The 57,671-nt window shown below is 41.2% G+C and carries 46 protein-coding genes and 1 tRNA gene (2 of these 47 only partly in view); 32 read left to right on the forward strand and 15 right to left on the reverse strand.

Annotated elements, in window-relative coordinates; translation table 11 throughout:
* On the reverse strand, window positions 1–29 hold the 5' end (the start) of the coding sequence (locus ACFOSV_RS15945; RefSeq protein ID WP_377907037.1) for a sulfite exporter TauE/SafE family protein. It extends 772 nt beyond the left edge of the window; 29 of the gene's 801 nt are visible here — the first part of the coding sequence; its start codon is at window positions 27–29; the stop codon falls past the left edge of the window.
* A gap of 193 nt (window positions 30–222) precedes the next feature.
* Here ACFOSV_RS15945 and ACFOSV_RS15950 point away from each other — a divergent pair, with 193 nt between their 5' ends.
* Window positions 223–1,026, forward strand: a complete 804-nt coding sequence (locus ACFOSV_RS15950) for a universal stress protein (RefSeq protein WP_377907038.1) — start codon at window positions 223–225, stop codon at window positions 1,024–1,026.
* Here ACFOSV_RS15950 and ACFOSV_RS15955 read toward each other — a convergent pair whose 3' ends face one another.
* Entirely contained in the window at window positions 1,027–1,683 is a 657-nt protein-coding gene (locus ACFOSV_RS15955; RefSeq protein WP_377907039.1) for a Crp/Fnr family transcriptional regulator, read from the reverse strand.
* A gap of 231 nt (window positions 1,684–1,914) precedes the next feature.
* Here ACFOSV_RS15955 and ACFOSV_RS15960 point away from each other — a divergent pair, with 231 nt between their 5' ends.
* The 9 genes from ACFOSV_RS15960 (at window position 1,915) to ACFOSV_RS16000 (ending at window position 11,903) form a co-directional block, all read left to right on the forward strand.
* Complete coding sequence (locus ACFOSV_RS15960; protein WP_377907040.1) at window positions 1,915–4,332, forward strand: TonB-dependent receptor; 2,418 nt, start codon at window positions 1,915–1,917, stop codon at window positions 4,330–4,332.
* 196 nt (window positions 4,333–4,528) lie between these two features.
* On the forward strand, window positions 4,529–5,038 hold the full coding sequence (locus tag ACFOSV_RS15965) for a hypothetical protein (protein WP_377907041.1): 510 nt from the start codon (window positions 4,529–4,531) through the stop codon (window positions 5,036–5,038).
* Window positions 5,039–5,129: 91 nt separating this feature from the next.
* Window positions 5,130–5,357 (forward strand): FeoA family protein, encoded by a 228-nt coding sequence (locus tag ACFOSV_RS15970; RefSeq protein WP_377907042.1) that lies wholly within the window; start codon window positions 5,130–5,132, stop codon window positions 5,355–5,357.
* A 4-nt stretch (window positions 5,358–5,361) separates the two neighbouring features.
* Window positions 5,362–7,491, forward strand: coding sequence for a ferrous iron transport protein B (feoB, locus tag ACFOSV_RS15975; RefSeq protein WP_377907044.1), 2,130 nt, complete (start codon window positions 5,362–5,364; stop codon window positions 7,489–7,491).
* A gap of 162 nt (window positions 7,492–7,653) precedes the next feature.
* Entirely contained in the window at window positions 7,654–9,123 is a 1,470-nt protein-coding gene (locus tag ACFOSV_RS15980; RefSeq protein ID WP_377907045.1) for a lipopolysaccharide biosynthesis protein, read from the forward strand.
* 404 nt (window positions 9,124–9,527) lie between these two features.
* Window positions 9,528–10,448, forward strand: coding sequence for a universal stress protein (locus ACFOSV_RS15985; protein ID WP_377907046.1), 921 nt, complete (start codon window positions 9,528–9,530; stop codon window positions 10,446–10,448).
* A gap of 78 nt (window positions 10,449–10,526) precedes the next feature.
* Window positions 10,527–11,075, forward strand: a complete 549-nt coding sequence (locus ACFOSV_RS15990; RefSeq protein ID WP_377907047.1) for an RNA polymerase sigma factor — start codon at window positions 10,527–10,529, stop codon at window positions 11,073–11,075.
* A gap of 31 nt (window positions 11,076–11,106) precedes the next feature.
* The gene (locus ACFOSV_RS15995; RefSeq protein WP_377907048.1) at window positions 11,107–11,463 is read left to right on the forward strand and encodes a hypothetical protein; all 357 of its coding nucleotides are present in this window, start codon (window positions 11,107–11,109) and stop codon (window positions 11,461–11,463) included.
* A gap of 11 nt (window positions 11,464–11,474) precedes the next feature.
* Complete coding sequence (locus ACFOSV_RS16000; protein WP_377907049.1) at window positions 11,475–11,903, forward strand: hypothetical protein; 429 nt, start codon at window positions 11,475–11,477, stop codon at window positions 11,901–11,903.
* Between the two features lie 30 nt (window positions 11,904–11,933).
* On the opposite strand, the gene mscL is transcribed toward ACFOSV_RS16000, so the two are convergent.
* Window positions 11,934–12,350, reverse strand: coding sequence for a large-conductance mechanosensitive channel protein MscL (mscL, locus tag ACFOSV_RS16005; protein ID WP_377907050.1), 417 nt, complete (start codon window positions 12,348–12,350; stop codon window positions 11,934–11,936).
* 164 nt (window positions 12,351–12,514) lie between these two features.
* Here mscL and ACFOSV_RS16010 point away from each other — a divergent pair, with 164 nt between their 5' ends.
* The 3 genes from ACFOSV_RS16010 (at window position 12,515) to pfkA (ending at window position 16,029) form a co-directional block, all read left to right on the forward strand.
* A complete protein-coding gene (locus tag ACFOSV_RS16010; RefSeq protein ID WP_377907051.1) occupies window positions 12,515–14,566 on the forward strand; it encodes a S9 family peptidase in 2,052 nt (683 codons plus the stop codon).
* 103 nt (window positions 14,567–14,669) lie between these two features.
* The gene (locus tag ACFOSV_RS16015) at window positions 14,670–15,062 is read left to right on the forward strand and encodes a methylglyoxal synthase (RefSeq protein ID WP_377907052.1); all 393 of its coding nucleotides are present in this window, start codon (window positions 14,670–14,672) and stop codon (window positions 15,060–15,062) included.
* Window positions 15,043–16,029: a 6-phosphofructokinase gene (gene pfkA / locus ACFOSV_RS16020; protein ID WP_377907053.1), complete on the forward strand. Its 987-nt coding sequence runs from the start codon at window positions 15,043–15,045 to the stop codon at window positions 16,027–16,029. Before ACFOSV_RS16015 ends, pfkA begins: the two co-directional genes overlap by 20 nt.
* Before the next feature lie 68 nt (window positions 16,030–16,097).
* Here pfkA and ACFOSV_RS16025 read toward each other — a convergent pair whose 3' ends face one another.
* The 4 genes from ACFOSV_RS16025 to ACFOSV_RS16040 form a co-directional block, all read right to left on the reverse strand.
* Window positions 16,098–17,669, reverse strand: a complete 1,572-nt coding sequence (locus ACFOSV_RS16025; RefSeq protein ID WP_377907054.1) for an alpha-amylase family glycosyl hydrolase — start codon at window positions 17,667–17,669, stop codon at window positions 16,098–16,100.
* A 92-nt stretch (window positions 17,670–17,761) separates the two neighbouring features.
* Complete coding sequence (gene fbaA, locus ACFOSV_RS16030) at window positions 17,762–18,823, reverse strand: class II fructose-bisphosphate aldolase (RefSeq protein ID WP_377907055.1); 1,062 nt, start codon at window positions 18,821–18,823, stop codon at window positions 17,762–17,764.
* Between the two features lie 13 nt (window positions 18,824–18,836).
* Complete coding sequence (locus tag ACFOSV_RS16035; RefSeq protein WP_377907056.1) at window positions 18,837–21,629, reverse strand: alpha-amylase family glycosyl hydrolase; 2,793 nt, start codon at window positions 21,627–21,629, stop codon at window positions 18,837–18,839.
* 75 nt (window positions 21,630–21,704) lie between these two features.
* A complete protein-coding gene (locus tag ACFOSV_RS16040; protein ID WP_377907057.1) occupies window positions 21,705–22,748 on the reverse strand; it encodes a SusE domain-containing protein in 1,044 nt (347 codons plus the stop codon).
* A gap of 340 nt (window positions 22,749–23,088) precedes the next feature.
* On the opposite strand from ACFOSV_RS16040, the gene ACFOSV_RS16045 reads away from it, so the two are divergent.
* From ACFOSV_RS16045 to ACFOSV_RS16060, 4 genes are all read left to right on the forward strand, one after another.
* Complete coding sequence (locus ACFOSV_RS16045; protein ID WP_377907058.1) at window positions 23,089–24,120, forward strand: LacI family DNA-binding transcriptional regulator; 1,032 nt, start codon at window positions 23,089–23,091, stop codon at window positions 24,118–24,120.
* A gap of 190 nt (window positions 24,121–24,310) precedes the next feature.
* On the forward strand, window positions 24,311–26,743 hold the full coding sequence (locus tag ACFOSV_RS16050) for a glycoside hydrolase family 31 protein (protein ID WP_377907059.1): 2,433 nt from the start codon (window positions 24,311–24,313) through the stop codon (window positions 26,741–26,743).
* A gap of 26 nt (window positions 26,744–26,769) precedes the next feature.
* Window positions 26,770–28,095, forward strand: coding sequence for an MFS transporter (locus ACFOSV_RS16055; RefSeq protein ID WP_377907060.1), 1,326 nt, complete (start codon window positions 26,770–26,772; stop codon window positions 28,093–28,095).
* A 68-nt stretch (window positions 28,096–28,163) separates the two neighbouring features.
* On the forward strand, window positions 28,164–29,033 hold the full coding sequence (locus tag ACFOSV_RS16060) for an ABC transporter substrate-binding protein (RefSeq protein ID WP_377907061.1): 870 nt from the start codon (window positions 28,164–28,166) through the stop codon (window positions 29,031–29,033).
* 2 nt (window positions 29,034–29,035) lie between these two features.
* Here ACFOSV_RS16060 and surE read toward each other — a convergent pair whose 3' ends face one another.
* From surE to dnaG, 4 genes are all read right to left on the reverse strand, one after another.
* Complete coding sequence (surE, locus tag ACFOSV_RS16065) at window positions 29,036–29,821, reverse strand: 5'/3'-nucleotidase SurE (RefSeq protein WP_377907062.1); 786 nt, start codon at window positions 29,819–29,821, stop codon at window positions 29,036–29,038.
* The gene (locus ACFOSV_RS16070; protein WP_377907063.1) at window positions 29,821–30,471 is read right to left on the reverse strand and encodes a hypothetical protein; all 651 of its coding nucleotides are present in this window, start codon (window positions 30,469–30,471) and stop codon (window positions 29,821–29,823) included. Before ACFOSV_RS16070 ends, surE begins: the two co-directional genes overlap by 1 nt.
* Before the next feature lie 82 nt (window positions 30,472–30,553).
* The gene (locus tag ACFOSV_RS16075; protein ID WP_377907064.1) at window positions 30,554–31,765 is read right to left on the reverse strand and encodes a bifunctional 3,4-dihydroxy-2-butanone-4-phosphate synthase/GTP cyclohydrolase II; all 1,212 of its coding nucleotides are present in this window, start codon (window positions 31,763–31,765) and stop codon (window positions 30,554–30,556) included.
* 83 nt (window positions 31,766–31,848) lie between these two features.
* Window positions 31,849–33,786, reverse strand: a complete 1,938-nt coding sequence (gene dnaG / locus ACFOSV_RS16080; protein WP_377907065.1) for a DNA primase — start codon at window positions 33,784–33,786, stop codon at window positions 31,849–31,851.
* Between the two features lie 148 nt (window positions 33,787–33,934).
* On the opposite strand from dnaG, the gene ACFOSV_RS16085 reads away from it, so the two are divergent.
* From ACFOSV_RS16085 to ACFOSV_RS16110, 6 genes are all read left to right on the forward strand, one after another.
* On the forward strand, window positions 33,935–35,029 hold the full coding sequence (locus ACFOSV_RS16085; protein WP_377907066.1) for an Mrp/NBP35 family ATP-binding protein: 1,095 nt from the start codon (window positions 33,935–33,937) through the stop codon (window positions 35,027–35,029).
* A gap of 5 nt (window positions 35,030–35,034) precedes the next feature.
* Window positions 35,035–35,283 (forward strand): NifU family protein, encoded by a 249-nt coding sequence (locus ACFOSV_RS16090; protein ID WP_377907067.1) that lies wholly within the window; start codon window positions 35,035–35,037, stop codon window positions 35,281–35,283.
* Window positions 35,284–35,293: 10 nt separating this feature from the next.
* A complete protein-coding gene (locus ACFOSV_RS16095) occupies window positions 35,294–38,362 on the forward strand; it encodes a M43 family zinc metalloprotease (protein WP_377907068.1) in 3,069 nt (1,022 codons plus the stop codon).
* Between the two features lie 124 nt (window positions 38,363–38,486).
* The gene (locus ACFOSV_RS16100) at window positions 38,487–39,248 is read left to right on the forward strand and encodes a PASTA domain-containing protein (RefSeq protein WP_377907069.1); all 762 of its coding nucleotides are present in this window, start codon (window positions 38,487–38,489) and stop codon (window positions 39,246–39,248) included.
* Between the two features lie 2 nt (window positions 39,249–39,250).
* Window positions 39,251–41,083 carry a T9SS type A sorting domain-containing protein gene (locus ACFOSV_RS16105; RefSeq protein WP_377907070.1) on the forward strand — a complete coding sequence of 611 codons (1,833 nt, stop codon included), beginning with the start codon at window positions 39,251–39,253 and terminating at the stop codon, window positions 41,081–41,083.
* 2 nt (window positions 41,084–41,085) lie between these two features.
* Window positions 41,086–41,382 (forward strand): rhodanese-like domain-containing protein, encoded by a 297-nt coding sequence (locus ACFOSV_RS16110; RefSeq protein ID WP_377907071.1) that lies wholly within the window; start codon window positions 41,086–41,088, stop codon window positions 41,380–41,382.
* A 9-nt stretch (window positions 41,383–41,391) separates the two neighbouring features.
* Here ACFOSV_RS16110 and ACFOSV_RS16115 read toward each other — a convergent pair whose 3' ends face one another.
* Both ACFOSV_RS16115 and ACFOSV_RS16120 read right to left on the reverse strand, forming a co-directional pair.
* The gene (locus ACFOSV_RS16115) at window positions 41,392–42,501 is read right to left on the reverse strand and encodes a site-2 protease family protein (RefSeq protein ID WP_377907072.1); all 1,110 of its coding nucleotides are present in this window, start codon (window positions 42,499–42,501) and stop codon (window positions 41,392–41,394) included.
* On the reverse strand, window positions 42,494–43,123 hold the full coding sequence (locus ACFOSV_RS16120; RefSeq protein WP_377907073.1) for an HAD family hydrolase: 630 nt from the start codon (window positions 43,121–43,123) through the stop codon (window positions 42,494–42,496). Before ACFOSV_RS16120 ends, ACFOSV_RS16115 begins: the two co-directional genes overlap by 8 nt.
* A 100-nt stretch (window positions 43,124–43,223) precedes the next feature.
* Between ACFOSV_RS16120 and ACFOSV_RS16125 the strand changes: the two genes are divergently transcribed.
* From ACFOSV_RS16125 to ACFOSV_RS16165, 9 genes are all read left to right on the forward strand, one after another.
* Window positions 43,224–43,297, forward strand: a tRNA-Ile gene (locus ACFOSV_RS16125).
* Between the two features lie 584 nt (window positions 43,298–43,881).
* Window positions 43,882–46,533 carry a LuxR C-terminal-related transcriptional regulator gene (locus tag ACFOSV_RS16130; protein WP_377907074.1) on the forward strand — a complete coding sequence of 884 codons (2,652 nt, stop codon included), beginning with the start codon at window positions 43,882–43,884 and terminating at the stop codon, window positions 46,531–46,533.
* Between the two features lie 143 nt (window positions 46,534–46,676).
* The gene (locus tag ACFOSV_RS16135; RefSeq protein WP_377907075.1) at window positions 46,677–47,174 is read left to right on the forward strand and encodes an alpha/beta hydrolase-fold protein; all 498 of its coding nucleotides are present in this window, start codon (window positions 46,677–46,679) and stop codon (window positions 47,172–47,174) included.
* A gap of 1,326 nt (window positions 47,175–48,500) precedes the next feature.
* The gene (locus ACFOSV_RS16140; protein WP_377907077.1) at window positions 48,501–49,847 is read left to right on the forward strand and encodes a metal-dependent hydrolase family protein; all 1,347 of its coding nucleotides are present in this window, start codon (window positions 48,501–48,503) and stop codon (window positions 49,845–49,847) included.
* 8 nt (window positions 49,848–49,855) lie between these two features.
* On the forward strand, window positions 49,856–50,407 hold the full coding sequence (locus tag ACFOSV_RS16145; protein WP_377907078.1) for an HdeD family acid-resistance protein: 552 nt from the start codon (window positions 49,856–49,858) through the stop codon (window positions 50,405–50,407).
* Window positions 50,408–50,429: 22 nt separating this feature from the next.
* A complete protein-coding gene (locus ACFOSV_RS16150) occupies window positions 50,430–52,097 on the forward strand; it encodes an amidohydrolase family protein (protein WP_377907079.1) in 1,668 nt (555 codons plus the stop codon).
* Between the two features lie 194 nt (window positions 52,098–52,291).
* Window positions 52,292–53,839: an amidohydrolase family protein gene (locus ACFOSV_RS16155; RefSeq protein WP_377907316.1), complete on the forward strand. Its 1,548-nt coding sequence runs from the start codon at window positions 52,292–52,294 to the stop codon at window positions 53,837–53,839.
* Between the two features lie 40 nt (window positions 53,840–53,879).
* Window positions 53,880–55,205: a DcaP family trimeric outer membrane transporter gene (locus ACFOSV_RS16160; RefSeq protein ID WP_377907080.1), complete on the forward strand. Its 1,326-nt coding sequence runs from the start codon at window positions 53,880–53,882 to the stop codon at window positions 55,203–55,205.
* 230 nt (window positions 55,206–55,435) lie between these two features.
* Window positions 55,436–56,266 carry a hypothetical protein gene (locus tag ACFOSV_RS16165; protein ID WP_377907081.1) on the forward strand — a complete coding sequence of 277 codons (831 nt, stop codon included), beginning with the start codon at window positions 55,436–55,438 and terminating at the stop codon, window positions 56,264–56,266.
* Window positions 56,267–56,726: 460 nt separating this feature from the next.
* On the opposite strand, the gene ACFOSV_RS16170 is transcribed toward ACFOSV_RS16165, so the two are convergent.
* Entirely contained in the window at window positions 56,727–57,386 is a 660-nt protein-coding gene (locus ACFOSV_RS16170; protein WP_377907082.1) for a hypothetical protein, read from the reverse strand.
* 237 nt (window positions 57,387–57,623) lie between these two features.
* Window positions 57,624–57,671, reverse strand: the end of a protein-coding gene (locus ACFOSV_RS16175; RefSeq protein ID WP_377907083.1) for an FtsX-like permease family protein. It continues 2,559 nt past the right edge of the window; 48 of the gene's 2,607 nt are visible here — the last part of the coding sequence; its start codon lies beyond the right edge, outside the window — the gene reads right to left on this strand; it ends in the stop codon at window positions 57,624–57,626.

Here is a 57,671-nt window from a genome sequence, read left to right on the forward strand (position 1 = left end):
GCAAAGCCAATGATAAATAAACTATCCATTTTTTTCTTATTCGTTGATGGTACAAAGGTAGCTTCACACCATCTGGAGAGGAGTGACTTTTGTCACTTCACGAAAAGCAAAGTTAGGGATATGTTGAGGCAAATTTATCCTTTGTGAAATATGGGGCAGAACCCTGATGAACAGTTCGATTTCTAAAATATAAAGCGTATTTTGAATTAAAATTAGCACACTATGAAAATTCTAGTCCCTATCGATTTTTCTCAAGATGCTGAAAAAGCTCTTGAATATGCGATCACCTTAGCCCAAAGAAAATCAGGCGAAATTGAACTGATTCATGTCATCGAATTAGTATATGATTTCGCTTCTCAAGCAGCCTTGGCACTGGATGGGATGCATCAAGATGCCAATAGAATTTTGGGAGAGCTAGTGACCAAGTACTCGGGAAGTGGCGTAGAAATGAGTTATGCTATCAAGGAGGGAACAGCCTCGATTACAGCTGCCAAATATGCCCAAGAAATCGATGCTAAGCTCATCGTGATGGGAACCAAAGGCGCCAGTGGGTTGATGAAATTTGCCATGGGATCCACCACCGTAAGTCTGCTCAAGGAATCTGAAGTTCCTGTCTTGGTGGTACCAAGAGAAGCAAATCTAACTCAGATCAAGGGACTGACTCTCGCACTTGAATTTTCAGACCATGAAAAGAAATTTGTTGATTGGGTCGTAGATATATCTCAAAACTGGGATATGGAGCTTTCGTTCTTACATATTCAACACAGCCCAAGTTTCAAAGATGAATTAGCTTGCTTTGGTCTAAATGCTTTTTTGGAAAAGAATTTTTCTGGAAAGAACTTCAAATGCATTACCCGCAAGGCCGAATCACCCAGCGCTGGACTGAATGCCTATCTTGAAGACCAGCCCAATACCATTTTAGTCGTCTGCCACGAGCACAAAAACTTCTGGAATCAACTGACCAAACGAAGTGAGTCTATTGATCTGGCTTACACAGCAAAAACTCCTGTTTTGGTTTTAATTTGATTATTTGGAAATAAGCTCCTCAAAATCATCCCGAATGTAAATCACATTCCGGCCGAGTTCGATCCAGCGTTTCTTCTCGAGTTGCTTGAGTAGTCTAGAAATCACCTCGCGCGATGTCCCTAGTTCAGTTGCGATTTCCTGATGGGTAATATGAAGTTCATTTGTTTTACCCTGCTTCATTCGAGTCACGATATACTGCATGAGTCGCTGATCCATCCGCTTAAAAGCTACTGCATCTAAAGCAGCAAGCATTTCATTAAATCGCGTTTGATAAGTAGTTGACACAAAGTCTTTCCACTGTTTAAACTCACTCGTCCATTCTTCATGGCTTTCGATTGGAATAGCAATGATAGTAGTCTTTTCCTCCACAACGGCTTTGATCTCGCTAGGCTTTGAGGCGGTACAGCAAGTGAGTGAAAGCGCACAGGTCTCTCCTGGATCTAAATAGTATAGAAAAAGTTCTTTCCCATCTTCGTCCATTCGAAGTACTTTGATGTAACCGTCCAGAACCACCGGAACCATTTTTACATATTTCCCAGGTTCCATTAAGACATCGCCAGGATTGAGTTGATGGATCTTTCCTTTAGCTAAAATTTCCCGAAGCAATTCAGGGTCAGTAAAAAAGGGTAAGGCTGATTGAAGTTCGTCTAAAGTCATGGATGTGGTACGCTTATTCCTGTGTGCAATATTGAAAAAAAATCTGAAGTCCTCCCTTGAATCTTATAAAATCCTATCCAATCCGACTGAAACTGAATGAATGGGTTTTAGCTCCCGATTTGATTATTTCTTACCTTTCTTCCCGAATTTAGGGAAGTTCACAAAAAGAGCTTTTTCGGGTAGAAGCATTCCGCTAGCTTTGAAACTAATACTTGAGACTGCATCTACTCTATGATCTTAAAAAAGCTTTTAGCTCTTTCATTTCTTTTTTTCAGCCTCTCAGCCTTTGCTCAAAAAATCAAGATTGTTGATGAAGACAATGGCTTGCCTTTGGAAGGCGTTTTGGTTTTTGGAGCCAACCCACAAATCAGTCAAATTTCAGATGCTCAGGGCAACATAGATTTCGAGCCATTTACTGAGGAAGAGATCGTTTACTTTCAGATTTTTGGGCACCAAAGTGCTTCATTTACCCCTGCTCAAATCAAGGCCAAAAATTATCTTATCAAGCTAGAGCCGAGTCTCATTCAGATGGATCAGGCAGTGGTATCAGCCAATCGTTGGAGACAAAACGACCACGATATCGCCAGCAAAATCCGGGTGCTTTCTAAAGATCAATTGACACTTGAAAATCCATCCACCACCGCTGACTGGCTGGGAGGTTCTGGGGAAGTTTTTATTCAAAAAAGCCAACAGGGAGGCGGAAGCCCAATGATTCGTGGCTTTTCTGCAAACCGATTACTTTATGCTGTAGATGGTGTGAGGATGAATACAGCCATTTTTAGAAGTGGAAATCTTCATAACGTCATTTCCCTTGATCCTTTTTCCCTTCAAAACACTGAAGTACTTTTTGGCCCAGGGTCCGTGATGTACGGGAGTGATGCGATTGGTGGAGTCATGTCTTTTGAGACCCTATCGCCAAAATTCTCGACTAGCGAAAAAACCCATTGGAAGGGCTCAATTTATAGCCGTGTAGCTAGTGCCAATAAGGAGCGCCTGATCCATGCGGATATAGCAGCAGAGTTGGAAAAATGGGCCTTTCTCAGCAGCATCACTCATATCAGCTTTGGAGACCTCAAAATGGGCTCCAATGGACCCGATGACTACCTTCGACCGACTTATCAGGCAAGAGTAAATGGTGCAGATCAGATTTTTGAAAATAGCGATGACCGAGTCCAGCGATTTAGCGGATACGATCAATTGAACCTAATGCAAAAGGTAAGATTCAAAGCGAGTGAAAAAGTCAGCCTCGATTATGGCTTTCATTATAGTGCATCCACTGATATTCCACGATACGACAGATTAATCCAAGGTAGCTCAGACAACCTCCGTTTTGGTCGATGGGATTATGGCCCACAAGTCTGGATGATGAATACTCTGGGAGTAAGTTTTGATAATCAATCTGCCATTTTCGATCAAGCAAAAATTCGACTTGCTCATCAATATTTCGAAGAAAGCCGCATTTCGAGACGCTTTGGATCCAGCAATGAAGCCAATCGAGCCGAGCAAGTAAATGCTTTATCCGTCAATGCAGATTTTATCAAAAGTCTGGTTGGAGAGGATTTTATCAGCTATGGAGCTGAGATAGTCAGCAATAAAGTGGAATCTGAGGGCTTCAATAGAAATATTGACACAAATGCTCAGAGCGATGAATCCTCACGCTATCCAGACTCCGATTGGTTTTCGGCAGCGGTCTATGGTACCTATCACCGGCAATTTTCATCCCGATGGAAATTGCAGGCGGGTCTTCGCTACAACTTCACTTCTCTTGAAGCCGATTTTACTGATAACCTCCCCTTCTTCCCGCTACCATTCGATCAATCGCAATCGGATTTTGTAGCTTTGACTGGAAGTTTGGGTTTGATCTATGCACCTATAAAAGGACTCACCTTTTCTCCGGTTTTTTCCACTGGATTTCGTGCACCTAACGTGGATGATATTGGAAAGATTTTCGACTCTGAGCCCGGTACAGTTTTGGTCCCAAATCCGGACATAGCACCCGAATACGCTTACAATTGGGAGCTCAATATTAGTGGTCGGGTAAACGAGAGACTTAAGTTTGAGCTTACAGGCTTTTATACTTTGCTAAACAACGCTCTGGTAAGAAGATCCTTCACACTGAATGGAGAATCTGAAATCATTTATGACGGCGAGCTAAGCGATGTCTTGGCCATTCAAAATGCCGCCTCAGCGGAAGTCTATGGAATTCAGGCTGGGTTTGAGTTTTCAATCAATAAACACCTCCTCTTCACGACTAGATACAATTGGCAAAAAGGAACCGAAGAACTAGATGACGAAAGCACAAGCCCTTCAAGACATGCGGCCCCAGCTTTTGGGTTGACGAAACTCACCTTTGCGAAGGGCAAATGGAAAGCTGAATTGGTCGGTCAATATTCAGCCCAGATCGATTTTGAAAATCTACCTCTTGAGGAAAAAGGTAAGCCAGACATTTATGCCGCGGATGAAAATGGAAATCCCTATTCCCCAGACTGGTTTATAGTATCCATCAGGAGTACTTTTGATCTCAGTGATGTGATCCAGATCTCAGGAGGTGTAGAAAATATAAGCGATCGGCGGTATCGCGCCTACAGTTCAGGAATTTCTGGAGCGGGTCGTAATTTCACTCTAGGGCTTAGAGCTCGCTTTGATTAAAAAATTCTACAATTCATTTCTAATTATCAACCATTTATCCAGAAATGAGTTAAACAAAGTATCTGGATTTCACGCTATGGCCTCAATTTTCAAAAAAGCTTTTTTCTCTATTTCTCTCTTCATCCTCGTTGCACTAATCCCGTTAAGCTGCGGGGTTATATGCGATGATTCGTGTGGCTGCGGCCCAACTTTCGAAGTGAAAGATTTCAATATTACTGAAATGGAGGCGCTGACTCTTGTTGGTCAAGGTCAACAAGTCACTCCAAGTGGTACTTACCCATTTGACGAAGTAGTTAAAGGTATCCGGATTAAAAGTTTTCAAACTATCGCTGTCACAGAACCTATGAGTACAGCTGGAATTCTTGGGGTAGCTTTTGCTTGCAGTCCGCCTCCCCCTCAGTCGGCGTCAAACCTAGCCGATGTTAAGATTATTAATTTAAAAGAGATCACATTACCAACCGGGGAAACTCTCAAGATTGGCGATGATATCAGTTCCTACTTTGGAATGAATTACTACTTTGCAGAAGGTACAAGACCTATCCCAGAGTTTTTGGAAGGTACTCTAGAACTCTTTGCTGATGATTTTTTCAAATTAGCTTGGGTCCAGAATCCAGTGTCTGAGCTTAACTTAGTCTTCACGATAAGAGTGCAATTGGAGTCTGGATTGGAGTTTTCCTTGACCGACGAAATCTTGAATATTCGCTAGTTTAAATAACATTCTCGTAAATCTTTTCGTAATTCTTTAGATTCAATCTAAATAGTATTATTTTTGCGAAGAATTTAACGGGAGAAGCCACATGCCAATTACAGCCGATCAATTAAAACCTCAGACATCAGGTATCATAGAAGAGGTAAGCAACTCCCCGTTGAAGATCAATTTAATGGAGCTGGGTTTTTTGCCGGGCAAAACAATCACGCTCTCCTATGTGGCACCGTTTAATGGACCTCTTGCCTTTTTGCTAGAAGGAACATTGCTCGCCTTGCGAAAATCTGAAGCAGCACTCATTCAAATCCAACCTGCCTGATTCCATGGCTGAAGCTCTATCCACCCTTCAACGTACGTTAAAAATTGCCATAATCGGGAATCCGAATGTAGGCAAGTCCACCATCTTCAATCATCTTACTGGACTGAGTCAAAAGATTGGCAACTATCCCGGAGTAACGGTGGATAAGAAGTCCGGTAGTATGAATTATAAAGGAAATCAATATGAAATTATTGATTTACCTGGCACCTATAGTTTATTCCCAAATTCAGAGGATGAAATCATCGCACATCGGGTTTTAAATCATCTCGGTGAAAGCGAAAAGCCGGATTACGTCCTCATGGTGATAGACTCCACCCAACTTTCCCGAGGACTGTTTTTGGCTACTCAACTCATTGACTTGGGCTTGAAACTCGCTTTGGTTTTGAATATGTCTGACCTTGCAGGTAAACAAAACATCAAGATCAAAACCTTCGATATTTTTAAGTCACTAGGAGTGCCAATTCTGACGACCGATGCTCGCAGTGCATCAGGACTGGAAGCAATCAAAGATTTGATCCATGATCAAAATTTTGGAGGGAAAGAGGAATTTATTTCAATCGAAGAAATTGTACCAGAATCAATCCTAGGTGAAGTAAAGGAGCGATTTTCTTTCAATAATTCGTACCAAGCCTACCAAATGCTGCGTTTTGCCTCCAAGGATAAAACGATCTCCAAGGCAGATCAAAATTGGCTTGCAGAGCATATAAAATCGAATAATTTTAGTCTAGAGGAGGCGCAACTTTTGGAAACAAAAATGCGATACGCCAAGATTTCAAAACTTGTCGAGAGCGCTGTTCAAAAAGAGCCCACAGGAATCAAATCTACCTCCAAGCTAGATTCGGTTTTCCTTCATCCTGTATTTGGATATGCGATTTTTGGGCTGATTTTGCTCCTCATTTTCCAAGCAATTTTCGCCTGGGCTTCCGTGCCCATGGATTTGATTGATGGATTTTTCGCTCAGTTGAGTGGATGGGTAGCAGGGGGTTTACCAGAAGGACCTCTGAGTTCACTGATCGCCGAAGGTTTGATTCCGGGGATTGGAGGAGTAGTGATTTTTATCCCACAAATCGCCATGCTCTTTGGCTTTCTGGCCATCCTGGAGGATACTGGATATATGTCTCGAGTGGTATTCCTGATGGATCGATGGATGAGACCTTTTGGCCTCCATGGTAAAAGTATTGTTCCGTTGGTATCTGGAGTGGCATGTGCCATCCCCGGAGTAATGGCAGCTAGAAATATTGGAAACTGGAAGGAGAAAATCATTACCATTTTGGTAACTCCTCTGATGAGTTGCTCGGCAAGATTGCCTGTTTACATTATTTTAATTGGACTCACTGTTCCAGATGATAATATTTTTGGCATCATCAATCTACAGGCCCTTACATTACTCTGTCTTTATTTATTGGGGATTTTGGGTGTTTTGGTGACTGCATTTGCACTCAAGCAGATTCTAAAAAGTGATGAAAAAAGCTTTCTCATGGTAGAATTGCCATCATTCAAGACCCCAAGATGGAAGGATGTAGTCTTCACCATGTACAATAAGTCCCGAACCTTCGTAGTGGAGGCTGGAAAAGTGATTTTGGCGATCTCCATTATCCTGTGGGTTCTCGCCTCCTATGGTCCCTCCTCTCGAATGGATTCAATCAGACAAGAAGGTGAGATGAGGCTGGCCAGTGCCACGGAAGCTGAAGCTGCTCAAATCCAAGCAGAAACCAGCTCTAAATTGATAGAAAATTCATACATCGGGATCATGGGAAGAGCCATCGAACCTGTGATCAAGCCTCTTGGTTACGACTGGAAAATAGGGATAGCATTGATCACTTCCTTCGCAGCTAGAGAAGTGTTTGTGTCCACAATTGCCACCATTTATAGTATAGAGGGAGATGTAGAGGATGATCTTACCATCCGGGAGAAACTTGCTCAGCAGACCTATCCTGACACAGGAGAAAAAGTTTATACCCGAGCAACTGCCTTCTCGTTGATGGTGTTTTATGTTTTTGCCATGCAGTGTATGAGTACTCTGGCTGTGGTGTATAGAGAAACCAAGGGCTGGAAATGGCCGATTATACAAACAGTTTATATGACTAGTTTGGCATATTTATTAGCTTTAGTCACCTATCAAATTTTCTCCTAAAATGTGGCAAGAACTAATCGTAGATTTTTTACTTATCGCGGCCAGTGCATACCTAGGCCGTAAATTTTTCTTTAGCCCTAAATCACAGCCAGGCTGTGATAAGTGCGCTAAGCCTTAATTTGGGGAAATTCAATATCCCATTTTTTTCATACTTTTAGTTTCATGGGCAAAATCGCCAAGCAAAGCATTCAAACCAGCCTGTATTCCTATGTGGGAGTGGTCATTGGTTTTTTCAATGTGCTGTGGCTTTATCCATATGCTTTTGATCCCTCAGAGTTAGGAATTTTCCGTACAATCCAAGATTTGGGATTGTTGTTTGTCCCTTTTGCGCAGCTAGGTCTTGGCCATGGTATTACCCGATATTTTCCTCGACTCAAGGATAATCAATCTGCCTTCCTAAGTTATAGTCTGCTCATTTCTTTGGTGGGTTTTGCTGCAGTTGCGCTTATGTTTTTTGGGTTTAAATCCCAGATCATAGCTCTCTTTGCGGTGAATTCTCCGGAGATTATTGATTTTCTAGGAGTCGTATTACTGATCACCTTATTTGCATTACTCAACAGCATCCTTGATGCTTATAGTCGCTCTTACATCAAAGTAGCCGTACCTACCTTTTTCCGAGAAGTCTTTTTGCGACTATTAACCTCCGTTCTAGTTGCTTTCTACCTGCTGCAATGGATCAGCTTTGATCAGGTAATGCTAGGGCTCGCCTTGGTCTATCTTTCCGCCTTGGTAGGTATGTTGGTATATTTAATTTGGCTGGGCGTTCTAAAATTTGATCTCAGTTGGCAAAGCTTCCCATCTGGGTTTAGAAGTTCCTTCGTGAAATTCAGCTTGGTAACTTTCCTAGGAACCGCTGCTTCCACGCTAATCATGAAAATAGATAGCATTATGGTGACTTCCATGATCAGTCTAGAAGCAAATGCCGTCTACACTATCGCATTTAGTATGGCATTGGTGATAGAGATGCCCAGAAGAGCGATTTCTCAAGTGGTGATGCCTGTTATAGCAGATCATTTTGCCAATAAAGAACATAGTCCGATCGACCAATTATACAAGCAGGTGGCCAAGCGACAGTTTTATGTTTGCCTGCTCCTTTTCTTGTTGATTGTTACCAATCTGGATAGCATTTACCATTTCATTCCAAATAGAGAAATCTATGAGGCAGGTAGAAATGTGGTGATTTTGATTGGGTTAGGTAAATTGATTGACGTGGTCTTCTCGGCCAATTCTGAAATTTTAGTCTTTTCGAAATACTACAAATTCAACCTATTCCTGACCGTTGTCATGAGTGGATTGATCATTTTATTCAATTTCCTTCTCATTCCGATTTATGGGATTGAAGGGGCAGCTGGAGCCTCAGTGCTGGTAATTCTCCTTTTCAACTTGATGAAATTTTCGTTTCTGAAATACAGATTAGGCTTCAATCCTTTCTCTTGGGAAATTTTCAGAATTGCTATAGCAGGCTTGTTCTCCGGGGTTTACTCACTCGATTTCGGCATGAGCCCATTGGTAAGTATTGTAGTGAATTCCTTATTTGTCTTAGCAAAATTTGGCTTTATGTCCATGCTCTTGGAAGTGGGGCATGAAGAATGGAATTGGATACAGAAAAAAATAAAAAAGTCCGGATCTTAGAGTGTTACAAACCTCCTTATAGACAAGATTTGAGCTGCCTTGAAACCGCAAACTTCCACTGTTATCCTGCTTTTTGAGCGAGGTCCTGATCCCGATAGCTATCGGTACAGGATGAGGCCTGTTTTTGGAGAGGGCTTCACTCGGTATTTTGTTAAATTGTGAAGTTTGAACATGTCGACGACCCGGACATGACAAATATACGAGTATAATCTGATGGGGTTCAAGATTTGGGCAGGGATTTAAATTTTATGTCCTGAGCTTTTTATAACCCGAAGAAACTGGTAAATTCTCAAACAATGGCCAAACGAATAAATAAACTGCCGAGCCCCATAAAAATAGCCTCGAAAGAAAAGATGCTTTCGTCTAATCCCTTTATCTTTGTTGAAAATTTTTAGCTCCAAGAAATGTACTTAATCAAAAAGTTAATTGTTTGTCTAGACCAGACTGAGCTGGATCATACCCTCATTGAATTTGCCTCTTACATTTCCTCGGTTAATCAGACAAAAAAAATCTACTTCGTTAATGTAATCCGAAATCTATCCATTCCTAAAGAGGTCTTGGAAGAATTTCCAAATCTAGTAGACGACATGATTTCTGAGCGCAAAAAAGCCATGAAATCGCAGGTGGATAAAAGCTTTCGAGGCAATGAAAAGGTGAGCTTGAACTTCGTGGTGCGTGAAGGCTCCCTCTCCAAAAAAATATTGAAGTTGGCAGAAGAAAAATCTGCAGACATGATCCTCATTGGGAGAAAAGTAAAACTTCCTGGTACTGGGGTAGCCGCTTTACGACTCGCTAGGCGGGCTAGCTGCTCGCTTTTGATAGTACCTGAAGGCGCTAAACCAAAAGTAGATAAAGTACTGGTGCCCAGCGACTTTTCTGATTACTCCAAAGATGCCTTGGAAGAGGCAATCATTATTGCCAAGAAACACGGAAGCACCAAAATCATTTGCCAAAATGTCTTTCATGTGCCCAATGGCTACCATTTTACAGGAAAGACTTACGAGGAGTTTGCTGCAGTAATGCTTAAGAACGCGAAAAATAATTTCGCTAAATTCATCAAAAAGATAGATACTCAAGGCATATCCATCACCCCTATTTATACTCAGGATGAGGATGAAGATCCTGTACAGGATATTGTGGATAAGGCCATGGAAGAGCAGGTGGATGGAATCATCATTGGAGCCAAAGGTAGAACGGCTGCAACGGCACTTTTCATTGGGAGCATGGCCGAAAGGCTCATCCAAGTCAATGACAGCCTACCTCTCTTAGTGACCCGACCAAAGGGCAAGAATGCCGGAATCCTAGATTATTTGCTCGAGATTTAATCCTGCTGGCAAAGAGTCCTTTGAACTAGTTTGCAAGGCAGAGTAAACCTTTGAAGGCAAACCAAGTCTAAGCAAACAATGACTAAATTTGGCGATCAGGAAATTCTAAACCTCATAAATCACCCTTCGACTCGCGAAAAAGGATTCAGACAACTCATTGTGACGCATCAAGAGCGGGTCTATCATTTGATTCGACGGATGGTCATTATCCATGAGGACGCAGACGACTTGACTCAAAACACCTTTATTAAGGCATTCAAGTACATTCATAAATTTGAGGGGCAATCAAGCCTTTTTACTTGGCTCTACAGGATCGCCACGAATGAGGCCCTTTCTTTTTTAGAGAAAAAGAAAAAAAGATTCTTCCTGCCGATAGATGATTATAATGAAACCCTAGCCAATTACTTGGATCATGGAATTCAATTTACCGGTGATGAAATCCAGCAGAAACTCCAAAAGGCATTATTAACCTTGCCGGATAAGCAACGATTGGTCTTTCATCTCAAATATCAGGAGGATCTCTCCTATCAGGAGATTTCAGAAATCACCAAAACCAGTGTAGGTTCGCTCAAGGCGAGTTACCATCACGCAGTCAAGAAAATCGAACAATATCTAGGAGAAGATTAAACCCAAGGCCTAAATTCAAGTCTAAAAGAAAATGAAACAATTGCCAAAAATAAAAGATTTCAAAGCTCCGGAAGGATATTTTGAGCATCTGCCAGACCAGATTATGGCTAGACGATCCAGCCGTCCCGTCATTCCAATTTGGTCTCGATATGCTGCCGCAGCGATGGTAATATTATCTTTAGGAATATGGGTTCTGACCCAACCAGAAACGACGACTGACCCTTATCTGGCGCTTGATTCAGAAGTGAATCTTTATATTGAAAGCCAATATTGGACAGCTGAAGATATTTTGAGCCTCACAGATGATTCAGGTGTTATTCTTGAAGAAATCATTGAGGAAGAAACGGTATTTGGGAATGAAGAATGGATAGACGACCCCTTATTTTGATGCAGCATTTCATGAAAAAAATTATACTTCTTTTATTCTTTGGGCTCTTTTCGCTATCGGTTTTAGCGCAAAGACCCGGAAGACCCGATCGCGAACAATTGGAAGCCGCCAGAATCGCCTTTATCACCACACGATTGGATTTGAGTCCAGATCAGGCACAAAAGTTCTGGCCTATTTTCAATGAATTTAATAATCAAAGGAATTCTAAGCTTCGAGAAATTGCTGGGTTATCGAATGATGGATCTGATCTTTCTGATCAAGAGGCTAAAGCTCTGATCAAGAAACGATTTGACATCCAAAAGACTATGATCGAAGACGAAATCGTATTTGTAGAGAAGGCATCTTCAGTGTTGAGCTACAACCAGATTTTAAAATTGAATCAAATTAACAAAGATTTTACACGCCAAATGTTCCAAAGGCAAAGGCGTGGAAATAACTAAAAAAAGAGCGGCAAGCCGCTCTTTTTTCATTTAGTCCTTTTTCAAAAGGTCTCGAATTTCTTCGAGTAAAACTTCTGATTTTGGAGGTGCAGGGGGTGCTGCTGGCTTTTCTTCCTCTTTCTTTTTCGTGCTGTTGATTCCTTTGATAGCTAAGAAAATCACGAAGGCTACGATCACGAAATCCACGATATTCTGAATAAACAGGCCGTAATTCATCGTTACGGCAGCGATGGTCTCTCCGGCAGCATCGACTTCTTCGGGTTTCAACTCGAGGGACAAATCCTGGAAATTTACCCCTCCTAGGAGAATTCCTATTGGTGGCATCAAAATATCCTTGACAAAAGATGCTACGATCTTTCCAAATGCAGCACCTATGATCACCGCGACTGCTAGATCAATGACATTACCTTTGACGGCAAATTCTTTAAACTCTTTCAACATTCCCATATGCTATTGGTTGAGGGTTGGTGGATAAAATTATAATTATGAGAATCAAGATAATAATCTTTCCCTTTCAATTCCTAAAAACTAATTTTGGCAGCGCTTAATTTTTTGGATTTTTAATTCAAATCCAGTCGAAGAATCGCTATTCCCAAACTAACACACATCATATGCCTAGCCTAAAAGCTCAGAAAATACCCCATAAACTGGTACAGCACAATCATGAACGCATAGATAATTACTACTGGATGCGGGATCGGGACAATCCTAAGGTAATTGACTACCTCAATGAGGAAAACCGGTTTTTGGAGGAAAGTTTGGCCCATACTAAGGAATTTCAAGAAGCTATTTTTCTGGAAATGAAAGGCAGAATCAAGGAGGATGATCAAAGTGTTCCTTATTTTAAATCTGGATATTATTGGTACAGCAGATATGAGAAAGGGGCTCAATACCCTATTTTTTGTAGGAAAAAGGATTCTTTGGAAGCTTCTGAAGAAATCATCCTAGATGTAAATGAACTCGCCGAGGGAAAAGCTTATTATCAAGTGGGAGGTGCATCAGCAAGTACCAATCAAGAAATTCTTGGCTTTTCTTCGGATGATGTGGGAAGGAGAATTTACACCATCCATTTCAAAGACCTCAAAACCGGGGAAATTAAATGGGAGCAAATCCCTGAAACCACCGGAAATTTCACTTGGGCAAAAGACAATAAGAGTATTTTCTATAGCAAGCAAGACCCTGAGACTTTACGCGCAAACCGTGTGTATTTGCATGTTTTGGGAACTCTTGTGGAAGAAGACCTGCTGATTTTCGAAGAAAAAGACGAAGAGTTTACCTGTCACGTTCATCGAAGTAAATCTGAGGAATACATCTTCATCCATAGCCAAAGCACCATTTCTTCTGAAATGCGCTTTCTCAAAGCCGATGACCCAACAGGTGAATTCACCTTACTTCAAGGTCGTGAAGACGATCTCGAATACGCAGCCGATCATTTTGGTGATTATTTTTGGATTCGTACCAATCTGAATGCTCATAATTTCAAAATGGTCAAAGCACCTATTCAATCACCATCCAAGGAACATTGGGAGGAAGTGATTCCACATAGACCAGAAATTCTATTTGAAAATTTCGACTTATTTTCGTCATTTTTGGTCACAGAGCAACGAAAAAATGGACTAACTGAACTCCACTATCATCCTTGGGGTGAGGGCGAAGGTCATCAAATAAAGTTTCCAGAGAATACCTACACCGCTTGGATTGGAACTAATCCAGAGTTTGAAAGTGAAACCTTTCGATTTGGATATAATTCCCTCACAAGCCCTGCGAGTACCTTTGAATACGATCCCAAAACCCGAGAAATGACTTTGCTAAAGCAGCAGGAAGTTCAAGGTGGATATGACTCTGACGAATATTTCGCCGACCGTATTTGGGCAAAAGCCGAGGATGGAGTGGCAGTACCCATTTCACTGGTTTACAAAAAGTCGCATTTTAAAAATGACGGAACCAATCCCTGCCTGCTTTACGCCTATGGATCCTATGGCTATAGCATGGATGCCTATTTTTCATCGAGTAGATTGAGTCTTTTGGATCGAGGTTTTGTCTTTGCGATAGCGCATGTCAGAGGTGGCGAAGACTTGGGAAGACAATGGTATGAAGACGGAAAGCTGCTAAAAAAGAAGAATACCTTTACAGATTTCATTTCTTGCGCAAAACATCTTATCTCGGAAAAATACACGAGTTCTAGCCACTTATACGCTCAAGGCGGCAGTGCCGGTGGTCTCCTGATAGGTGCGGTGATGAATGAAGAGCCTGAGTTGTTTCATGGAATGGTTGCTAACGTGCCTTTTGTGGATGTGGTGACCACGATGCTTGACGAAAGTATTCCATTGACCACAGGGGAATTCAAAGAGTGGGGAAATCCAAAAAATAAGGAATACTACGACTATATGCTCTCCTATTCCCCATACGACAATATTGAGTCCAAAAGCTATCCTAACCTGTTAGTCACCTCTGGACTCCATGACAGTCAAGTTCAGTATTGGGAACCAACCAAATGGGTTGCAAAACTTCGAGAATTAAAGACTGATGACAATTTCCTTTTTCTTCATACCAATATGGAAGCGGGCCATGGAGGAGCGTCAGGTCGATTTAATGCCTTAAAGGAACTGGCATTGGATTACACCTTTTTGCTTATGCTAGAAGGTAAGCTTCAAAGCCTTTAAACTGCTTAAATCAACGCTCTAATCCTTCATCCTAAAATAATTTTGACACCATCGTAAAAAGAGATTTTTTTCTACCTTTGAGTCAACCTATTGTACCTATTCTATGAAAATTGCTTTGATTGCTCATGATGGAAAAAAGGCGGACATGGTTCACTTTTTAAGTGGATTCAAATCCGATTTGAGCCGAGGAGATGTGCAGCTCGTTGCCACAGGAACCACGGGATCGCACATCGAAAAATCAGGATTCGAAGTAATAAAAATGCTTTCGGGTCCAATAGGAGGAGATGCGCAAATTGCCGCTATGGCAGCCCAAAAGGAACTTGATATGGTCATTTTCTTTAGAGACCCATTGGATAAGCATCCTCATGAACCTGATGTACAAATGCTCATGAGGATCTGTGATGTACACAATATTCCACTCGCTACCAATCCTGCATCCGCAGACCTAATGTTCAAAGCTATTATCCAAAACCTAGATGGAACTAAAGACAATTAAACGAATTGGCGTATTAACTTCTGGTGGAGATTCACCCGGAATGAATGCGGCCATTCGAGCTGCCGTGAGGGCAGGATTTTATTATAATATTGAAATGTATGGGATCTACCGAGGCTATGAAGGCATGATCCTAAATGACATAAAAAAATTAGATTCAGGCCATATTGGACATATTTTGGAGCGAGGAGGAACATTCCTAAAATCTGCCAGAAGTGAAGAATTTCGTACTGTAGAGGGAAGACAAAAGGCTTATGAAAATCTAAAAAGCCATGGAATTGATGCCCTAATCGTAATTGGTGGAGATGGTTCTTTGACAGGAGCTCATTTGTTCTTTAAAGAACATGGCATCCCTGCCATCGGACTTCCAGGCACTATAGACAATGACCTTTCTGGTACGGATTCCACCATAGGTTTTGATACGGCCTGCAATACGGCGATTGAGGCCATTGACAAGATACGAGATACTGCCACATCCCATGACCGTCTCTTTTTTGTAGAAGTAATGGGCAGAGATGCTGGCTTTATTGCTATCAATGCTGGAATCGGAAGTGCTGCTGCCGCTATTTTGATTCCTGAAAAGAAAATGCCGATCGAGGAACTGGTTGAGAAACTAAAGGTTCGAAGAAAGAGGAAAAAAACCTCCAATATCGTGATCGTGGCTGAAGGTGGTAAAAGTGGTGGTGCAGCAGAGATTGCTCGAAAAGTGCGAAAGTATTTACCACACTACGACACCAAAGTAACCATCCTAGGGCATTTGCAACGTGGTGGAGCTCCATCTTCCTATGATCGCCTCTTGGCTTCTAAGCTTGGGGTAATGGCTGTTGAAGGCCTTCTGGCAGGTAAATACGACGTGATGGCAGGCATTATCAATAACAAGGTGGTCTATACTCCGATCAAACGAGCCATAGTAGACGACAAAAGTGTGGATGAGGATGATTTCAGAATTGCCAAGATTCTTTCGACTTAAATCAGCTCGAGCACAAAAAAACCTTCAGATAAATCTGAAGGTTTTTTTTATGCGCAGATATCAGTTGTTTATTTCTTAATAACTACGGATGAATTTTTCCCTAGGATAATCTTTCCCTCTCCAATCTCCACCTCTCCCAACTCATAAATTGCTCTGGCGTCGCCTTCAATTGCAAAAGTGATCTCTACAGGCTCTGACCCTAACTGGTGAAACACATGGAACTCCTGACCTTCAATCACTCGCTGATAAGCCATAACGGTTTGAGGAAAATCTTCTTCAAAAAGCTCTAAACTTCCGACAGCCAATGCTGGGGTTTGATTTCGCAAGGCGATAAGCCCTTTGTAATGATTAAAATAACTATCTGGATTGTCAACTTGTAATGCAAGAGGAGTCACAGTTGAGTCCATGGTGTATTTGGGCTCAATCCAAGTTGCACGACCTGTATCCTTTGATTTTTCATCCCATAGGAAAGGCTCCCGAATTTGCTCATCCGGCTTTAAGCCCAACATGCCTATTTCTTCACCATAGTACAGATATGGAGCTCCTGGCATGGTCATTAAGATCGCAATAGCTTGCTTATACTTTTCAGGATCCGAACCTAGTTCATTAAGAAGCCTAGGTTGATCGTGATTGGAAGAAAACGTTGCATCAATAAAACTCGGTGTGATAGCCTGATAGAAGTCCAAAACTTCCTTTTGCTTTTTTGCCAAAAGCATTCCATCGGCATTATTCAGAGCATCTAAAAGCGTATAATGAAAGTCAAAATTGAAAAGTGCAGGCAATCCCGGTAGATATGGAGCCACTATTTCCTTTTTATCATAAACCTCACCTACTAGATAAATATCTGGTTTGATGGCTTCCATTTCAGCGCGAAATTCCTTCCAGAAGGCATGATTATCTAGAGGCCTGTCATCTGGAAAAATATGCTTTGCCGCATCGAGTCTAAATCCATCCACTCCAACTTCTTCTAACCAAAATCGGCCGATATCATAGATTTCCTGGCGGACCTTAGGATTATCAAAATTCAAATCCGGCATTCCGCCCCAGAAAAATCCGTAATAGAAATCTTCACCTTGTCCTGGGTCATGCCACTGCCGAATATTATCCGAATCCAGTGTAATCACCTTTTTATTCAAAAAATCTGCAATAGTATCTTTTTGTGCCCAGACGTAGTAATCACGATAGGGATTATCTCGACCTTTCTTCGCTTCTAGAAACCATGGATGCTCATTACTGGTATGATTGATAATCATATCGATTACAATCTTAATATCTCGCTTGTGAGCTTCTTCAAGGAGATTTTTGAAATCATCCAAAGTCCCATAATCCGGATGAACGGCCTTGTAATCCGTCACATCATACTTGTGATACGTGGGTGATGGCATAATGGGCATAAACCAAATGGCATTCGCTCCCAGCTCATTCACATAGTCTAGTTTTTCAGTGACTCCGTTAAAATCCCCGATTCCATCGCCGTTTGAATCATAGAATGATTGTACAAAGATTTCATAGGTGACCCCAGCTTCAGGCCAGTAGTTTTGGACCGTAGAATCACTGGAGTTTTCTTTTTCTACATTAGCCGTACAGGCACCAAGAATTCCCGTCATGAAGATTGCAAGGTATAGGATGGAATGTTTCATATTAATAATTGAAAGGTATAGATGCTGATGAAAGAGCCTTTCAAAAGAAAAAGCCACGTTTGTGGCTTTTTCAATGATTGGTCTGCCTAAAATTAATTTCTATTCACGGCATTGAGCATGTCAAATGCGACCTCAAGTCGCTTCACAAAGTTCTCTTCTCCTTTGCGCAGCCAGTTTCTAGGGTCATAATACTTCTTGTTCGGGCTATCTGCACCGGTAGGATTACCTAACTGGGTTTGAAGGAAGCCTTCATTATTTTTGTAATTCGTCAAGATACCTTCCCAGAAAGCCCATTGCATATCTGTATCGATATTCATTTTGATAGAACCGTAGCTATTTGCTTCTCTGATTTCTTCTACTGATGAACCAGATCCACCATGAAATACAAAGTTGAGTGGCTTGCCGCTAGTGCCATATTTCTGATTGATAAAATCCTGAGAATTCTTCAAAATAATAGGCTTCAATTCCACATTCCCTGGCTTATAAACGCCATGAACATTACCAAAGGCTGCCGCGATAGTGAATAAGTCTCCGATCTCTTTCAGATGCTCGTAAGCATATGCTACCTCCTCTGGTTGAGTATAAAGCTTAGAAGAATCCACATCGGAATTATCTACTCCATCTTCTTCCCCACCGGTAACTCCTAATTCGATTTCGATCGCCATTTCTAGCTTAACCAACTCCTTAAAATATTTGCAGGAGATTTCTACATTTTCATGAAGTGGCTCTTCGGAAAGATCGAGCATGTGAGAACTATACAATGGTCTTTTGTGCGTAGCGTAATATGCTTTTCCTGCCTCAAGCAATCCATCGATCCAAGGCAGAAGCTTCAATGCCGCATGATCCGTATGAAGTACCACTGGAACCCCATAGGCTTCAGCCATTTGGTGAACGTGATGCGCACCTGAAATACCGCCTGCGATACTTGCTTGCTGCTTGTCGTTTGGAAGTGATTTACCTGCAAAAAATTGAGCCCCACCGTTTGAAAACTGAATAATAACGGGAGAATTAACCTTTTTGGCAGTTTCCAGTACTGCATTCACGGAGTTAGTTCCGATCACATTAACTGCGGGCATCGCAAATTCATTCTCCTTTGCATATGCATAAAGGTCCTTTAGCTCCTCGCCGTACTTTACTCCTGGTTTGAATTTCATAATTAAATAGGTTTTAATTCTTAATGAAGCGCTTGATTAGCACTCTTTTGGTGTCATAAGCTTCAAAGATATAAATACCCGCCTTAATATTCCTTACATCCAATTCTAAAATCTGCCCGCTATTGCTTACTCTTCCTGAATTCAAGATCTGACCTTGCATATCGATGATTCTAAACTCACTTCCTGCCATTTCCACTGGCAAATCCACAAATAATTGACCATGGGTGGGATTAGGGAAAATTCTAAAACTACCCTCAGGAATAATTTCTTTAGGAATGTCGGTGACAAAATCCTCTTGAAGGATACCTGGTTCTGGTGTCGGAAGCTTTTCTGAAGTGTAAAGCACAAATTCAGAAGGCCTGAAGTTCAGGTTCATAGTAGTCGAAGTCGCCTGAAATTCATCGCCTGTAAAATAATTGTACCATGTACCAGTACTAGGAAAACTGACTGGGATATTTGTGGCATTAGCTAGGCCAAAGTTGCCGTGCAAGACCACGTCCATATCCGAATGTTCTATAATGGCAGACTTAATACTGCTACTTAAGGTTAGTGTGGTTTTATCTGGGTTGCTAAAGGCTTCGTGACCAAGTTTCAACTTAATCATCTCTTGATAAAGCTTGAATAAACGCTCTCGCTCAGGGTTTTGTAAATATTCCCATTTGGTGGGCTTGATCCCCAATCGATCGTCGTTGAGCTCTACATCGTACCCAAATTCACCAAATTGCCAAATCATTTTAGGCCCAGGAATGGCGAAATAGAATGCACTTAAAAGCTGGTTTCTGTTTACTGCGTTTTCCAGTTGCCTGATATTTATAGGCGAAGTAGCGCCAAAATTAACAGACTCCCACATCACCCGTTCTTCATCGTGGCTTTCTTGATAGGAAACTAAATTTGGATTTTTCCAGCCTCTATTGCCATAATATGCCCAACCAATATCTTTCACTTCTCCCTTAGCCATCTCACGGAAATCAAAATTCATATTTCCCCAGAACATCAATCCGTAATCGGCAAGCTCGCGCTCTTCTGAGTTTTCTGATAAATGCTCCAAAATCACATAAGCATCAGGGTGATCCTCCTTAATTTCATCATAGATATGCTTCCAAATTTTGATTCGTGAGGCATCATATTGTGACCAAAGGCCCACATTATTTCCTGAATTGACTTGGGTAAAGCCCTTACTCAGGTCAAATCTAAATCCGTCTACTTTATATTCGGTAAGCCAGTAATTATTGACTGAATCCACAAAAGTTTGAGTCAACTCACTCTCATGGTTGAAGTCATAGCCAACATTGAAGGGGTGTTTTGCCACGCGATTGAACCAAGGATTGTCTTCAGTTGGGGCGCCGAATTCATCGTCATTGTACAGTCGCACCATTGGACTTTGGCCGAAGGCATGATTCAAAACCATGTCCAAAATGATCATGATGCCTTTACCATGAGCTTCATCGATGAGTCGCTTCAGGTCATTTTTGGTACCATAGTATTTGTCAGGAGCAAAGAAAAAGGAGGGATTATAGCCCCACGAAATATTGCCCTCAAATTCATTTACGGGCATTAGCTCGATGGCATTGATACCCAAATCTTTTAGATAATCTAATCGATCTATGACCGACTGATAGGTACGCTTTTCATCAAAGTCTCTGACGAGCAATTCATACACGACGAGATCTTCTGGAGCAGGCCTTTCATAGTTAGTGTTTTTCCACTCAAATTCCTCCTGCGCAGTCTGCAAATAGGTTGCTTGGAACTGTGCCTTCCCCACTGGATAAGGCTTCAGGCCGGGGTAACGACCTTGATTAATGATTTCCAGATCATGATCTGGATCGGATGTTTTATCAGCATAGGGGTCTCCAATTCGAATTACCCCATCCACTAAATATTGAAAAATGTACTCTTGTTTTGGCACCAAATTTTTGATTGATAGCCAGAATGTACCGCCGTCTGGCGTGCGCTTCATTTGGTATTCTGGAAGGCGTTGCCAATCATTAAAATCGCCCAAAACCTGCACCAATTTCTTGCCTGGTGCATTCAATGCCAAGATCACTTCGGTATCTGAAATATAATTGATACCAAGCTTGACACCTGCGGGAAGCGGAGCGATTTCCGAAGGAGCAAAAACCTCAATACTGGCAATTTCTGAGTCAGAACTTCCTCCAGAAACAGCTATAGCCTCTAGTTTGAAATTGCCAGGCTCGCTAGCTGTAAAATCATAAGTAATGCTCGTCGCATTTTGGGCCGTTTTTACTTCCACTCCATCTAGCTCCAAGGAGATATCTGCAGATTGAGAAGTTTCCGCTTTGAACGAATAGGATTCACCTAGATCAAGGGAAACCTGCCCACTGTTTGGCGCGGTAAATGATACCTGAAATCCCTGAGCAAGGTTGACGAAAATATCGCCATTGGCACTAGTTTTCCCTTCTTTAGTACCGTCCCCATTTCTAAAGACCAATCCTAAACGATAGATGGTCAATCCATTCGGATTATCAAAAAAGTCATTTGGCGTAAGCTCAAAAGTATAGATGTTGTTCTGACCCTCAACTTTGGTCATTTTGGCATCTGGATCTTCAGTGGCCCATGCAAAAGGCACAATGGACCAAGTAGTCGATTGCTCACTTTCTGTCACCGCTCCAATGTGAATGTACACGTCGCAGTTACAGTTGTTTAGTCCCCCACTCCCCTTGGATGCATCATATATGATTTTCACTTTCTCATCAGCTCTCGGCACCGCCGGCTCTGTGGTCACCTGAGCGAAGAGATTGATACTAAAAACTAGGTAGAGAAGGGTTAAGGTTAATCGACTTTTCATTTGATAGAAATGAATAAAGACCGGTTTTGAAGCAATTCTCCAAAACCGGTCAAATGAGACTAAAATTTAGTCAATTTAATTTTTTGTCAGCGTATAGGTTACTTCGCCTGGCTCGTTGAAATTCAACGTAACAGTGTAATTACCAGCTTCAGCTACCGGAATGTTATCTCCACCAGCTTCCAAGTCTCCATCACTTCCACCATAATTGAAGTCCCAATTTTGGTTTGCTCTGAACTTCATTTCTCCAGCTTTTAAGTCTGCGGTAATGGTCAAAACGTTGAGGTCCTTATTGAAATTCATTGGAGTTTCAGAATCCCATCCACCTGGAGTAGCATCTCCGATTATACCCCAAAGAAGTGGATCAGAAAGTGTATATGTTTTGGTATTCATGTCTACATTGACTTCAAACGTGCCAAACTTTGTCACTTTAATATTTGATGCATCAGATGCATTTTCCAAGGTACCATCTGCTCCGTTATCACCGTAGTTTTTTCCGTCTACCCAATCGTTTTCTTCAGTAAACTTAAACTCTCCGCTACCGCCCAGGATATGTACAAAACCAGTGAATTTTTTATCAAAGTTAACTGACTTCAACACTGTCATTTCATTTCCAGGATTCCAACCTTGATAGTCACCAGGTACATACAAAGCAGGAAAATCAACAAATGCATCATAAGGAGTTACATTCAACGTGGTTGTATTTCCATAAATAGGCATCAGAGCCACATCGATAGAAGATTTAACTCTAAATTCAACTTCGCTTGAAGTCCCAACTGGTAATCCTTTTGCGACTAAAGCTTCGTTTAACTCTTGTGTAACCACCTCAATAGTAGTCGTAGCAGAATTTCCTACCTCTACAGGGCTAGCGAAACTCGCACCTGCCGCATCCATTTCAAGGATATAGGTCACGTTTCCATCCATTCCGAAATCTGGAATTGTCACTTGAAAAGGAATCACCTGTTCGGCATTTTCAATGCTTAATACAAGATTTCCACCATTTTCAGGGCTGACCAAGACAGAGCCTGTTTGTGGAATAATTGGCGGAGCTTCATATGGCTCACAAGCTAGGATCAGTGGGAACAAAGCGAGAACCCATCCAATTTTACTCAATACTTTCATAAGGATTTAATTGTTGTTTTATTTTGGTACTTGATTTAATTATATTCTACCTGTTTATAATTCAAGGCTTGCCTACTAGACTTTTGGCCTCCATTGGCATTTTCTGAGTTTCCTTAACTGATATTAAAAAGCAAATTCAATCCATGCAAGAGCGCTAATAGGTCCTAGGACTAATTTTTTATTGCAATCGTTTGCGTTGACGATTGCATAAAAAATCTTTTTTCTAGCCATTGGAAAAAAATCCTAAAATTTCCCTTTTATTGGGAAGGAATGAATTAGCTGACCGACTTCTAAATCAAATTTTCATTAAGTGAATTAAAATCTTGGAATAGTATAATTTATGAAAATAGGACAGGCCACAATAAAAGATATCGCCAACGAACTGGGTGTCTCCTCCTCCACCGTCTCTAGAGCATTAAAAGATTACCCTGGGATCAGCGATGAGACCAAGCGCAAAGTCAAAGAAGTAGCTGAGCGACTAAATTATCGACCAAATGCTGTGGCATTGTCGCTGCGTAAAAGTCGTTCGTATACCATTGGTGTGATCATTCCGGAGGTAGTTCATTTCTTTTTTTCCACCGTGATCAGTGGGATAGAAGAAGTCGCTCAGGCCAGAGGGTATAATGTGATCCTATCCCAAACCAATGAAAGTCTAGACCGAGAAAAGTCAAGTATTGACACCATGCTATCCAACCAAATTGATGGATTCTTGGTGAGTTTCTCTAAAGAGACTACCGATTTCGATCATTTCGAAAAGCTTTTGAATTTCGGTTTTCCTATTGTTTTCTTTGATCGGTCTCCCGACTTAAAGGAGTCTATTTCTGTTACAGTAGATGACTATCAGGGAGCATATGAAGCCACCACCCATCTGATTCATCAGGGATACACTTCCATCGCACACCTGAAAGGTCCAAGTAAACTCAAAATCAGTCAAAATAGGGAGAAAGGATATCGTGATGCTCTCTACAATCATGGGATTGAAGTAAATGAAGATTTCATCGTAGAATGTGCCAAAGGAACGAATGAAGAGGCCTATGGCGTAGCGGAGGCCCTTTTGAAAAATCCCCAAACCAAGCCAGATGCATTCTTTGCCAGCAATGATATGGCTGCCGTAGGGGCCATGATGGCCTGCAAAAATGCCGGAATAAAAGTCCCAGAGGAAATGGGAATCGTGGGTTTCAGCAACTGGCAGTTTTGCTCCATGATTGAGCCAAGCCTAACTTCTGTGGCCCAGCCAGGATACCAAATGGGAGTAAGATCCACTACCCTTCTTTTGGATATTATCGAAAAGAAAATTGAATACGATTCAGTAAAAGATCCGATCGTCCTGAATACAGAACTTCTGGTAAGAAAGTCTTCTGTGCGCATGTAGCCCTATTTTTTTTTCATTTTTTGAGAAAAAAAAGTGCAATCGATTGAATAGGCCTGCTTTTTCTGAGAATCTATATTTTCATACTTTTTGTAGAAAAAATATGGCATTCGAAGACGTCTGGGATTTTTCAGATTAGTTTTCCTTTCCAATATTAGTGCTTGACTACGTATATCTAGCCGATTTTAATACTATGCCTACTACAGATATAACCCTTCAGGAACGTCTCCAATCCGCACGATTTTCAGCCTTCGGAGCCATAGATTTCTGGAAAGAAAACGAAAGCGGAATAGAAGGAGCTACCACCACAGGAAAGTTTAAATTTACCGTGTATGGTTCGGGCTTGATCCGGGTTCAGGCTTCAAGATTTAGCTCCTTTGAGGAAAATCCCTATTCGGTGGTTACTGAGCCCTTGACCTCTGGTTTTGAAATTACTGAGGACTCGAGTAGTCTTCAAATCCAAACCAGTCAGCTCAGGCTAAAGATCCAAAAGAATAATTTTCAGTTGACTTTTTTGAAGTTAGATGGAACAGTCTTAAATGAAGATGATTCACTAGCAACAGGCTGGATAGGGACGGAAGTAAATACCTATAAAAAAGTCCAAGCCAACGAAAAATTTATTGGTCTTGGGGAAAAAACCGGAGGACTTAATCGCTTTGGAAGTGCCTATACCAATTGGAATACGGACTATTTTGCCTACGGAACAGGTGACGATCCGCTTTATATGAGTATTCCGTTTTTCATTGGAACACATGCTCAAGGGAGCTACGGCATTTTCCTCGATAATACGCATAAATCTGTTTTCAATTTTGGGGCCTCCACTCGTCGATTCATTTACTTTGGAGCTGAAGATGGAGACATGGACTATTACTTTTTTCATGAAAATTCCATAAGCGAGATCATCTCCTCTTATACTCATCTTACAGGAAGGATGGAAATGCCTCCAAAATGGGCCCTCGGCTTCCAACAGTGCCGATATTCGTACTATCCTGATTCTGAAATATATACAGTTGCTAGAACTTTTCGAGACAAAGACATGCCGGCTGATGTGATTTACTTGGATATTCATCACATGGAGGCTTATAAAGTTTTTACTTTCGATGGAGAGAAATTTCCAGATCCCAAAGCCCTGATCGCTCATCTAAAAACTCAGGGTTTTAGAGTAGTGGTGATCATGGATCCGGGGATCAAAACCGAAAAAGGATATCTCCCATATGATGAGGGAAGTGAAAAAGGACTTTTCGTAAGCTACCCTGACGGGGCTGAATACGAGGCACAGGTCTGGCCAGGATGGTGTGCATTTCCGGATTTCACCAAAAAAGAGACCCGTGATTGGTGGGTGGAGAAAATGCAGTTTTACACCGATGCCGGGGTGGATGGCTTCTGGACAGATATGAATGAGCCAGCCTCTTGGGGACAATTCACTCCAAATTTAATTGAGTTTGATTACGAAGGCCAAGGAGCGTCACATCGCAAAGCCAGGAATATTTATGGCATGCAAATGGCGCGAAGTGCCCAAGAAGGATCTGCCTTCCAAAACCCAAAAGAAAGGCCCTTTGTACTTACTCGGGCAGGTTTTGCCGGAATCCAAAGACATGCTGCTGCTTGGACTGGTGATAATGTAGCATCGGAAGAGCATATGCTAGCCGGGGTTCGTTTGGTCAATTCGCTTGGTTTGAGTGGAGTTTCTTTTGCAGGATACGATGTAGGTGGATTTGCTGGTGAAGCGAGCAAGAGCCTTTTTGCCAGATGGATGAGCATTGCCACCTTCTCTCCATTTTTTCGCGCACATTCCATGATCAACAGCAATGATGCTGAGCCTTGGGCTTTTGGGGAAGAGGTGGAAGAAATCTCCAGAAACTACATGAAGCTTCGCTATAAATTACTTCCAACGCTTTACAGTTCATTCTATTCTTCTTCGAAAAATGGACAACCTATTTCTGCTAGTTTGGCAGTAGATTATCCTCAAGATGAGAGGATCTATCTATCTGATTTTCAAAATGAATATATTTTCTGTGATAGATTTTTGGTAGCTCCTGTAGAGTCCACCAAAGAAATCATGAAAGTATACCTACCCGCTGGGACTTGGTATTCTTTGTATTCGGATGAAAAGTTTGAAGGACGAAGAACTCATTTTGTAGAATGTCCACTGAATTATTTACCTGTATTTGTGAAGGAGTCCAGTCTATTTACCTGCCAGTCTGAGGTATCTCATACTGCTGAGCAGACGGATGGAGTTTTGAGCATCCATACCTATCCAGGGGAGCAGGACTGTTCATTTATTCATTATGAGGATGACGGCTTGAGTTTAGAATATAAAAAGGGTGCTCACTCGAAAAGAAAGCTAAACTATTCTGCAAAAACCAAAACAATAGAATTGACCGAAGTCGACGGAGAGTATTCAAGCGATTTTGATCAATTGAGGATCTATTTCCATGATTTTAAAGGAAAAGAGGTTCAAGTAAATGGAGAATCTGTCAAGGTAAAATCTGAAAATTTTGCTTTCCTTGGTAAGCTTACTGAGTTTGACCCGTTGCCAGAAACATCCCATCCTTTCCATGAAATCCAGGATTTAACTTTCATTGAAATCCCAAATTCTACCAAACGAATAACCATACAGCTTTAAGCTCTTATTCTTCTAATCAGCCCAAAATGACCGAACAAAAGAAAAAACTCAGTTTCTGGCAAATCTGGAATATGAGCTTTGGATTTCTTGGAATCCAGTTTGGATTTGCCCTTCAAGGTGGATTCATGTCCCGAATTTTTCAAACTTTGGGTGCGGATAAAGATGCCATTCCATTTCTTTGGATTGCTGCACCGCTCACTGGATTATTGGTCCAGCCGATTGTGGGATATTTAAGTGATCGAACTTGGCACCCACGATTTGGACGGAGAAAGCCCTTCTTTTTCTTCGGAGCAGTCTTCAGTACAATTGCCTTGTTTTTTGCTCCCTACTCCTCCGCACTTTGGATGGCAGCAGGTGCTTTATGGATTTTGGATGCCTCGATCAATGTGAGTATGGAGCCATTTCGGGCTTTGGTTGCAGATAAGCTTCCAGATTCTCAGCGTTCGTACGGATTTGTGGTACAAACTCTCATTATCGGGATAGGCACTTGGGTAGCTTCAAACCTTCCCTGGATGATGACCCAACTTGGTGTTCCCAATACTGCTCCGGATGGTGTAGTGCCTGATTCCGTGAAATATGCTTTTGGGATAGGTGCTTTCGTTCTTTTCAGCTCGATTCTGTACACCATCCTTACCACAGAAGAGTATCCTCCTGAGGACATGGAGGAATTTGAGCGGGAAAAAGCAGCCAAAAAAGGTGCTTTCTCTGGCATGAAAGAAATCTTCGATAACATCACTACTATGCCCAAAGTGATGCAGCAATTGGGATTGGTACAGTTCTTTTCTTGGTTTGCTTTCTTCACCATGTGGAGCTTTGCGACTCCGGCAATTACGGAGCATATTTTTGGGGCAACAGACACCAGTTCGGCTGCTTATAACGACGCTGCCGATAGCGTAGGTAGCTATCTCGGGACCTATGGCCTTGTATCCATGTTCTTCGCTTTGGGGCTTTCATTTGTCGCTAGTCGCATGAAAATCAATAGAAAACTCGTTCATATGACAAGTTTGATCCTTGGTGGATTCGGGTTTATTTTGATCTATTTCATTAAAGAAGCCTGGATGCTCCATATCTGTTTTTCCCTCGTGGGAATAGCATGGGCAAGTATTTTGTCTATGCCTTATGCCATGCTTTCAAGCTCAGTGGACCCAAAAAGAATGGGGGTATTTATGGGAATTTTCAATATGTTTATTGTAATCCCACAAATCATTGCTGCTCTCGGCGGAGTAAATTTTCTATACAAATTTCTATTTGGCGAAGAGGTAATCAATACAATGCTCTTGGCGGGAACCCTGTTAATTCTAGCCGGGCTGAGCAATCTTTTCATCCGCGACCGAAGTGTTACTCATGATTAATTAGAAATATCTGAGGAAAGCCGATTTTGAAAAGAATCGGCTTTCTTATTTTTGGCTAAAGATCTAATATGAAGACCCTAACAATCACCGGAGTTCCGGAGCATTTCAATTTCCCTTGGACCACTTTGATTCCAACTCAACCCCTTACAGATTTGAGTATTCAGCTAAAGTGGGTGGAAGAATCTCGAGGCTCCGGCAAAATGTTAGAGGCTTTGGACGAAGGTGAAACAGATGTGGCAATCGTCCTTACCGAAAGTTTTTTTAAAAAGTATGAATCTGATCCGAGCATAAAGATTTTGGGTCTATTTGTGCAAAGCCCTCTTAATTGGGGAATTCACATTTCACCCAAAAGCACTGTCTCAGACTTGTCTCTGATTCTGGAACCGAAATTTTTAATCAGTCGAAAAGGTTCGGGTTCTGAATTGATGGCTAGAGTTCTGGCTGATCGAGAAAAATGGAATTCCGAAAAGCTGGAGTTTGAAATTGTCAACAACCTCCCAGGAGCCCTTGACCGAATGCAAAACCATGGAAATGAAATGTTTCTTTGGGAAAAATTTACTACCAAACCTCATGTGGATTCGGGCGAAATGATACGAATTGGAGAGGTGGCGAGCCCTTGGCCTTGTTTTGTAGTGATAGCAAAAGAGGATACTATCCGGTCACATCAGGAAGCATTAATTAGGTTGATGGATTTGGTATATCAAACCAATTCTCACATATCTGAAGATCCAAAAACACCGCAGTTAATTGCAGAGAATTATGAACTTCCTCTAGAGGATGTGCTGAAGTGGATTAGTGAGACAAAATGGAATTTGAATTCAGAAATATCTAGAGTCGAAATGCAAGATGCTTTAGCAAAAATGAAGCATTTCGGCATTCTAAAAGACTTACCAATCCTGGAGAATACTTGTGCCGCCGGCTTTGTGAAATTCGTTTGAGCTTAGGGCTTAAGTTGCTCCCAATCCCAAGATTTATTGATCTGACTAATAGCATGATGTGCTGTCAGGTCATACTGACAAGGGACAATTGAAACGTAATTGTTTGCGATAGCCCACTCATCATTGTCTTCTCCTTTATCGAAGTTCACAAAATTTCCTGCAAGCCAAAAATACTTTCGACCGGTTGGGTCAAATCGCTCATCAAATTCCTCTTGCCATTTGGCGTCAGCCTGCCGACAAACTTTTACTCCGCGAATGCTCTCATTTTGCTTTGGAGGAAAGTTGACATTTAGTGCTATACCTTTGTTAATTCCATTCTCTAGGACTTGTCGAGCTATTCGCTCCACCCATTCTTCGATGTGAGAAAAATCTGCTTTGGAAGAATAATCACAAAGGCTAAACCCGATAGAAGGTAAGCCTTCAAGCGCTCCCTCGATGGCAGCTGACATGGTGCCAGAATACAAAACAGAAATAGAAGTGTTGGATCCGTGATTGATGCCACTTACTACCAAATCTGGCGTTCGCCCTTTCAAAACGTAATGCTTGGCCAGTTTTACGCAATCTGCAGGCGTACCACTCGACTTGTATGCCTCCACTCCTTCAAAAATATCTTCTCCACTAAGTCTCAAGGTCTCACCGATCGTAATGGCATGCCCCATTCCCGACTGTGGACTATCCGGCGCGACCACGACGACCTCGCCAAGCTTTTTCATAACAGATACTAGGACTCGAATTCCTTTGGAAGTGATCCCGTCATCGTTAGAGACGAGAATAAGAGGTTTTGACATTAGTTTTTGTCTAGTTCGTTGTAGTAGGCTGTGATTCGCAGCAAATCTCCGCGCTTGTCATGTTCAAGGCGATTCTTTCGCATAAAGAGGCTGATTTCATCTTCATAACCAGGCAGCATCTCAAACAAATCACGCTTTTTCATACTATAGCGTTCGATCGCTCCCTCCTTGAAAAAATAATAATTAAAGGCCAAGCGATAGCCCATCATGGTTTGAGGTCCAAAGAATGGATTCATTCCCATTCCGCCCATTGTATTGATATTTCGAGCGTCTGTAGCGATATATTCTCTGCACAGCAGAGCAATTTGATCTCCTTCAGTAAGTACCTCAAAAAAGACAGGTACTTCGTAATCCCCATTCAGGGCGTATGGAAGGCTGTAGAATTTTCTCACCCCGCCGTATACCTCGTCAAAAATCTCAAAATAAGCAACATTGGCAGCGGTTAGTGTCTGAATCACATCTCCCTTCATTTGAACGAGATTATTATCCAAGTCATACTTCAAAAGTCCCGAAACTCCTTGGCCGTCTATGCCATAGACGTTACCCTTGTGCCAAATCTGAGAGGGAAACTCATCTTGGGCGTAGCCCGAAAATATCAGAAGGCTGAATACAGGGATAAGAGCATATAGTTTGACAATTGCTTTCATCATGTTATGTTTTACGAAACAGCCCGGGGAGGGTTGAATTACTTCTGTGATTTTAATTGATATCTATCAAAATAATAACTTTCTATCACTTTAGAATATTGTGACCCATTTTATCTCTTTTGGTCTCCAGATATTTAGCATTGTGAGGATTGGGAGCAATTTCGATAGGAACCTGCTCTACGATTTCTAATCCATATCCGAGTAGTCCAACTCGCTTCTTGGGATTGTTTGAGATGAGTCTAATCTTACTCACATTCAAGTCGCGCAAAATTTGGGCTCCCACACCGTAATCTCGACTGTCCATCGGAAGACCTAGAGCCAAATTGGCCTGAACAGTATCCATTCCCTCCTCCTGAAGCTTGTACGCTTTCAGTTTATTGATCAATCCTATACCCCTACCCTCTTGATTCATGTAAAGCACCACACCTTTCCCTTCATCCTCCACCATTTTCAAGGCTGCGTGAAGCTGAGGTCCACAATCACATCGGCATGAGCCGAAAATATCACCTGTCATGCAAGATGAATGTACTCGAACCAAAATCGGTTCATCTTCATCCCATGTCCCCTTGATCAGTGCGAGATGAATCTCATCGGTATTGGTTTGCCGAAAGGCGATCAATTCAAAATCACCAGAAACGGTAGGCATATTTACCCCGATTTCTCTTTTGATCAGACTTTCCGTTTTTAGGCGATAAGCGATCAAATCTTTGATAGATACAAGCTTCAAATTGAATCTTTCAGCGACTTTATATAGATCTGTAAGTCTGGCCATGGTGCCATCCTCATTCATTATTTCTACCAATACACCCGCCGGCTGCAATCCAGCCAATCTTGAAAAATCTATGGCAGCCTCAGTATGCCCTGCTCTTCTGAGTACTCCTCCTCTTTTGGCTTTGAGTGGAAAGATATGACCTGGCTTACCCAATTCATGTGGTTCGATGCTATCGTCCACCAAAGCTTGAATTGTCTTCGCTCTGTCCGAAGTAGAAATTCCCGTCGTGCAACCATGTCCTATCAGATCGACAGAGACAGTAAACGGTGTCTCGAAAGCAGCCGTATTCTGCCCCACCATCATCTCTAGTCCTAGGACTTCACAGCGATCTTCGATCAAAGGGGCACAAATTAACCCTCGGCCATGAGTGGCCATGAAATTGATAATTTCAGGTGTTACTTTTTCTGCAGCACAGACAAAATCACCCTCATTTTCACGATCCTCATCATCGACTACAATGATCACTTCGCCATTTTTAATGGCTTCAATTGCGTCTTCGATGGGGTCTAACTTATATTTTTCCAATGGAAGTTGGGATTAAATTCAATCAAGGTGCAAAGTTACACCCTTTGACACGTAAAACAGATAGAGACCAAAGAAAGTTTGGTTTAACCAATAACAATCCCCAATTCCTTGTCTATTTCTACCTGAACTTTTTTCAGAGCAAAATAAATTTCCTGAAGCTCTTGAATCTTTTTTTCATCCGAATGATCTTTTTCGCCTTGCTTTAACTTTTCCTTGGCTTCTTCCATCATTTTCTGCACGAGTCTACGCTTCAGTCTGAGAATCGACTTAAACCCTGTTTGTGACAGATCGCTCTCCTCAGAATTTATAAAAATTTGGTGTTTATCATGCCAATGAGGAGAAACTTCATGACGCGTGGAAATCAAATCAATTACTTCTTTTTGAATGTTTGGGTCTCCAAGTTTTACAAAATAGTCAACCGTTGGAGTTTTACCCTCTTTGAGGAAATCTCTAAAAATGGTCAGGATTTTTTGATGGATTGGACTAAAGAACTCCAATTCCGCCACTTCTTCCAATAAGTATTTGGATAAACTCAGACCTTCATCATCAAGCTGCTCCGCACCATAATTCAACAAGAGTCGAATCATCTCTTTCTCTTGGATTCGCAATATATCTTGGAAAGAAGTGGCAACTTCTTCACCTAGCAATTCTTTTACAGCTACTTCGGCTTCTTGTTCTACCTGCTCTCGCTTTACTTCCTCTCGCTGCTTTTTAATGAGCGATTTATTCAGCTCAGTATGGAGAATTTCTTCTCCGATTTCCAACAATTGAGCCGCTTCCTTTGCGAAAACCGAACGAAGAATCGGGTCTGGGATTTTGCTAATGCTTTGGACCACCTCCTTGATCAAATTTGCTTTTTTGATAGGATCTGAGGCAATTTCATCTTGGTACAGCTCGATTTTAAACCCAATGAAGTTTTTGCTGTGCTCCTTGAGGTAAGACTGAAAGGCTTCAGTGCCGACCTTACGCGAATAGCTATCAGGATCCTCGCCTTCTGGGAAAACCACGGCCTTGACATTCAGCCCTCCTTCCAAAAGTAAATCTATGCCTCGAAGTGATGCTTTGATTCCGGCAGGATCTCCGTCATACAAGACGGTGACCTGATCTGCAAAGCGTTTGATTAGCTTAATCTGACCTTCGGTCAAAGACGTACCGGATGAAGCTACCACATTTTCTATTCCAGAAAGGTGCATAGACACCACATCGGTATAGCCTTCTACCAAATAGCAATTTTCCTGGTCTCGAATGGCCTTTTTAGCCTGATACATACCATAGAGCACATCCGATTTGTGGTAAACCGGGGTCTCTGGAGAATTGATGTATTTCGGCTGATTTTTATCCTTGGTTAGGATTCTAGCTCCAAAACCAATGGGTTTACCACTGATGTTGTGGATAGTAAAGGTCACACGACCTCTAAATCGATCGTATTTTCTGTTTGGGTCTGATTCTTTTTGAAGAATAAGTCCAGCTTTAAGAAGTATATCTTCCGAAAAACCTGCCTTTTTTCCAGCTTCGAGGAGGTGATCCCAGCCATCTAAAGCATAGCCCAAATCGAATTTCTCGATGACGGTAGGTGTAAAACCTCTTTCTTTGAAATAGCTCAATCCTATGGATTTACCTTCGGCCGTTTGAAGGTTTTTTACAAAAAAATCACGAGCGAAAGAAAGCGCGATGTACAAGCTCTCCCGCTCTTTGAAAGCCAAATCTTGCTCTGGAGTTCTATTTTCCTCCTCCTCTACTTCAATCCCGTATTTTTGTGCTAAATGCCTAATAGCCTCCTGAAAGCCAATACCCTCAAGATCCATCACAAACTGTATAGGATCTCCTGCCTTACCACAGCCAAAGCATTTGTAAATTTGCTTAGCTGGGGAAATAGAGAAAGAGGGAGTTTTTTCTCCATGGAAGGGACAGCAAGCCCAAAGATTTTGTCCTTTCTTTTTCAGGGAAACATAATCTCCGACCACCTCCTCGATGTCCATTCGCTCCTTGACCTTGTCTGTAGTGATCTTACTTATTCCCATGGATATTTTTCATTGTAATCTTTGCAAAAGGCTGCGCGACGACAGAACTATTTGCATCCTGCTAAAGTTAGTTATTTTGACAGGATAAGTCTCGCGTTTTTTAAATGCGGAGATAAGGCCTAAATTTCGGAAATTTTCTCAAATCCCCATGAATTTAACCAAAGAGTCCCTTTTGAAAACCCTTTCCAGAGTAGATGATCCAGATCTGAAAAAAGATCTCGTGACTCTGGGAATGATTCAAAAAGTAGTCATAGATGGTAATAAAGTTAGCTTTAACGTAGTATTGACCACTCCTGCATGTCCGCTTAAGGAGGTGATAAAAAATAATTGTCTGGATGTACTTCGCGAGGACTATGCGGATGCCTATGAGTGGGAAATTACTATGACTTCTCAAGTCACCACTGTTCGGGAAGCCACTCCAGTACTTCCCGATGTTAAAAATATCATCGCAATAGCATCTGGAAAAGGTGGCGTAGGCAAATCTACCACCGCTGTAAATTTAGCCGTTTCACTCGCTGAGCTTGGCGCCAAGGTAGGTCTCATCGATGCTGATATTTCAGGACCGTCTATTCCCACGATGTTTAATGTGGAAGGCGAGCAACCTACAGTGAAGAAGGTGGGAGAAAAAAACGTAATCGTCCCAATCTTGCAATATGGGGTTAAGCTGATCTCTATTGGGTTCCTAACTCCTGCAGAAAGTGCAGTAGTTTGGCGTGGTCCTATGGCTAGCTCGGCCTTGAGGCAGTTTATTTCGGATGTAGAATGGGGAGAGCTGGATTACCTTTTGATTGATCTACCACCTGGCACTTCTGACATCCATCTCACCATGGTACAAACTGTACCAGTCACGGGAGCGATCATCGTTACCACTCCTCAAAAGGTGGCTTTGGCTGACGCTACCAAAGGATTAACGATGTTTCAGCAGCCACAAATTAATGTTCCCGTTCTAGGTGTTGTTGAAAATATGGCTTATTTTTCACCCGAAGAATTACCTGATAATAAATATTACCTATTTGGTAAAGAAGGAGGACGAAAACTTGCAGCTAAATATGACGTTCCGTTTTTGGGAGAGATCCCAATAGTACAGAGTATCAGGGAAAGTGGAGATACGGGTTTTCCTGCAGTATTTAAAAACGGGAAGACTAGAGAAGCGTATACAAGTTTAGCGGAGACAGTAGCAAGACAAGTTGCTATTCGAAATGCGTCAGAAAACAAAACCAAAAAGGTAGAAATTACCACATAATCGAAATGGAAGAGAGCTTAAAAAATAAGATAGAGACTGCATTAGATAGCATTCGCCCCTATCTCGAAGCGGATGGAGGAAACGTACGTGTGGTGGAGCTGGATGAAAACATGGTGTTGAAAATAGAAATGCTTGGCAACTGCGGTTCTTGTCCAATGTCTACCATGACCCTAAAGGCTGGAGTAGAAGAAGCGATCAAAAGAGCTATACCAGAGATCACAAAGGTCGAGGCTATCAATCTTACGCTCGCCTAATATTGCTTCTGTGATCAAAAGTTTAAAATGTCATCTAACCGTTTTTTTACTCCTATTCGGAACGGTTTTTATATCCTCAGAGCTATTTGCACAGGAGTTTACTGTAAAGAGCATCGATTCTTCTTCGATCCATCAGCATGTAGGAGGTGAAAAGTGCGGTCACGGAATATTGGAAGCCCGACTTGAAAAACAGGTTGGGTATTTTGCTTCCAAGCCTTATTTCGAAAGTTGGATTGACAAAAAAATCGAGTCAAGAAGGAATAGCCCACAAGTACTTTCTAGAACTCAAAACGACCCTATCAGAATCCCTGTGGTCGTTCATATCATTCACAGTGGCACCACCCTGGGCCAAGGTTCGAATATTCCAGATTCCCAGGTTTTTGAACAAATCAGAGTCCTTAACGAGGACTTTAACCGAACCAACGCCGATGCTTCTCGAACACCAACTGAATTCTTGCCAGTGGCAGGATCTGCGAATATTGAATTTGTGTTGGCTCGACAAGATGAGCAAGGATTGCCTACAACAGGTATCGTCCGTGTCCAAGGTCCTAAAAGTACCTATAGTCCTGACGATGCAACTTTGATCGGGCAGACTTCACAATGGAATCCCGAAGAATATCTAAACATTTGGGTAGTACCCTTGGTACAACCGTTCATTGGTTATGCATCTTTTCCCATTTCTGATCTGCCTGGTTTAAATTTTGCTCCCACTTCAGTCATTACGGACGGTGTTACTGTAGATTATAGATTTTTTGGTGTGGGTGGAAATGCAGTTGGATCCTCTTTAGGACGAACTGCTACTCACGAAGTGGGGCACTATCTAGGCCTTAGGCATATCTGGGGTGACGGCGGATGTGGTGTGGATGACTTTGTGGAAGACACTCCCCCTCAGGACAATTCCAATAATAGCTGTAATTCCAATCCATCTCGATTTAGCTGTGGCACAAATGATATGATCCAAAACTACATGGATTATACACCGGATGCCTGTATGAATATTTTCACTTTAGGTCAAATTGAACGATTCCATGTGGTTTTAGAAAATAGTCCACGAAGAACCACCTTGGTAAATAACCGTGCAACAGAAGACCCTGTTCTTCCTGATTTTGACCTAGGAATTTTACGAGTTATTCAGCCCTCAGATTTTGCTTGCGAGCCATTAATTCAGCCTGCTATTGAGGTTTTGAATGCAGGAGAACAAAGACTAACCAGCGCAAGAATTCAATTGCTGGTAAATGGAGTAATGGCAGAAAACAAGAATGTCACTTTTAATCTTGAAACTGGAGATAGCGAGGAAATCATATTTAATGAGGTGGCTTTACCCCAAGAGTCCAACCAAGTAATCTTCCGAATCACATCCGTTAACGGTGTTGCTGATCAAAATCCGGATAACAATGAAGCCATTACCAATCCAGTTATTCAAGGAAATATTGAATTGCCCTACGCGTTGGATTTAGCACAGTTTCCTGAGCAATGGGTAGTGGATAATCCAGATGGCGAGATCACTTGGTCAGATACTCAGGTTACCATCAATGGACAGACTCAAGATGCCGTTGTGATCAATCACTATGACTATGAGGCCCAAGGTCAATTAGATTACTTTATCTCTCCAAAAATTGATCTGACGAGGTATCCAAATGCTCAGTTGGTGTTTGAGGTAGCTTATGGGCCCTACGCGCAGTCCGGCTTTCAAGATCGTCTGTTGGTTGCCGTATCTCCAGATTGCGGAGGAAGTTTTGATATTAATTCAGCGACCTATAATAAGTTCGGAACGAGGCTAGAGACTTCTCAGCCTACCTTGGACGAGTTTGTCCCAACAGATGCCAGTCAATTCAGAACAGAATTATTCAATCTAAATGAATTTGCTGATTTGGGCTCAGTGCGGCTGGCCATTGTCACCCAAAACGGATATGGAAATAATCTATATCTAAAGAACATTAGAATCCTTCCAAACGAGGAATTCAATTACAAAGCTGAGATAATAAATCTTGTTTTGCCCTCTCCTATTGTGGATGGTACTCAAACCCAAGAGCGTGTATCCATCAAGAATACGGGGAACTTACCACTCACGAGCTTCCTGTTCTCTAGAAGTACCAATGGATCTCAAGTTGAAACATTTGTAGCCTCTGGATCCACCCTTATGCCCGGTGATACGACTAATTTGGTTGGAATGCGCACCACGAGAACTGGAAAAAATCGAATGGATTTCACGCTCTTCGATCCTAATTTTGATATGAATGGGAATAACTCGAATAGTCTGGTAAGGTATATTATCGAAGATGCCCAGACCATCTCAAGTCCATGGAGGCAAAACTTCAATAATCCCGGAGTACTCTCCTCTTGGAATACATTAAATCCAGAAACGGATGGCCCAGCCTGGCGTACCCAAGCCACCTCCTCAGGCGAGGGACCAAATAACGTATTGGTATTTGACTCTCCAGTTGCTGGAAACAGCTATTGGATCGCATCCCCTATTTTCGATTTATCTTCTCGAAGCCAAGCAAGCCTGTTCTTTGACCTAGCAGCCGGGGAAGTAAGCGGCACCACCAAGCTTCAACTACTCGCCTCGGAAAATGGAGGAGAGTCCTATGTGGAAGTTTGGTCAGCTTCTGGCACCGAGCTTTCTACGGTGGGTGTTGGCGCTTCAAATCCTAATACCATCGGAGATTTCGCAAGAAAATATGTGAATCTAAGTGATTTTGCAGGTACTGGAAAAACGGAAGTCAGACTGGCCTTCGCCCTCTCAGGAGTGTCTGCTTCAGACTCACCCATTTACTTGGATAATCTAGAGCTTTTCCTCAGTGCAAATCCAAACCCTGTGATTCCAGCAGAAGGTCGTACCGTCCTTTTCCCAAATCCAGCCAGCGATTTCTTTAATCTTGCATTCAACTTGTCTTCTTTTGAAACTGTCAACATCCAAATTATCTCATCTTCAGGTGCTTTGATTCAAGATATTGACTATCCTCAGACGCTGAACCAAACCTATACTTTTGCAACTGAGCTCTTTGGGCCAGGAGTTTATGTAATTAAAATTACCAGTGATACGGTCCGAGAGACTAAGAGGCTAATTATTAATTAACCTTAAAATAAGCCGAGGCACTTGCTTCGGCTTATTTTTTGCCTATCCAGATATTTGGAGTTTCATTCCAAAGGTTGGGGAGTTTAGATTTCCCACGTATCTTTAGCCATACTAATCCTATCTCATGAGTTCATTTGGATATTCTTTAAGAAAAGTACTAGTCAATCTCACTATTATTCTCGCACTTTCAGCCCTTTTAGGCTACCTGTTTCTGAAGCTTTATCTACCCATGTATACCAATCATGGAGAAACTGTGTCTGTACCTGAATTGACTGGATATACGTTTGATGAAGTCAAATCAAAACTTGAGGATGCGGGGCTCCAATATGAGGTATCTCCTGACTCTGCATACAGTACGGAAGCCAAACCGCTAGCTGTCCTTAAACATATTCCTGCATCAAATACGTTAGTAAAAAATGGCCGAAAGATTTACTTAACGCTCAATGCGCGAAATGCTCCTCTTCTTAAAATGCCCAACCTTGTAAATACACAACTTAAAAACGTTCAGGAAATTCTAGCCAATATGGGTCTGGAACGAGGAGATATTGTGTATGTTCCGGATATCGGGATTAATGTGGTACTGGAACAAAAATACAGAGGTCAAAACATTCCAGAAGGAGCTGATATCCCTAAAGGCGCTACCATTGATTTGGTGGTGGGAGACGGATTAGGAAATCAAATTCTTCAAGTACCCAATATGCTAGGGCTCGAAGAATCTGAGGCCGAGTTCGTTATTTTGGGTTCTGGGCTAAGAGTCGGTCAAAAAATCTACATGACAAACGACACTGTTCCTGCTGGACGGGTGTTTTCCCAAACGCCTCAAGCTGGATCTCAGGTGAAAACAGGAGAAATCATTGAACTTTGGGTTTCTAAAGAAAGTAACTAAAAATGAAGATAAACCGGGCAGCAGTTTTATCTATTTTCCTTTGGGCCTCAATTGGTCTTGGGAATGCCACTGCCCAGTTTGTTGAATTCGGACCTCTTCATCGCATAAAAGCAAAACCTTCGAGTCTTTCCGGTGCAAATTCACGGATCACGGAGACCTTGAGTATTCCTTTCTGGGAAGATTTTTCAAAAGGCATTGACACCTTAAAATGGGCACCTGAGGGAGCCTCATACACCGAGACTATAGGAATCAATCCTCCATCCATTGGAATGCTATTGCTCAATGGTGTGGACGAAAATGGTCGCCCCTATTCCTTTGTCAATATTGACCAAGGCGTTACTGACCAGTTCACTTCTAAAACCATCGATCTTAGCGGCATCCCAAGTGCCGAGCAAAACTCGCTCTTTTTAAGTTTTTTTTGGCAAGCGGGAGGTAGAGCAGAATATCCAGATGAGGGAGATCAGCTATCCCTACAAGTACAAAATGAGGAAGGATCTTGGATTACCATTTGGTTTGTCAGAGGCTCAGCAGATCATCCTAGGGAAGAGTTTACCCAAGCCTTTGTACCGATACTTCCTGAACTTCAACACGCAGAATTTAAGTTTCGATTTGTTGCTCGAGGAAGACAATCTGGTCCCTTCGATTCTTGGTTGGTAGATTATATTTATTTGAATACCAACAGAAATCCTGAGGAAACTGATTATCCTGATAGAAGCTTAACAGTTCCCAATAGGCTGCGCTTGGGTGATTTTGGGGCTTACCCCTTAGAGCTTCTTGCAAGCAATCAAGAGCGTATTTGGAGTCTAGTTTCAAATGAATTTCAAAATTTGGAGGATCGATTTAGAGCAATGGAATATTCCATTCAAATCTCAGATCCGGAGTCAGGAATCGTATTACCCATCAATACCAATACCCCCTTTAATCCGGTTCCTAATGCCTTGGAGCGTCGAAAGTTTGAAAGCTTACCTTTTGACGAAATCCCTGTTCCACAACTCGAAACAGATTTAATCCTCAAAACCACCTTGCTATCTGGCGATGACCTCTTATTTGAATCAATCGGTGGTGATACTACGCGGTTTGAATCGGTAGATTTTCGAGAAAATGACACTGTCAAGACCACCTTCCCTATCAGGGATTTCTTTGCTTATGACAATGGCTCAGCGGATTATTCTGCTGGCATCAACCAACGAGCGGGTCAGTTGGCCGTGGAGTACAACACACCTGAAGAGGTTTATCTAAAGGGTATTTCCATTAATTTCACAAACCCGAATCAAGGTGAGCAAGCGATAGATATTTTGGTTTGGAAAGAATTAGATCAGGCTCCAATATTTAGAAGAGAAGATTTGATACCCAGATTTCCGACTTCAGATAGCTTGGTGTATTTCTCCTTAGACACAAACATCGTGGTAAGTGGGACGTTTTACGTTGGCTATGCTCAGTTTACGGATGACTTTGTTTACGTTGGTCTAGACAAGTTAAATGACACCGGTGAAAAGATTTTTTACAATGTAAGTCAGACTTGGGTACAAAATGAGGAGGTGTCAGGTTCTATTTTGATACGCCCCCATGTCACGTTGGCTACGCCATTTGTGGAGAATGAGCTACCCGAGGAAAATTTGAGGGTTTTCCCGAATCCTGTTCGAAATAAGCTCGAAGTAGAAGGCGCTTTTTCCGAGGTGAGGATATTCGACCCATTTGGAAGAGAGATATTTTTAGAGCGAGAGCAAGGTCAAAAAGGAGAAATTATTAATTTTAACGGACAGAGACCTGGAATATACATCCTTCAGGTTTTAACAGAGGCCGGATTACAAACACATAGAATTTTAGTCAATTAATCATGGAAGACATCAACGTACAAGATTTAAAATCAAGGTTGGACGCCGGAGACAAATTCGTTTTTCTCGACGTTCGTGAAGAGTGGGAATACGAAGAGGACAATTTAGGCGCCAAAAACATCCCTCTGGGAGATTTACCAGATAGACTGGAGGAGCTTGAAGATTATAAGGACAGCGAAATAATCGTTCACTGCCGGTCTGGAGCACGTAGCGGCAATGCGAAGAAATTCTTAGAGACTAAGGGTTTTAATCAAGTTCGTAATGTGCTAGGCGGAATAATGGCCTATCGAAATATTTAAGAAAAGCCTTTAAGTAAAAATAAAGGGTTTTGGGGAGAAGCAGAGGATGAAAATCAAGATTGCTATCCACCCCAAAACCCTTCTTTTTTTGTCTAATGGCCTAAATCCGGATACCTCAGGATGACTTGTGCCCATTAATCTTCCAATTAAAAAAGCAAAAAACAGCCATCCCTGATAGCCCTCTAGCCCCGGCTTTGCAAAGGCGATTACGTACTGCAAAGCAGCAAGGGTCAAAGCAACAGTAATTTTATTTTTTGCACTTAATCCTGATTTATGAAGGCAAATGTATAAGAAGCCTACATAAAGGGGAATTCGGATCAATAAGTCATTAGCATCCATAAATGGGCTAATGACTCCCATTCCCGCATAAGCGAGAAAAAGAAGGTAAGCTACTAAGGAAATTTCCTTGTGCCTTTTCGGAAACAAGCCAAAAATCACATGCCCTCCGTCTAATTGTCCTATAGGCAAGAGATTTAAAGCAGTGAAAAACAAAGATAAATACCCCGCAAAAAGCAAGGGATAATGGATGACCTCAGACATAGCGGGCATTCGTTCCGGATCTACAAAAAGATGCTCCAGAAGCATGAAAAGAAGATTATCCCCCAGCTCGAAATTGAGAACATCGTCTCCGTATCCTTCAAAATTCGGATCAGCTAATTCCGGATGCACTTCGTGCAAATAAGTCAACTCAGGCAAGGTGGAAAAACCATAGATCAATACCCCTAAAGCAACAACAAACCCAGCAAGAGGCCCTGCAATACCGATATCAAAGAACTTTCTCCGGCTGTTAATAAAGCCTTTCATCTGAATAATCGCTCCCAATGTCCCGATCGATGGAGCCCCTATAAATCCAAACCAAGCGGGAATAAAATATGGAAGCGAGCACTTGACCCTGTTTTTGATGGACATGATTAAATGCCCCATCTCGTGAATGAACAAGATCCCTATGAAGGGAATAGAGAAAAGCGTAGATCGCCAAAAATATTCCCAAGTGAGTAGGGTTTCTTCCGTCCCAAGGATTGATTTTCCATGAACCCATTCGGCACCTGAAAGTGTCGTAGCAACAAAAGTGACAAGAAGTAACAACCCATGTCTGAGGTACTCTTTTGGACTATACATGGGCAAAAAGATCAAAAATAATTTGAGGATTAGTCACGTGAATTGCTTGAATACCAACCTTATTCGCACTAGTGACATTCGCCTCCAAATCATCAAAAAACACCACCCGCTCAGGAGATGTCCCCAATTGGTCTACCATGGACAAATAAATAGCTGGATCAGGCTTAGAAAGGTTCATTTCATGGCTCAAAAATACATGCCCAAAGATATCCTCAAGACTCTTCAGAGAATGGTCCTCTTCAAGGATCAAATTTACCGCATTGATATGGATTTCATTTGTATTGCTAAGCACCCCAACTTGATAAGAATCGCTCAATTTTTTTATTAATTCGATCCGGTTTTTTGGGATTTTTCCGAGCAGGCTATTCCATAGCTCATCCACAAATTGATCACTCCAGTCCATCTCAAAATAGGACCTTACCTCATCACGAAACTGCGCTGAAGTGATCAAGCCTTTTTCATAGTCAAGGTGAAAATCAGTGAGATAAAACGTTTCTACCTTTCCGTGCAGTTTAGGGTGCACCTGCTGCTTGATGTAAGCCAGTGTCTTTGGGTAATAGATATCAATGATTACATTCCCCAGATCAAAAATCAAAAAGTCTGCATTAGGTGCATTTTTCATGCTAAATATGAGTTGTGAAATTGATATCAAATATGTAACATTGCACTCCCAAAACCAAGGTTTGCAGCCCAAACAGGGTAAAAATCAGGTTTTGAAAAAAGGGCCTATAGCTCAGTTGGTTAGAGCACCTGACTCATAATCAGGTGGTCCCTGGTTCGAGCCCAGGTGGGCCCACAAAGCCATTCGTTAATTCGGATGGCTTTTTTTATCTATTAACCCAGCACCTGACTCTCCCGATAGATCGGGAAAGGTGGTCCCTGGTTCGAGCCCAGGTGGGCCCACAAAGCCATTCGTTAATTCAGATGGCTTTTTTTATTTATTAATCCAACACCTGACTCTCCCGATGTATCAGGACAGGTGGTCTCTGGTAACGATAGCCATCGGTAGATCCCTATTTTCCTTTATCAATTAATGCTATGATCAAGATTCAAAGGAATGTTCATGAAAAGAAAAGGGATTTGTTCAATTTGGAACCAAAGCACCGGTATCAGAAAGGCTTTCAGAAAAACAATCGCTCGAACAGGACCTGAATCAAAAAAAAGTCAGGAATGAATTCAATAATATCCCGATATTCTCTTGCGAGATCTTAAAATTGACATACGAGGTCCTAGTCCCTTGATTGGTAATAAATGTATTTACGATTAGCCAATGACGCATATTTTTTCAGATCTATGACAAAGCATTAAAGAAAATTGTTGAGATGTTATTCTTTTGCTTAATTAATGGTAATTACCTTTAAGTAATCCTAGCTACCATCTATGATCCGTAGAAAAATCCAAAAACCATCACTCACTCCAGAATTAATAACTAGAAAATTTTTAATAGAAGAATTAAACCAAAATGTCTTCAAACCTCTCACTCTTGTTTCTGCACCAGCTGGTTATGGCAAAAGTATGCTTCTTAGTCAATGGATCGAACAAAGCAAAATTAAAACCGCATGGATTTCACTTGATAAAGAACATAATGACCTTCACACTTTTCTATCTATCATTATTGAAGCTATACAATATGTATTGCCAGGAGTACTTGAAAAAATTGAGTTTCTATTAAATTCTTCTGTTCTACCCCCTACTGAAGTTCTCTTTGAAGAATTGATAAATGGTATGGATGACCTTGAAAATAATTTGGCAATTGTTTTAGATGATTACCATTTGATTAAAGATCATAAAATACATGAACTTGTTAATCTATATCTACAATTCCCTCCTGAAAATATCCATATTGTCATCTCAACTCGCAAAGACCCCCCATTGCTGATCAATCAGTTGCGGTTGTATAACAGGATTTTTGAAATCAGAATAGATCAACTTTCTTTTAAGGAAGAAGAAATTTCTGAGTACATATTATTGAACCAAAAAATTGAGATCTCAAAAACGGTTGCAAATCAATTTTTGAGGAAAACCGAAGGGTGGATACTTGGATTAAAAATGTTGTTGTTTTCTGCTGGAGAAGTGGATGTTTACAATGCCTCTGTATCCAATCTCCATCATATGAAAGATTTCTCCAATTTCATCATTCAGGGTCTTTCCAAAACCGTGTCGGGAAAATTTGTAGAGCTGCTGTTGTTTTGCTCAATCTTAGATCGGTTTAATGCCCCACTAATTGACCACCTTATAACTTGCACAAAATACAAAGGTGAATATTCCGGCAATTCTTTTATAGCCAAAGTTTTAGAATTGAACCTCTTTGTAGTTTTCGAAGACAATGACAAGGAGTGGTTCAGGTTTCACCATTTGTTTCAAGAATTAATCCATCTTCAATTAAAAGAGAAATTAGAGCAAAATGAAATTGACGCCTATTATTTAATGATCAGCAAATGGCTCTTAAGCCATTCAATTTTTGATGAGGCTGTAAACTATGGAATGAAAGCCAAAGATTATCAATACGTTGCCTCGATCGTCGAAAAAAACCGTTTTCTCAAATACCCTGAAATGCGATGGTGGGTGGTAGTAAAATGGATGAATCAAATTCCAAAGGATATACTTTTTGAAAGGCCCGCGCTGATTTCAGCTGAAATATTCAACTGTATGGAAACATTCCAATACTCGGACTATCCGCCGCTTATTGAATTATTAGAAAGTAAATTGAATAAGTACCCGGACCAAATTGTAGAAGGAGAGCTATATTTCCATAAGGCATTTCACAATACATTCGTAAACAGCAATCCGGACCTTGCCCTGGAAAACTTAGAAAAGGCGCGAAATTACCCCAATATCGAAGAAGTATTATTGCGAAGAATGTTTTTTTATACGGCTGTTGCCATGCAGTTCAAAGGTCAATATATGGAGGCGGTTAAGTACCTCCGCCAGGAGGTAAAAAAAAATCAGAGTTCTAAACTATCCACTCTGGGATATGCAGAGATAGCTATCTGTCTTCTGGAGGGTAAAATGATTGAAGCCGCGAGTGCCGGTAAAAATTATTGCACAATGATGAGAGGCAAGCATGATAGGTATATTGAGGCATGGGGTAACTTTCTTTATGCGAATGCACTTTTTCAAATGGATCGTACGAAGGAATCCGCTTCATATTTCAGCCAGGCATTAGAAAACCATCCCTTATTTTCTTACAGGTTGAGTCTTGATGCAAAAATAGGTATCATTTTATCGCAGTTTTTTTCCAACGAGCTGCCTGAGGAGGAATATCGGTATGAAGAACTTGAATATTCTGCTCAGAATCTTGATCTTCTTCATATTGCCGATTCCGCTAAAGCAAGATTAAACTTACTAAATGGCAACATGGCTAAGGCACTAACCTGGGCACATACGTATGACGAGGATTTTCATTTGAAAGACACACAATTTTTAGTGGAAGTTCCTTTGATTACAAAAGCACGGATTTATATGGCCTTTAATGACATGGAAAAAATACAATTTACTCTTTCTGAATTAGGAGAATACTATGAAAAGCTTTTGTCAATCAATAATCAGTTTCATTTACTTGATATTCTCGTATTACAATCAATAGGTTTTTACAAGATCAATGATCAGGATAAGGCGTTGTTTTTTCTTGAAAAGGCTCTTGAATTCGCCGGGAATAATGGTTTTATCCGCCCATTTATTGAGCCCGGTATGCAAATGAAAAAAATGCTGCTTCACCTGAATATTATTAATAAAAATAAGGTTTTTATTAATAAAATTATCAATCGTATTGATAGTATTTATTATAACCAAAAGTTGAATAAAAATAATAATAGATCTTTATTGACAAGAGAATTCCATCTCTCCAAAAGAGAGATAGAAATTATCAAAGAGGTATCAAATGGATTACGAAACCAAGAAATCGCAGATAAATTATTTATTTCCTTAGAAACTGTGAAGTCACATATCAAAAATAGCATGAAAAAGTTGAATGCAAAAAACAGGATGCACCTTGTTAGAAAGGTCCAAGAAAATGGCTTGATAAAAAATTAAGAACTCTGTCGAGAAGATGAGCAACCATTCTTTTGAAAGAGTAAATCGTCCGACAAAATCCATAATTCTTTGTTTCCTTCAATGCTTGGTGGTTTATATATGAGTGAGTTTAATGTTACTAAAGACATTTACGAACTAAAAACATGAATACACCACCAGTAAATATCTTAGGTAGCGAAGTACTTTATATAAATTCAGTTAGTACTGGCAGGACATACCGCATTATGGTTAGCCTTCCATACGCTTATGAAAAACCAAGAAAAACATTACCTTTTTTCAACACAATTGAGAAATGTCCGGTGATATATTTACTGGATACTATTTGGCATTTTGGTCTAATCACCGATATGGTACGCACCATGGCTCTATACGGTACAACAACTGAAGCAATTGTTGTCGGTGTTGGTTACCCAAAGAACGAGAATCCGCAAGAAGCCTATTCAGAAGCTGCAGCCAGGTGTGCACCAGATTTCACTCCTCGCAAGAGCGAGCAATATGAAAAAACCTATTCGGAGGTTTTAGGACGGCCAGTTGTCACAGGGGATGCTCATAATTTTCACAAGTTCATAGCACAAGAACTGATTACATTTGTTGAGGATAACTACCACGCAGATCCGTCAAAACGAATTCTTGCAGGATAATCACTAGGAGGTTTGTTCGGAATTTTTTCACTTTTGCGCAAACCGGAACTATTTGAAAAGTATATAATTTGCAGTCCCTATCTGATATATGATGGCAACAAATTTATGTCTGAACTCGAAGAAATGTATGCTGCGAAAAATAATAGACTAAAGCAATAGCATACTTTACAGTTGGGGAGAATAAAGAAATGATTGCAAAACCAATAGTAAGCAATTATTTGGCTTTCATTGCAAAATTGGAATCTCGTAACTACGAAGCATTTACTATTCGAAAGAGAATATTTGAAGGTTTAAATCATACCGAAGTGATAATGCCTGGATTTCATTTGGGTTTAAAATGGGCACTAGGGAAATAGAATATTTTTTAATGTAAGTTTGATAGGAAAACAATTCCTTATCATTATAATAAAATATTTATTTTATAAGTTCTACCCTTGTTTATATTAAAAAAATATCTAGAATCTCAAAATCCGACAGACTTTTCCGCCATGACGATTTTGTTTGACATGGAACTGACGAAAAATTAGCCTTGATTGGATACTAACCAGGCTAGAAATAAAATTGGGATTCGTGTTGGTTTATCTTAATTTTTTGCAGATTATATACAGGGGAATGACTGTATATTTTTCACATCGTTACTTAGCAGAAAAGATTTGAGAACAATCGCTGATAGGCCGGCCCGGTACTAAACTGCTCCAAAATGAACAAATCGAATGAATTTATCAATAACTGCCCACTCAAAAGCATCCAAAACACCTTCGATGCTAATTTCAAAATAGATTGTGCATAATACTTACTTTTCTCCCCTCCTCTACCCCCCTCCCTAACTTTATTTTTCACACTTTTGAGGGATTGACAATACGCTATTTCCTGTGTTAATTGATTAAAAAGATTTATTATAAATTATTTACAATTAATTATACCTAAAAAATACTCTTTTAAATAAAATTCGTTGTGAGCAGATTACTCTCGGATGAATCAAGCCTTGAACGGCCTGCTATATCTCAAATTTTGGTTTTTGGAAATTTAGATCAATTGTGGTCTTCCAAGTTGGTATACATGCAAATTACACCAGAGAAAAAGGTAGGTAAAAAAAATTATTTAGTAATAGAAAGGTTAAAAGACCAAGCAGAATTAAATGGAGTACTCAATACACTCTACGGTCTTCATTTGACATTGATCTCATTTAAAACCATTGAAATGAATTAATAGACATGTAAAAAACCTAGGTAATTCTATCTATCCGTGATAGTTGTCTAAAATTTATAGCCAAGAATACAAACTACTCTTTCAATTAATCATAACAAATATTTCAAACATTTTATCATGAGAATAATTTTTAGGCTTCTAATCATGATCGTCGCAGTTCCAATTGTGACTTTTGTGAGCTTTGCACAATCAAATGATCAAACTCAGATCGTCTTTAAAAACGTCCGTGTATTTGACGGCACAAGCGATCAACTTACAGGCACTGTGGAGGTGCTGGTAGAAGGCAACAAAATCAAAGAGATATCAGCTAATGCCAGCAGGAATGCTGCTAAAAATGCTACTGTAATAGATGGCAGCGGACGTGTTTTAATGCCGGGTCTTTCAGATACCCATACGCACGTCATGTTTGCTTCCCTTCCCGAAGCAGCACTTATGTTTGGTGAGCCCAATTTCAACGTAATCTATGCCACCAAAGATGCAGAAGCCATGCTAATGCGTGGTATTACCACGATAAGGGACTTAAGCGGTAATACGTTTGGATTGAAAAAGGCCATCGATGAGGGACTAGTGCCTGGGCCTCGCATTTATCCATCTGGTGGAATGATCAGCCAGACCGCAGGGCATGGAGACTTCCGATTGCCTAATCAAGAACATCCAGCTTACACTGGAGAATGGCCAGCACTTTATCAGCAGGGCCATGGGTATTTAGCAGATGGACCAACTGAGGTCATAAGAGCTGCTCGCGAGAATTTACGGAATGGCGCCTCACAGATCAAATTGGCAACCGGAGGAGGTTATTCCTCTCCTGCAGACCCACTATTGGGTATTCAGTATACATATGAAGAGGTAAAAGCAGCGGTTGATGCAGCTAAAAACTGGGGAACTTATGTCACTATACATTCCTACTTCCCGGAATCCATCAATATGGCCATTGATGCCGGCATCAAAGATGTTGCCCATGGTCAGTTACTGGATAAGGCTACCTTAGAGCGTATGGCCAAAGAAGGGGTGTTTTTAAGCACACAAGCCTTTACCCTTTGCAGTGAACCACAGAATTCTGAATTTTCAAATGAAAAACTGGCTATTGTATGTGTTGGGACAAAAAAAATGTACCAATGGGCCTCCGAAATTCCCGATTTAAAAGTTACCTGGGGAACGGATATGTTCTTTGTCCCTCGAGATCAATTTGACGGGCAGGTTAAGCAGATGGAACGTTTAACACCTTGGTTTAAGCCAGCAGAGATTCTTAAAATGGCTACCGGAAATGCAGGTGAATTGTACAAAATGAGTGGACCGCTCATGAACCCCTATCCGGGTGAACTTGGGGTTATTAAAGAAGGCGCCTATGCGGACATGTTGTTAGTAGAAGGTAACCCACTGGAAAAGCTGGAAGCAGTGACCAATACAGACAACCTTTTGATCATCATGAAGGATGGAAAAATCTATAAGAATTCACTTAATTAACTATCCTCATGAGTACAATGAAAATACAAAAATACTGGTGGTTAGCTTTTCTGAGAGGGCTTATTTTGATCGTCCTTTCTATTTACATTTTTCAGAATCCGGTCAGCGCGCTATTGGGCGTAGCCATTTACATCAGCATCAGCTTTTTATTTACAGGAATCACGCAAATCTTTGTTTCAATAGCTGTAAGGAAAGAAGCAGAGAATTGGGGATGGGGCCTTGCGGGAGGAATCGTTGATTTATTATTTGGGTTTGTACTCCTATCCAATCCGGAAATGAGTGCAGCATCCTTGCCATTTGCTGTTGGGTTTTGGTTAATCTTTTCGGGGGTTATGACCTTTGTAAGTTCTTTCCAAATCAAGAAGGAAGGCTCGTCATCATGGTGGTTGGAAATGCTTGGTGGATTGTTGTCTATTTTAATAGGTTATCTTATATCAAGTAATTTAATTCTTGGAACGCTGGCTATCACAACTTGGTTGGGAGCTGGCCTAATGATACTTGGGATATCAATCATTGCGTTGGCACTAGAATCCAGAAAGGGAATCAAATCAGTGTTTTAATTTTTAAAACAATTTTTTTAAAATGAAGAATATAATTTATACCCTCATATCAATTGTCATTATCAGCATTTTATACAGTTGTGAAGGGAACGATACGAATACAAAAAAAAGAAGCCAAAGCTTCGATTCCCTTCCCCTTGATACAGAGTTTGATCTAGTAATTTTAAATGGCCGGGTATTGGATCCCGAGACTAATTTTGATGCTATTCGTAACGTCGGGATCAAAGATGGCATTATAGGTTTAATCACGGAGAAGGAGATTAAAGGCAAGGAAACAATTGATGCTACCGCACATGCTGTGGTGCCGGGATTTATTGATGTACACCAACATTGTGTCGATCCATACATTTACCGCCTTATGGTGCGTGATGGACGAACAACCATCATGGACCTAGAATCTGGCGCTTACGGGCCCAAAGTGGGTGAGTGGTATGCGGCACGTGAAGGGAATGCACCCATCAATTTTGGGGTATCATCGTCACATGAATTTGCCCGCGCATCAGTTCTTGATGGATTTAAGGACTGGAAATTCTTTAACACGCCAGACGCCCTTGCTTCTCGTGTAAAGCAGGGCTGGAGTAAAACCCGGCCTACCCTCGAGCAGGGCAATCAAATTCTGGCTGAGGTGGATGAAGGTTTACGAATGGGGGCTATAGGTGTAGGTTCGACGTTGGGGTACATGCGCGAAGGCGTATCGGCCCGGGAAATCTTCGAGGTTCAAAAACTTAGCGCTTCATATGGGCGGCAAACGAATATGCATTTCAGGGGAACACCTGGAACCGATGTGGCCGAAACAAACGGCATACAGGAAATGCTGGCCAATGCAGCAGCATTAAATGCCCCTGCGATAGCATGTCATTTTAATAACCCCGGTTACAATTTGGTACATGAATTACTGGTTCGTATGCGCGAACAGGGGTATAATGTGTATGGCGAATTGTATCCTTATGCAGCAGGTAGCACTGCCCTAAATGCCGTGTTTTTAGCACCCGAATATTGGGTAGACCAATTGGGTAATAAATACGAAGAAACCCTGTTGGACGTACAAACCAATACATTTTTTACCTGGGAATCATATAAAAAAATGAAAAAGACCGATCCAACGCGTCCTGTTGTAGTATATAAAATGCCCGAATCAGCCGTGGTTGAATGGTTAAAATTACCTGGTGTTGCCATTGCCAGTGATGGTATGCCGTTAATTCCCTGGGATGGCCTGGAATGGGACACGCCTTACGAGGATTTACCTAACGCTCACCCAAGATCTGCTGGTGCATATGCCAAATGCTTCAGGCTGGCTCGTGAAAACAATATTCCCTTGATGCAAATTGTTGCGATGACCAGCTACAACCATGCGAAACCTTTGGGAGATATGGGATTGAAAGCAATGCAGGTTCGGGGTCGTATGCAGGAAGGTATGGTAGCAGATATCACCATTCTTGACCCAGAAACCGTACGGGATAACTCCACCTATGCCAAGGGAACAATTCCTTCATCAGGTATTCCTCATGTGATTGTCAACGGGGTAATTATCATGAAAGACTCCGAACCATTGAAGGGAGTTAATCCAGGTCAGCCTATTCGCTTTCCAGTGGAAGAAGATAGCAGGTTTAAAGGTCTTTCAGTCGATAGATGGGAAAAGAAATATACAGTTGTCCCGGATGACTTTGGTGGTGCCGCATTGCAGAATTAAGCTGTTGCGATGTTGAAGGAGAACTTGAGCACTAAGTACAAAAACCAATGCTAATAATATCAATGTCATCATGAAAGGTGATGAAAATTATAAAAATAAATTATAGGAACCCTAATAACAATTGATCAAAAACTTGAATAATTATGAGAAAAGGAACACTTAAGCAAAGGAAGCTTGTAAGGCTGTGGACATTGATGTCTCTGGCTCTGGCATTTTTGATCACTTGTAATTTCACTTATGGGCAATCAACGAAAAAGAATGAAGCAAAGGTTCAATTTGACCTGGTTATTAAAAATGGTCGGGTCATGGATCCGGAGACCGGTTTTGATAAAGTGGCTAACGTGGGAATTAACAACGGTTTCGTTACCAGGATCACCACCGATGAGATTGCCGGAACGCGTACAATCGATGCCAGTGGCCATGTGGTGGCACCCGGGTTTATCGACTATCATTCGCATGCCCAGGAGCCTTATGGACATAAGCTCTACGTTCGGGACGGTGTAACGACGCCGCTTGATCTGGAGGTGGGTGCCTTCCCAGTGAATGAGTTCTATGAGTTCTGGGAAGGAAAATCTTTTGTTAATTATGGCACGAATGTAGCTCATGTTGGAGCACGATTGTCTGTACTTGACGGTCAGGAGCCTGATGGAAGAGTACTGTACAGTGCCGCAATGGGCAGGGCCATGAACGATGGATCTCAGTTTAAAACAAAATTATACGATCCAAAAGATGAAAAGGCTATCGTCGATGCTGTTGAAAGGGAAATCAAGCAGGGAGCACTTGGTGTTGCCTATCCCATAGGCTATTACACAGTGGTGGGCAGCCCTGAAGTCAATGCCGTTACCGCCCTGGCCGGTAAGTACAATTTACCAATTACTACACATGTGCGCTATCTCTCTCAGATACCACCTAGCGGCTATATGGGAATTACCGAAATGCTCACCATCGCCCGGCAGAACAATGCTGCGGTGCTTTTTCATCACGTACAGAGCAATTGCCTGGGCTTAACTGGGCCCTGTCTAGATTTGATTGATGCTGCCCGTGCACAGGGTCAGAAAGTGGTCGGCGAGTTTTATCCGTATCAGTATGCCGGAACCTATGTAGATGCTGATTATAACCGGCCTGGTTTTGAACAACGCATGGGTATACAGGCATCAGATTATGTTATTACTGCTACAGGTGAACATCTTACACCGAAGAAATTGGACAGCCTGCGGACTGCAGCTCCGGGAACCAACTTACTCATGTACACCATGAAGGAAGAATACATCATGGAAGCATTTAAGAGGCCGGGTACTATTGTCGGTTCGGATGGGATGCCCTGGATAGTTGAAGGGGATGAGGGAGGCTTTAATGCGACATTTGACACTCCATATGGTGCCGGAAACGGCCATGCCCGAGGATCAGGTACCCATGCACGCATCCTTCGAATGGTACGTGAAACTAAAGCCATTTCTTTGATGGAAGCTATTTCAAAGATGACCTATGGCCCGGCTTCCTTTTTAGAGGATCATGTGCCACAAATGAAGATTCGGGGTCGCATCCAGGAAGGTTCAGCTGCGGATATCACCATTTTTGACCCGAAGACGGTTACTGATAATGCTACCCCTACGATTGGTGAGAATTCATTGCCTTCAACAGGTATTCCCTATGTAATTGTAAATGGTATTATCGTAGTCGATGATTCTAAGGTTCAGAATGTAGCAGCCGGAGTGGCGATCAGGAACAAGACAATTGAATAGATCTGGTGTTTTCTTGCTCAAATTTGTAAAACTAAGAACCATGAAATATATACAAGTCAAAATTAGATTTCTAACCGCGTTTTTGTTCTTAGGAGTCTGCATTTCATCACATGCGCAGGACGCTCAGACCAAGAGTTTGAATAATACGGCCCGGCCTGATACCATTCAGGCAGGTTTGCAGGGTTCGGTGAATCCGATGAATGCCAACGAACAAATTCTTACCGGGAAGCAATTATTAGATGAATCGTTTCCCAATTCAATTCCAATCTTTGGCTCTGATACCCGTTTCAAAATTGGTGGCTATGTAAAAGCTGACTTTATCCATGATTTCGACTATGTTGGAGATCGCTATGAATTCGAACTAGGAAGTATTGCGGTCGATGGATCACCTCAGAGGGAGCTTGGAGGAATTACAACCTTTCACGGCAAAGAGACACGGTTTAACTTTGATTTTAGATCAAAAGCCAAATGGAAGAATGGCAAGGAATTCCCTATGAAAGTTTTTATTGAAGCGGATTTTTTCAATGATGCTGAAAATTTGCGATTTAATTTAAGGTTGCGTCAGGCCTATGGTGTTATTGGTCGTATACTCATCGGTAGGACCTGGACTACCTCTGGAGATCTTTCGGCCATTCCCAGTTTAATTGATTTTTCAGGTGGGGATGCGTTATACGGCGGTCGAGCAGTGCAAATTCGCTGGCAAGATAAATTCGGAAAGGGTTCATCCTATGCTGTCGCACTTGAGGATCCAGGAGGCCAGATAGATAATCCAAATAACCTCGAAGGAGCATTTAGACCTCAAATGCCCAATCTTGCAGCAATGGTTAGGCATCGTTGGACTAAAGGATCTTCAATACAATTGGGGCTAGATTTATTTTCTTTGAACTGGAGGGGCCCTAATACAGTGCCTAATGTGTCTTCCCTTGGCTATGCGATTACTGTTACAAGTCGAATAATCTTAGACGTAAAGAATTACCACGATTCTTTCACATGGGGTGGAGGATTTGGCGAGGGCCAGGCTCATAAAATCATAGCTTTATCATGGGATGGAAAAGCATCAGGGGTTGTTGATAATACTGGTTTGAGAAATGCTCCAGGCTGGTTTGCCTACGCTGGTTATAATCACTACTGGACCCCGAAGCTGAACTCAAATCTTGCCACCTACTGGTGTGGCACTGAATTGACCAATATCCAGTCCGACAACACCATAGCCAGAGCCGGAACAGTTCATGCAAACCTCATTTATTTCCCCTATAAAAAAGCCTCTGTAGGTTTTGAATACATGTGGGGACTGAGAGAAAATAAGGATGGTACTCAAGGGAATGCAAATAGGATTCAATTTATGGCGAAATTTCTATTTAATTAAAATGGCCTCTCCGATTTAACTCTTGATAAATGAAACCGATAAGAAGATAGTGCTGCTTTTAATTTTGCGAAAATCTTTCAGGCACATATTCTGGCGCATTTGAAATATCCTATGATGCGGGTTTTAAAGTAGTATATATGTTTTTTAACGAACTTTTATTTAGAAAGGGCAAAAGATCTCGCACAATTCAATGCTAAGTGGATCAATTCAATTTTAAGAAAAGACTAATTATGAGTTCCAAGATTGCCATATTTCTCATATCGATGCTGCTATTAACCGGTAAGACTCTTGCGCAAAATGATAATTATTTGATCGAAGATAGCGTCATCCAGGTGAGTGCCAAAGATAAGGTGGTCTGGGATCTCTCCTTTACCTTCAAAACTATGAATGTGTTTCGTGGGTTATTGCCTTCCAGAGCACCGGCTTTTTCTACGCTTGGAGGTATCAAAGCGGGAAACTTTGTCCTAGGCTTCTACGGTGGTGCTTCAACCAATGGTGGTTACACAGAAACGGACCTGATCCTTATGTATTACCGTCCCAGATTCAATATTCGGGCTGATTGGTATTACAACTTCACCGAAGGAATCACTAACATTCCAACCCCTTCAGGATTCTTTGATTTCAACCCAGAAAAAACCCGTGGATTGCTGGACTTCATGGCAGAAGTAAGCCTTTCCAAGAATTTCATACTAAAATCATCCACTTTTCTTTTTGGTCGCGACCGCGGTGTGTTGCCGGAAGATGAGGAGGACGGAATTGAGCTAAGAAGAGGGGATCAACGGTATTCTCAATATGTTAAATTGAGCTATTTGACGAAGCTTAACAAGGCCAAATTACTGGTTCATGCCGGCTATTCATATAGTTGGACGAACTTCTCCGGCCCAACTTTTTATGCTGACAAGGCGGGATTCAACGATATAGGGATATCGATAACCAGAAACATAATTGAAACAAGTACGGTAAATATCCCTTTCAAAGCTTCATTAACGATTAATCCATTAACCAATAATATTTACTTAGTTGGGACGATTTCAGTAATAGAATTATCAAAACTAAATTAAGTTACTGACTATTTATACATAAAAGACAACAATTATTTAATTTCCTCAATTAAATAATTGGATAAAAATAATTGTAACTATCTAAATGTAGAATTAAAAGGTTTTTTTCGATAAAAATTATTTATAAATAATGTTTGGTCTAGTCTTAAGCTCTCATTTTGAAAAAAAATGCAATGAATTTAAAATGACTCTAAAGAAATCGAATTTATGTTTAATATCTATACATCCTTGGTAAATTATCTCATTGAATAATAATCAGATGGTCCCTGGTTCGAGCCCAGGTGGTCCCACAAAGCCATTCGTTAATTCGGATGGCTTTTTTTGTTCTAAAACGCAACATTCAAATATCCTGATTTGCGAGGTAGGTAAATAGGTTTTAGTTGAAAAAATCTAACAACCTCTGGGCACAAAAAAACCTGAAGCATTAACGCTCCAGGTTTTTTCTATTTTGTCCAATAGATTAATATTTGATTTCGCCTCGAATGGTGCTTTCACCTGAACCATTCGTAGGGTCAAAGAAACCAACTACTGTCCCTTCTCCAGTAGCACCTTCAAACTTACCTGTACCTCCTACAATTTCCACCTCTGCTTGGAAATTAAATTTTGTTTCAGATTCAGGAGTAACAACATTATTAATGTTTTTAAACCAAACTGAATTACCCTTTCCATCTGTTGTCACTGAACTCACAATATCAGGAATTTCTGTTATACCTAGGTCGGATAACTCATCTGAAAAAAATTGAGTGACTGGTGCACCTACAGTCTCTAGTCCGTTTTCACCGAGCTGTGAAACTTGATTCAAGAAGGTCATAGCTTTTCCCATATGAGTGGAGTTTCCTACACCTACACCTGGAAAAAATGCTGGAATCGTTTGGGGTGAAACTGGAACATCATTTGCGTCTACTTGTCTTAACTGATTAGAAAATCTCTCAAAGTAAGCTCTTTCGACTCGATCTCCCTTTCTCAGGTTTTCTCCTCCACTTGTTTCGGAATTTAAAATCTCCAAAGAAGTATTCTCTTCTTCGACTAAGATAGGCTCAGTTTCTGACACGCATGAAGCAAAAGCAATCATGGAAGCCGCAACAATCAGCAGTTTGGGTTTAAGTAATAATTTTTTCATTTGCATTTTTTTAAGGATGGATAGTTTCTTTAAATAGGTAAGAGATCAAATATTTTTTGAAAAAAATTTTTCAAAAAATAATTTCTCCACCTATTATTTGACTTTCATACCAATAAAAATGCCAAACATCATAATTTCCTGAAATAGTATTATCAGGAGATGATTATAACTTAAGCAAGACTTTCTCTTAGGAATCAAAAAAAGCGCTTCTGATTGAGACTGAATTTCAGAAACCTTCTACTCAGTTTTCAAAACCTTTGCCGGATTAGTGTTCAAGACTTTCCA

Source organism: Algoriphagus namhaensis (assembly GCF_042649705.1).
Lineage (GTDB): Bacteria > Bacteroidota > Bacteroidia > Cytophagales > Cyclobacteriaceae > Algoriphagus > Algoriphagus namhaensis.

What these genes read in the sequence shown, in the direction of transcription:
- ACFOSV_RS16060 (WP_377907061.1), top strand. Translation starts at nt 28,164, where the DNA reads ATGAAGACCCTAACAATCACCGGAGTTCCGGAGCATTTCAATTTCCCT.
- ACFOSV_RS15980 (WP_377907045.1), top strand. Translation starts at nt 7,654, where the DNA reads ATGGGCAAAATCGCCAAGCAAAGCATTCAAACCAGCCTGTATTCCTAT.
- ACFOSV_RS15960 (WP_377907040.1), top strand. Translation starts at nt 1,915, where the DNA reads ATGATCTTAAAAAAGCTTTTAGCTCTTTCATTTCTTTTTTTCAGCCTC.
- ACFOSV_RS16000 (WP_377907049.1), top strand. Translation starts at nt 11,475, where the DNA reads ATGAAAAAAATTATACTTCTTTTATTCTTTGGGCTCTTTTCGCTATCG.
- ACFOSV_RS16110 (WP_377907071.1), top strand. Translation starts at nt 41,086, where the DNA reads ATGGAAGACATCAACGTACAAGATTTAAAATCAAGGTTGGACGCCGGA.
- ACFOSV_RS16100 (WP_377907069.1), top strand. Translation starts at nt 38,487, where the DNA reads ATGAGTTCATTTGGATATTCTTTAAGAAAAGTACTAGTCAATCTCACT.
- fbaA (WP_377907055.1), bottom strand. Translation starts at nt 18,823, where the DNA reads ATGAAATTCAAACCAGGAGTAAAGTACGGCGAGGAGCTAAAGGACCTT.
- ACFOSV_RS16070 (WP_377907063.1), bottom strand. Translation starts at nt 30,471, where the DNA reads ATGATGAAAGCAATTGTCAAACTATATGCTCTTATCCCTGTATTCAGC.
- ACFOSV_RS15950 (WP_377907038.1), top strand. Translation starts at nt 223, where the DNA reads ATGAAAATTCTAGTCCCTATCGATTTTTCTCAAGATGCTGAAAAAGCT.
- dnaG (WP_377907065.1), bottom strand. Translation starts at nt 33,786, where the DNA reads ATGGGAATAAGTAAGATCACTACAGACAAGGTCAAGGAGCGAATGGAC.
- ACFOSV_RS16040 (WP_377907057.1), bottom strand. Translation starts at nt 22,748, where the DNA reads ATGAAAGTATTGAGTAAAATTGGATGGGTTCTCGCTTTGTTCCCACTG.
- ACFOSV_RS16050 (WP_377907059.1), top strand. Translation starts at nt 24,311, where the DNA reads ATGCCTACTACAGATATAACCCTTCAGGAACGTCTCCAATCCGCACGA.
- ACFOSV_RS16090 (WP_377907067.1), top strand. Translation starts at nt 35,035, where the DNA reads ATGGAAGAGAGCTTAAAAAATAAGATAGAGACTGCATTAGATAGCATT.
- ACFOSV_RS16035 (WP_377907056.1), bottom strand. Translation starts at nt 21,629, where the DNA reads ATGAAAAGTCGATTAACCTTAACCCTTCTCTACCTAGTTTTTAGTATC.
- ACFOSV_RS16130 (WP_377907074.1), top strand. Translation starts at nt 43,882, where the DNA reads ATGATCCGTAGAAAAATCCAAAAACCATCACTCACTCCAGAATTAATA.
- ACFOSV_RS16105 (WP_377907070.1), top strand. Translation starts at nt 39,251, where the DNA reads ATGAAGATAAACCGGGCAGCAGTTTTATCTATTTTCCTTTGGGCCTCA.
- ACFOSV_RS16155 (WP_377907316.1), top strand. Translation starts at nt 52,292, where the DNA reads ATGTCTCTGGCTCTGGCATTTTTGATCACTTGTAATTTCACTTATGGG.
- ACFOSV_RS16120 (WP_377907073.1), bottom strand. Translation starts at nt 43,123, where the DNA reads ATGAAAAATGCACCTAATGCAGACTTTTTGATTTTTGATCTGGGGAAT.
- ACFOSV_RS16045 (WP_377907058.1), top strand. Translation starts at nt 23,089, where the DNA reads ATGAAAATAGGACAGGCCACAATAAAAGATATCGCCAACGAACTGGGT.
- ACFOSV_RS16135 (WP_377907075.1), top strand. Translation starts at nt 46,677, where the DNA reads ATGAATACACCACCAGTAAATATCTTAGGTAGCGAAGTACTTTATATA.
- ACFOSV_RS16085 (WP_377907066.1), top strand. Translation starts at nt 33,935, where the DNA reads ATGAATTTAACCAAAGAGTCCCTTTTGAAAACCCTTTCCAGAGTAGAT.
- ACFOSV_RS16170 (WP_377907082.1), bottom strand. Translation starts at nt 57,386, where the DNA reads ATGAAAAAATTATTACTTAAACCCAAACTGCTGATTGTTGCGGCTTCC.
- ACFOSV_RS16055 (WP_377907060.1), top strand. Translation starts at nt 26,770, where the DNA reads ATGACCGAACAAAAGAAAAAACTCAGTTTCTGGCAAATCTGGAATATG.
- ACFOSV_RS16115 (WP_377907072.1), bottom strand. Translation starts at nt 42,501, where the DNA reads ATGTATAGTCCAAAAGAGTACCTCAGACATGGGTTGTTACTTCTTGTC.
- ACFOSV_RS16145 (WP_377907078.1), top strand. Translation starts at nt 49,856, where the DNA reads ATGAGTACAATGAAAATACAAAAATACTGGTGGTTAGCTTTTCTGAGA.
- feoB (WP_377907044.1), top strand. Translation starts at nt 5,362, where the DNA reads ATGGCTGAAGCTCTATCCACCCTTCAACGTACGTTAAAAATTGCCATA.
- ACFOSV_RS16010 (WP_377907051.1), top strand. Translation starts at nt 12,515, where the DNA reads ATGCCTAGCCTAAAAGCTCAGAAAATACCCCATAAACTGGTACAGCAC.
- ACFOSV_RS15955 (WP_377907039.1), bottom strand. Translation starts at nt 1,683, where the DNA reads ATGACTTTAGACGAACTTCAATCAGCCTTACCCTTTTTTACTGACCCT.
- ACFOSV_RS16025 (WP_377907054.1), bottom strand. Translation starts at nt 17,669, where the DNA reads ATGAAACATTCCATCCTATACCTTGCAATCTTCATGACGGGAATTCTT.
- mscL (WP_377907050.1), bottom strand. Translation starts at nt 12,350, where the DNA reads ATGGGAATGTTGAAAGAGTTTAAAGAATTTGCCGTCAAAGGTAATGTC.
- surE (WP_377907062.1), bottom strand. Translation starts at nt 29,821, where the DNA reads ATGTCAAAACCTCTTATTCTCGTCTCTAACGATGACGGGATCACTTCC.
- ACFOSV_RS16015 (WP_377907052.1), top strand. Translation starts at nt 14,670, where the DNA reads ATGAAAATTGCTTTGATTGCTCATGATGGAAAAAAGGCGGACATGGTT.
- pfkA (WP_377907053.1), top strand. Translation starts at nt 15,043, where the DNA reads ATGGAACTAAAGACAATTAAACGAATTGGCGTATTAACTTCTGGTGGA.
- ACFOSV_RS16165 (WP_377907081.1), top strand. Translation starts at nt 55,436, where the DNA reads ATGAGTTCCAAGATTGCCATATTTCTCATATCGATGCTGCTATTAACC.
- ACFOSV_RS16140 (WP_377907077.1), top strand. Translation starts at nt 48,501, where the DNA reads ATGAGAATAATTTTTAGGCTTCTAATCATGATCGTCGCAGTTCCAATT.
- ACFOSV_RS15990 (WP_377907047.1), top strand. Translation starts at nt 10,527, where the DNA reads ATGACTAAATTTGGCGATCAGGAAATTCTAAACCTCATAAATCACCCT.
- ACFOSV_RS15970 (WP_377907042.1), top strand. Translation starts at nt 5,130, where the DNA reads ATGCCAATTACAGCCGATCAATTAAAACCTCAGACATCAGGTATCATA.
- ACFOSV_RS16150 (WP_377907079.1), top strand. Translation starts at nt 50,430, where the DNA reads ATGAAGAATATAATTTATACCCTCATATCAATTGTCATTATCAGCATT.
- ACFOSV_RS15995 (WP_377907048.1), top strand. Translation starts at nt 11,107, where the DNA reads ATGAAACAATTGCCAAAAATAAAAGATTTCAAAGCTCCGGAAGGATAT.
- ACFOSV_RS15985 (WP_377907046.1), top strand. Translation starts at nt 9,528, where the DNA reads ATGTACTTAATCAAAAAGTTAATTGTTTGTCTAGACCAGACTGAGCTG.
- ACFOSV_RS16160 (WP_377907080.1), top strand. Translation starts at nt 53,880, where the DNA reads ATGAAATATATACAAGTCAAAATTAGATTTCTAACCGCGTTTTTGTTC.